Genomic DNA, 50,847 nt, shown 5'->3' on the forward strand with positions numbered 1-50,847 from the left:
GCCTTAGCTCAGCTGGGAGAGCGCCTGCCTTGCACGCAGGAGGTCAGCGGTTCGATCCCGCTAGGCTCCACCATACATATAAACGTACAACCTTTAAGCAATTTGCTTAAAGGTTTTTTTGTGCAGTTTCTACAAATTAGAATTGTATATATATTCAAAAAAGTGTCGAGTTGAGCCATCGCTCATTTAGCCGTTACAATAAGAGAGTAGCAACATTTGTGATGGGGGGACATATGATGAATAAGCTTTCAATTATTGGAGTACCAATGGATTTAGGTCAAACTCGCCGTGGGGTCGATATGGGGCCAAGTGCGATACGATATGCAGGTGTTATTGAACGCATCGAGAATATTGGCTATAGTGTAGAAGATAAAGGGAATATTGAAATTGCCTTAGCTGAACGAGTACATAGTGATGAAAATACAAACTTAAAGAATTTAAAAGCTGTAGCAGATGCTAGCGAGAGGCTTGCTCAGACCGTAAGTGATGTTATTACAAATAAAAGGTTTCCTTTAGTGCTAGGAGGAGATCACAGCATCGCTATCGGAACACTAGCAGGAGTAAGTCGTCATTATCAAAACTTGGGCGTGATTTGGTATGATGCACACGGAGATTTGAATACAGCAGATACGTCTCCTTCAGGAAATATTCACGGTATGCCATTGGCGGCAAGTATAGGTATAGGAGACGACGCATTGACTCGAATTGGCGGTTATACACCTAAAGTCAAGCCAGAAAATATTGTGATTATCGGAGCACGTTCTTTAGATGAAGGAGAAAAAGAGCTAATAAAGGAAAAAGGAATTAAAGTGTATACGATGCATGAGATAGATCGAATGGGTATGACAAAAGTAATGGAAGAAACAATTTTATATTTGCGTGATAAAACAGATGGGGTTCATCTATCACTCGATTTAGATGGACTGGATCCACATGATGCACCTGGAGTAGGAACGCCAGTTATCGGTGGAATAAGCTACAGAGAAAGTCATTTAGCTATGGAGATGTTGGCAGAATCTCAGCTAATCACTTCTGCGGAGTTTGTGGAAGTGAATCCTATTTTAGATGAACGGAATAAAACAGCTACCGTAGCTGTTGCATTAATGGGCTCACTTTTAGGAGAAAAATTAGTATAAAACATTAGTACCTACCAAAAGGTACATCAAACATATATGAAGGTAAAAAAAAGAAGCTCTTAGTTCGGATTCGAGAGCTTCTTTATATAGAGAAAAACTTTTCATATTCATTTAATAAACCATCTAACTCTGAACTTACTCTTACTACTGTTAGTGATGATAAAGGGTTTTCTGCTGCAAGGGTGACCATGTTATTTCTGCATTCTTCAATTTGATTCAAAAGGTTCTCTTTTGTATGAGTCAAGCTTTCCACTCCTCTTCTTTTCATCTATACTAATTACATAACCTACGTACGATCTTTTTAAACATATTTGACAAATTTTTGTTAAAATAATTAAGCATAAGTGAAACTTTATGATAAAGTACACGTATATATACTATCCCGCAATGGGCGGAGGTAACCGTTACATGGATTTATTATTAAAAAGGAAAATAAAAAAAGTAAAAAAAGGTGACCAGGATGCGTTTGCTGACATAGTAGAATATCACAAGGATAAACTTTTTCATCTATGTTATCGAATGTTAGGAAACCGGGAAGAAGCGCAAGACGCTGCACAAGAGGCGTTTATTCGAGCCTATGTAAATATTCATAGCTATGACACGAGTAAAAAATTTTCCACCTGGTTATATCGAATTGCTACAAATCTTTGTATTGATCGAATTCGTAAAAAAAAGCCAGACTATTATTTAGATGCAGAAGTAGCCGGGACCGACGGGTTAAATATGTACTCTCAAATAGCTGCCGATCAGGCTTTACCAGAGGAAGAACTAGAGCAAGTAGAATTGCAAGAATTCATTCAGTCGGAAATATTAAAGCTACCTGAGAAATATCGAACTGTCATTGTCCTAAAATATATAGATGAGCTGTCGTTAAAAGAAATCAGCGATATTTTAGACCTGCCGCTTGGTACGGTAAAGACTAGAATTCACAGAGGACGTGAAGCTTTAAGAAATCGACTTCGCCACTTGTAAGGAGTGAACTAAGAATGAAATGTCCAAAAATGTATGTAAATCTCATTCATGAACATTTGGATGGAGATATTACAAAAGAAAATGAACTATTATTAAAAGAGCATTTGCATCAATGCAAAGGTTGTCAGCAGCATATGCATCAGTTAAAAAGAACCATTGCATTTGTGCAAAGCACTTCTCATATAGAATTACCTATGAACTTTACAGCAGGTGTTATGGCTGGGTTACCGCGTGAGAAGAATCGAATTCGAATGAATAGATGGTTTACAAACCACCCGATTCTTAGTGCAGCTGCTGTATTTGTGCTGTTAATGTCCGGCACCGTGTTTTCAGCTTGGGAAACGGATGAAGACTTTTCTGTTTCAAAGCAGCCGAACTTGGTCATTCACGATAAAACAGTCGTTGTACCAAAAGGTGAGACCGTCAAAGGTGATATTACTGTGAGAAATGGCGATATTAAAATTGAAGGAAAAGTAGATGGAAATGTTACTGTTATACATGGTGATAAGTACCTAGCTTCTGCAGGAGAAGTGACAGGCAATATTGAAGAGTTAGACAAGATTTTTGACTGGGTGTGGTATAACGTCAAAACTCATGCCAAACAAGCTGTTGACTTTTAATAGTTGAAACATACAACCGTCCGCTTATCTTGTTAGAGAGGAATAGTGGACGGTTTTATTTATATAAAAAGAAGGCTACATTATATAGGAACAAGGATTTAAAAATAAGATGTAATTTACAGTGTAATTTTGTTTTATGGTATAATAAAACGGTTATGTTATCTTTATTACATATATAGAGGAAGTGAGAAGATGCCTATTGGAGACCTGCCAATCCTCTCATATTTAGGAAAAATTGTTGATGTTCTCCTGGTATGGTTCGTCATATATAAATTAATTATGGTCATAAGAGGTACAAAAGCAGTACAGCTTTTAAAAGGAATCACGGTGATTTTAGTTGTCCGCTTTATAAGTAACTTCCTTGGACTAAATACGCTGCAATGGTTAATGGACCAAGCGTTAACGTATGGGTTTTTAGCTATCATTATTATCTTCCAGCCGGAGCTGCGCCGAGCGCTTGAACAGCTTGGGAGAGGACGTTTGTTTTCACGCAGTAATTTGCCTGAAGAGGATGAACGTACCGTTACGATTGAGGCGATTATAAAAGCAACGCATTATATGGCTAAAAGACGCATAGGTGCATTGATCTCAATCGAAAGAGAGACGGGTATGGGTGACTATATCGAAACAGGTATACCGCTCAACTCTAATATTTCTTCTGAATTATTAATCAACTTATTTATACCGAATACACCACTTCATGATGGAGCGGTTATTTTACAGCGGGATCAAGTAGCCGCTGCAGCATGTTACTTACCTTTATCTGAAAGTCCTTTTATTTCAAAAGAATTAGGTACTCGCCATCGTGCTGCTGTAGGAATAAGTGAAGTAACAGATAGTGTGACTGTTATTGTATCTGAAGAAACTGGAGGCATTTCCGTTACCAAAAATGGTGAATTGTATCGTGAATTGACAATTGATACATTGAGAGAAATGCTCGAAAAAGAATTAGTCACAACTTCTAAAGCAACTTCTTCCACTCGTTGGCAATGGAGGTTGAAGAAGAATGGATAAATTGATGAATCGATCGTGGGTTATGAAAATTATCGCGTTGCTGTTAGCCTTCATGTTATATTTATCTGTTAATTTAGATGATGGTGCCAGTTCATCAAATAAGTTTCTGAACCGAAGCAGTTCTGCCAACACCGGAGTAGAAACATTAACAGATGTTCCGGTTCAAGTATCCTACAATGAGAAGAACAGAATTGTAAGAGGTGTTCCGGATACGGTTATTATGACACTGGAAGGTCCTAAAAATATTTTGGCTCAAACAAAGCTACAAAAAGATTATCAAGCTTATATTGACCTTGATAATTTAAGCTTAGGACAGCATAGAGTCAAGGTTCAGTATCGAAATATCTCTGATAATTTAAACGTAGTGGTTAAGCCTGATATTGTAAACGTAACAATTGAAGAACGCGATTCAAAGCAGTTTTCAGTAGAGGCAAGCTACGATAAAAACAAGGTGAAGAATGGATATGAAGCAGGGGAAGCAACCGTTAGTCCAAGAGCCGTCACGGTAACGGGCGCATCAAGTCAATTAGACCAAGTTGCTTATGTGAAAGCTATTATTGATTTAGATAATGCTTCAAAAACAGTCACGAAACAAGCAACTGTTGTCGCACTAGACAAGAATTTAAATAAATTGAATGTAACAGTTCAACCAGAAACGGTCAATGTAACAATCCCAGTGAGAAATATTAGTAAAAAAGTGCCGATCGATGTGATTCAAGAAGGCACGCCAGGCGACGGTGTCAATATTACGAAGCTAGAGCCTAAAACAGATACAGTAAAAATTATAGGTCCATCTGATTCTTTAGAAAAAATCGATAAAATTGATAATATTCCAGTCGATGTTACCGGTATTACGAAATCTAAAGATATTAAGGTGAACGTCCCTGTTCCAGACGGAATAGATAGTGTAAGTCCTAAACAAATTACCGTTCATGTGGAAGTAGACAAACAAGGTGATGAGCAAGACGCAGAAGAAACGGATGCAAGTGCAGCTGAGACTAAGTCATTTAAGAATTTACCGGTTTCTTTAACTGGTCAATCCTCAAAGTACACTTATGAACTGCTTTCTCCTACTTCAGTAGATGCGGATGTAAAAGGACCAAAATCTGATTTAGATAAGTTAACGAAAAGCGGCATTACCTTGTCAGCGAATGTAGGGAATTTATCTGCCGGGGAGCACACGGTTCCTATTATAATAAATAGTCCCGACTCTGTTACATCGACTCTATCGACTAAACAGGCAAAAGTTCGTGTAACAGCGAAAAAACAATCAGGGACAAATGATGAGCAAACAGATAAAGAAACAAGTGGAAGCACGAGCGATAGCGATAAAGAAACAAAGCCAGACACGGGAACTGGATCAGGATCGGGAACAAATCCTGGGACGGGAAATTCAGGTGATTCAACTGATAAACCAAGCGAAGAGACTGATACACCTGAAGATAATACAGATACACCAACAGATAGTACAGAAACTGGTGACGACAGTAGTAATCAAAGTGATGAAAATTCTACACCCGTAGATGGACAGACAGATAATACATCAGGAAACTAAATGTTTTGACATGAAGGAGAGAAAATTAATGGGTAAGTATTTTGGAACAGACGGAGTACGAGGAGTTGCCAATAGTGAATTAACTCCTGAGCTTGCTTTTAAAATTGGACGCTTAGGTGGTTACGTTCTAACAAAAGATTCAGAGCGACCAAAAGTATTAATCGGACGCGATACACGCGTTTCTGGTCATATGTTAGAAGGAGCGCTTGTTGCAGGATTGCTTTCAATTGGAGCAGAAGTTATGCGACTAGGCGTTATTTCAACTCCAGGGGTAGCGTATTTAACAAAAGCACTTGGCGCACAAGCAGGAGTCATGATCTCTGCTTCGCATAACCCAGTTCAAGATAACGGAATTAAATTCTTTGGTCCAGATGGATTTAAACTTTCAGATTCCCAAGAGAATGAAATTGAAGCGTTAATGGATAGTGAAACAGATCAATTACCAAGACCTGTTGGGGGAGACTTAGGTCAGGTAAATGACTACTTCGAAGGTGGACAAAAATATCTTCAATACTTAAAACAAACGGTTGATGAAGACTTCTCAGGTATTCATGTGGCATTAGACTGTGCGCACGGGGCAACGTCATCGTTAGCAGCACATTTATTTGCGGATTTAGATGCAGATATCTCTACAATGGGGGCATCTCCAAACGGATTAAACATCAATGACGGTGTAGGATCTACACATCCAGAAGCATTAAGTACCTTCTTAAAAGAAAAAGGAGCGGATGTTGGATTAGCATTTGATGGAGACGGAGATCGTTTAATTGCAATCGATGAAAAAGGCGAGATTGTAGACGGTGATCAAATTATGTTCATTTGTGCAAAATACTTATATGAACAAGGACGTTTAAAGAAAAACACGCTTGTTTCTACCGTTATGAGTAACTTAGGCTTCTATAAAGCACTAGAAGCTAGCGGGATTGAAAGTGCACAAACTGGTGTAGGAGACCGTTATGTAGTAGAAGAAATGAAAGCTAATCAATATAACCTAGGTGGAGAACAGTCAGGTCATATTATTTTCTTAGATTACAACACAACAGGTGACGGTATGCTTTCAGCTATTCAGCTTGTAAACATTATGCAAGCAACGAAAAAGCCTTTATCAGAATTAGCAGCTGAAATGAAAAAATATCCTCAGCTTCTTGTAAATGTAAAAGTAACAGATAAGCATCATGTTACAGATAACGAGAAGGTAAAAGTGGTTATTGAAGAAGTGGAAAAAGAAATGAACGGTAATGGCCGAGTACTTGTACGCCCTTCAGGAACAGAGCCGTTAGTACGTGTTATGGTTGAAGCACAAACACAAGAAGAATGTGAAACTTATGTAACGCGTATCGTAGAAGTAGTAAAAGAAGAAATGGGCTTAGAGTAATTCATTAATTATATGCATAAGCGGTGACGTTTCAAGCTGCTTATGCATATTTTTATATTGTTGAGAAAAATTCTTGGAAATTATCTAATGCTAAAGGCTGTTTTTACAGATAGTAAAGAAGATAATTGACGTTTTCTCACTTCTTATTGTAATATTAAATCTGTTCGTCTCTTAATTTATGTAAAGGAGTGAACAATCTATTTTAAAAGTGAATACAAAGCGCCTGAACTAAGTAAAGGGACGGAAACGACTTAGTTGACGAGGAGGAGGTTTATCGAAGTATCGGCGGATGCCTCCCGGTTGTTGATTATCACGGCCGAAAACTTGATGTGAAAAACAATGAGGTGACTTATTGGACAAAAGCATTGAGATGATAATCATTGATGATGAAAAGAGACTCTCTTTTCATACATGAAGGAGGATTTTATCTATGTGCGGAATTGTAGGATATATTGGAACAGAAGATTCGAAAGAAATTTTATTACGTGGTCTTGAAAAGTTAGAATATCGTGGCTATGACTCAGCGGGTATTGCAGTTGTTAACAATGAAGGCGTACACGTATTCAAAGAAAAAGGCCGTATTGCAGAATTGCGTCAGGCAGTAGATCACAGTGTTGTAGCACCAGCAGGTATCGGTCATACGCGTTGGGCAACTCATGGTGTACCAAGCCAAGAAAATGCTCACCCGCATCAAAGTACATCTGGACGCTTCACACTTGTGCATAACGGTGTAATTGAAAACTATGCTATTTTGAAACGTGAATATTTACAAGATGTAACGTTCAAAAGCGAAACGGATACAGAAGTAATCGTTCAGTTAATTGAAAAAATCGCAGCAGAAGGCTTAGATGTAGAAGAAGCGTTCCGTAAGACAGTAAGCTTGCTTCACGGTTCTTATGCACTAGCTCTTGTTGATAACGAAGATAAAAATACAATCTACGTAGCTAAAAACAAAAGCCCGCTTCTTGTAGGTGTTGGCGAAGGATTTAACGTTGTAGCGAGTGATGCTATGGCAATGCTTCAAGTAACAGATCAGTACGTAGAATTAATGGATAAAGAAACAGTAATTGTGACAAAAGAAGGCGTAACAATTAAAACGCTTGATGGTGAAGTGGTAGAAAGAGCACCTTATACAGCAGAGCTTGATGCAAGTGATATTGAAAAAGGTACGTACCCTCACTATATGTTAAAAGAAATTGATGAGCAGCCTTTAGTTGTTCGTAAAATCATTCAAGAGTACCAAAATGAGAACAATGAACTGCACATTGATGCAGACATTTTAGGAGCGATGGATGAAGCAGACCGCATCTATATCGTAGCATGTGGAACAAGCTATCATGCAGGCCTAGTAGGTAAACAATTCATTGAAACGTGGGCGAAGGTTCCAGTAGAAGTGCACGTAGCAAGTGAATTCTCTTATAACATGCCGCTTTTATCTGAAAAGCCATTGTTTATCTTTATCTCTCAAAGTGGAGAAACAGCTGACAGCCGTGCAGTATTAGTTCAAATTAAAGAACTAGGTTACAAAGCGTTAACAATCACAAACGTTCCGGGATCAACATTATCTCGTGAATCTGATTATACGTTATTACTTCATGCAGGTCCGGAAATTGCTGTAGCATCAACAAAAGCTTATACAGCTCAATTAGCAGTGCTGTCAATTCTAGCGGCTGTAACAGCAAAAACACGCGGCATTGAATTAGAATTTGATTTAGTTCAAGAGTTAGCAATCGTAGCAAACACAATGGAAGTACTTTGCGACGACAAAGAAGAAATGGAAAGCATTGCTCTTCAATTCTTAGCAACAACTCGCAACGCATTCTTTATTGGACGTTCTGTTGATTATTATGTAGGTTTAGAAGGTGCGTTAAAACTAAAAGAAATCTCTTACATCCAAGCAGAAGGATTTGCTGGAGGAGAGCTTAAGCACGGAACAATCGCTTTAATTGAAAACAATACGCCAATTATTGCATTAGCAACACAAGAACATGTAAACTTAAGCATCCGTGGTAACGTAAAAGAAGTAGTAGCACGTGGAGCTAATCCTTGTATCATTTCAATGAAAGGATTAGAAACAGAAGAAGATCGCTACGTGATTCCGAAAGTTCATGAAACACTTTCACCACTAGCAGCGGTTATTCCTTTACAATTAATCTCTTACTACGCTGCATTGCACCGCGATTGCGATGTAGATAAACCACGTAACTTAGCAAAATCAGTTACTGTAGAATAATAAGGTTCTAGACACCCTTCTATTTATAGAAGGGTGTTTTTGTATATAATTCCCATTGAGCTAAAAAATATATTTGCTTGCTCAATTTATTTTATATAATAGAGTAGGTAAATGAACGAAACTCACTTATAAAAAAGGAAGTGAAAAGTATTAGTGGAGTAGCTCAAAGTATCAAGTACGTGTTGCGAGGCATCTTTTTTGTCTTGTATTTTCCCTTTTATTTTGTATTTCAAATTTTGTGTAAGCTATGGATATATTTTATCGCTAAGCCCCTCATATGGATAGGAACAAGAATTATTCAACCTGTCATTGATTTCATTTGGAGATACATTATACGTTTCTTGTTCGTTTATCCTATTTCTTGGCTATGGAGTGTCCTCATCTATCCTTTTATTCTCTTCGTTTGGAAACGATGTTTTTTGCCTATAACTAGATTTATATGGAAGTACGTTTTATACCCTGTGTTGTATCTAGTTTGTTACCCTTGTTATCTTTTCTGGAAATATGTTGTGATGCCATTTTACAATGAAATTGTTATTCCTGTGGTTTCATTTTGTCAGCGTATATTCCTCTGTTTCTGGAAAGGAGTTAAGTGGATCGTAATTCATATGATCTACTATCCTTTACGGTGGATTTGGATGAGATGTATATACAAACCGCTTAAAAATGTATATACAAAAATCATTCAGCCGGTTATCAAATGGTTTTCTCATTTATTTAGTTAATGAAATATACCAAAAGATTGCTTTTCTTTTTTAAGTATTAAACTCGAAAGGTAAGAGGGAATTGATGTATAATAAAGACGGATATATCATTGCCTATTTATTTTATTAGATTCAATTTTGAAAGAGAGTGAAACAATATGGGCCGTAAGTGGAACAATATTAAAGAAAAGAAAGCGTCAAAAGATGCTAATACAAGTCGTATATATGCCAAGTTTGGCCGTGAGATTTATGTGGCTGCGAAACAAGGCGAGCCAGATCCAGAATCAAACCAAGCGTTAAAAGTTGTATTGGAACGCGCGAAAACATACAATGTGCCAAAAGCAATTATTGACCGTGCGATTGAAAAAGCAAAAGGCGGATCAGAAGAAAATTACGATAATCTTCGTTACGAAGGTTTTGGACCAAATGGCTCAATGGTTATCGTAGATGCTCTTACGAATAACGTAAACAGAACAGCTTCAGACGTGCGTGCTGCTTTTGGTAAAAACGGCGGTAATATGGGAGTAAGCGGATCAGTAGCGTACATGTTTGATCCAACAGCTGTTATTGGTGTAGAAGGTAAGGATGAAGAAGAGACGCTAGAACTGTTAATGGAAGCAGATGTAGACGTGCGTGACATTTTAGAGGAAGAAGATTCTGTAATTGTTTATGCTGATCCGGATCAATTCCATGCGGTACAAAAAGCGTTCAACGATGCTGGTATTACGGAATTTACAGTAGCTGAGCAAACGATGCTTGCTCAAAATGATGTCACTCTTCCTGAAGATGCACAAGCTCAGTTTGAAAAAATGATTGATGCATTAGAAGACTTAGAAGATGTGCAGCAAGTATATCACAACGTTGATTTAGGATAATAGTGAAAGAGGCAGACCTATCAAGGAGGTCTGTCTTTTTTTATAGGCCGTGTGAAAAGCATCTATTGACCCTTTCCCTTCGTTTGGAATATGGTAAGATAATGAATTAAGAATAGAAAATAGTAGAATTTTATAAGAGATAAATGGAGGGAAAGCAGTTGAAAAAATTAATGGTGGGGATGGCGTTAACAGCTACACTTGCAACGGCTGTAACGCCTGGCTTTGGCTCAATCGGGGGAAATCAAGAAAAGGCATATGCAGCAGCGACGGTTACATATAAAGTAACGGCAAGCATGCTAAATGTGAGAAGCGGAGCGGGAACGACTTACGGGATTATCGGCAGCGTAGTGAAAGGTCAAACGCTATCTGTGATGAGCAAAAGCGGAAGCTGGTACAAAATTAACTATAACGGCCGCACGGGCTATGTAAGCAGCGATTATGTACAAGCATCAGGAACAGCAACTCCACCAGCAGAAAGCACAACGTATACAGTAACGGCAAGCATGCTGAATGTAAGAAGCGGAGCAGGTACCAATTATGCATCCATAGGAAGTGTGACAAAAGGTCAGAAGCTGTCTGTGGTGAGCAAAAGCGGAAGCTGGTACAAAATTAACTATAACGGCCGCACNGTACCAATTATGCATCCATAGGAAGTGTGACAAAAGGTCAGAAGCTGTCTGTGGTGAGCAAAAGCGGAAGCTGGTACAAAATTAACTATAACGGCCGCACGGGCTACGTAAGCAGCGATTATGTACAAGCATCAGGAACAGCAACGCCACCAGCAGAAAGCACAACGTACACAGTAACGGCAAGCACCCTGAATGTAAGAAGCGGAGCAGGTACCAATTATGCATCCATAGGAAGTGTGACAAAAGGTCAGAAGCTGTCTGTGGTGAGCAAAAGCGGAAGCTGGTACAAAATTAACTATAACGGCCGCACAGGCTATGTAAGCAGTGACTATGTACAGGCTTCAGCTACAACATCGCCAAAGCTCGTAGTGGATTCTTTTAAAACGTTAGGTAACGCTCAGCAAGTCATCTTGGTTACAGCAGATAACTACGATACGAAGTCTGCTAAAATTCAAACGTTTGAAAAAGTTGATGGAAAATGGAAGCAAGTTTTAACCGCGAACGGTGTACTTGGACAAAAAGGATTCGCTTTATCGAAAAAGGAAGGAGATATGGAATCTCCGACAGGGAAATATACAATTGGCACAGCATTCGGACGCTATGCAAATCCTGGAACTAAGCTTCCATATCGAAAGATTACAGCAAATGATGTGTGGGTAGACGATTCAAAAAGCTCTCTATATAATACGTGGCAGCAAAAGCCGGCGAATGGCCGCTGGACGAGCGCTGAGAACATGGACATCCCCGCTTACGATTATGGGTTTGTCATTAATTATAATGAATCTAGAACGCCAGGAAAGGGAAGTGCAATCTTCTTCCATGTAGGAACAAATTATACCGCAGGATGTACGGCTACTTCTAAAGAACAAGTTGTCTCTATTTTAAAATGGTTAAATCCAGAGAAAAATCCGGTTATTATTCAATCTCCTGTAAGTGAATTAGATAAATATTAAGTTAGAAAGCAGCTGAACTTTTACAGTTCAGCTGCTTTTTTATGTAATTAAAAGCTTTGTCTGTCTGTGGTACGACAAAGTTAGTTTTCCTATTCATTGAATGAAAGCGTTTAATCTCTTACGATTAAAGTATCATCACGTAGAGAAAGGAAGAGAGCAAATGGCTCAATCTAATATAAAAGTAGCTGTACAAAAGTTTGGGAACTTTCTAAGTTCAATGGTTATGCCAAATATCGGAGCATTTATTGCATGGGGACTTATTACTGCTTTATTTATTCCAACAGGCTTTTTTCCAAATGAAAGCCTTGCCAAACTAGTGGATCCAATGGTCAAGTATTTGCTTCCGCTGCTAATCGGCTACACAGGAGGAAAGCTTGTACACGATCAGCGTGGAGGCGTTGTAGGTGCTATCGCGACCATGGGCGTCATCGTTGGATCTGATATTCCGATGTTTCTAGGCGCTATGATTATGGGACCGCTTGGCGGTTACATCATCAAGAAGTTTGATCAGTTTATTGAAGGTAAAGTCAAAACAGGATTCGAGATGTTAATTAATAACTTCTCAGCAGGTATTCTTGGAGGAATTCTAGCAATTCTAGCCTTTTTAGGCGTTAGTCCAGCCGTGGACGGATTTACAGGCGCGCTTGTAGTGGGTGTAGATTGGATGGTTGCACATGGCCTTCTTCCACTTACAAGTATTCTAATTGAACCAGCTAAAATTTTATTCTTAAACAATGCTATTAATCACGGTATCTTATCTCCAATCGGAGCAGAACAAATTCGAACAAACGGACAGTCAATTCTATTGTTATTAGAAACAAATCCTGGTCCGGGATTAGGAATTTTGTTAGCGTATTGCTTCTTTGGAAAAGGAACAGCAAAACAGTCAGCGCCGGGAGCGGCCATCATTCATTTTATTGGCGGAATTCACGAAATTTACTTCCCTTACGTTTTAATGCGTCCGCTTCTAATCATTGCGGCTATTTTAGGCGGAATGAGCGGCGTATTTACATTTGTTCTTTTAGGCGGAGGCTTACAAGCGGTTGCTTCACCGGGAAGTATTTTGGCTATTTTAGCTGCTACACCAGGTAATGCAGGCAGCTATGTTGCAAATATCTCCGGTGTTCTCGTTGCAGCCGTCGTATCGTTTATTGTAGGTTCGTTAATTTTAAAAACGGGCAAGCAAACGGAAGATTTGGATGAAGCAGCTCGCAAAATGCAAGAGATGAAAGGCAAGAAGAGCTCTGTAGCAGGAAGCTTTACAAAACAGCAAGGCGAAGTACAAGTACCAGCAAGCGTTCAGAAAATTGTTTTTGCCTGTGACGCAGGTATGGGATCGAGTGCGATGGGCGCCTCTCTTCTTCGCAAGAAAGTTAAACAAGCAGATTTAAATATTTCGGTAACGAATACAGCGATCAGTAATATTCCAAGTGATGCTCAAATCGTTATTACACAGGAAGAGCTAACGCCAAGAGCTCAAAACAAAGTTCCAGATGCGTATCATATCTCGGTTGATAATTTTCTATCTAGTCCGGAATATGACAAACTAATTGATCAACTAAAAAATGATCATACTACTTCTAAAGCGGAAAAAGAAAAAAGAGTATCTGCAGAAAATAATACAGATAGTAATGATGGTTTATTAAAAGAAGAAAACGTTTTCTTAAATCAGCACTTTTCTTCTAAGGAAGAAGCAATTCGATTTGCAGGGAGCGTGTTAGTAAAAGGCGGATATGTAGAAGAAAACTACGTTGAAGCGATGATTGAGCGCGACAATATGACTTCTACTTATATGGGAAATGACGTAGCGATTCCGCACGGTACGGAAGAAGCGAAAAAGAACGTTTTAAGATCTGGTTTTACAGTGATTCAAGTGCCAGAAGGCGTTGATTTTGATGGTGAGAAAGTTCGTTTGATTTTTGGAATTGCCGGAAAAGACGGCACCCATTTAGAAATTTTATCTGGTATCGCGATTACATGTTCTGATATGGACAATATTGAAAAGATGGTTCATACCAAATCAGCTAAAGAATTAATGGCTATTATTCAAAGTAACTAACGGGATAGAAAGGCATGGAGATGCCTTTTTATCCTTTGTTTATAAATAAGAAAAGAGTTGATGTTCTTGTTTATTACTTCAAGAGAAAAATCAATCATTGAGTTAATTATTAAAACGGCAGGAAAACATACAGCCCTTACACTTGCTACTTTTTTGAATGTAAGTGTAAGAACCGTTCACAGAGATTTGAAGGCAATTGAATCAATACTTGAAAAATTTGATTTGAAGCTGATTCGTACACAAGATGAAGGACTAATGATTGAAGGTAAAAATGAACAAATTTTTCGTCTTATTCAAGAGCTGATGAAGATTAAAACGACGGATCAGTCTCCACAGGAAAGAAAATTAATTCTTTTAATTCTTCTTCTAGAAGAAGGGGATTCATTTAAATTACAAACGCTGGCTAAAGACTTAGAAGTAAGTATCACTACACTAACTGCTTATTTAGATGAATTAACAGAGTGGTTAACCACATTTGACGTTCTCCTTCATCGAAAAAGAGGGGTGGGAGTAGAGGTTCAAGCTACTGAAGCCAATAAACGGAAAGCATTAGCTAATTATTTTCTTGTTCACTTTAGTGAGGAGTTAATTGAGTGCTTGTTTTTAGCAGAAAATCAGCAGCATACGGATGAAACAATTTTGCATTATTTTTATCCAGATTATTTGGCAGAAGTAGACGGAATTGTACATCGAGCGATTAATCAGCATCATTCTAAGCTGGCTGACAGCGATTATATAGGGCTCATTGTTCATATTTGCATTATGATACAGCGAACGAAAAAGCAAATGTATCTAGAAGACGACGGCGGCCAAACGGAAGAGCTGGCAAGTGAAGTGTTCTTAATGAAGGATATTTGCCGGGAAATTGAACGGGTATTTTCTCTTTCTTTTACAGAAAAAGATATTCATTTCTTAGCAGTGCGGCTACGTGCAGCAAAATTCCAAACTACTAGAGACGTATATTACGACAGCGTAGTGGTTGGGCAGATTATTAAGAATATGATTGCTCACGTTTCTGTTCAGCTTAACACCGACTTAACCGGTGATTTTTCCCTTTACCAGGGGCTGCTTGCTCATATGGAACCGGCAATTTTTCGTCTTAAGCAAAAAATGGAGCTTTTTAATCCATTAACAGAAGAGATTAAGAAAAAATACCCGGTTTTATTTATGGCTGTGAGAAACAGTATCGATCAAGAGCTGCCGGATTTAGTTTTTCCAGATGATGAAGTAGCATATCTTGTTTTGCATTTTGGTTCAACGCTAGTGCTAAAAGAAGAAGTCATGGAAATTCAGGCACTGATCGTCTGTCCAACTGGAATTGGCACTTCGAAAATGTTAGCTAGCCGTATTCGTAAAGAGATTCCGGAGATTAATTCAGTTGTCATTAAATCGGTAAAAGAAATCAAAGAAGCCGCGCTTGAAGGGTATGACGTAGTGATTTCAACAGTAAGACTGCCTTTTTTAAATGTCGATTACATTTTAGTCAATCCACTCTTAACCGAAGAGGATATTCAATCCGTCCAGAATTTTTTACAGAAAAACATTCAAAAGTTAACCAAAGATAAGGACTATAGCTCGTTCCAATATAAAAATAAGACCGTTTGTAAAGAAAAACCGTCTTTTGAGGAAACGATGAAACAAATTAAAGACGTGCATGGAAGTATCGAATCAATTCTTCAAAACCTTAGAATGTATCGATTTTCGGATGCAGTGAGTCACGATCAAGTGATTTCGCACGTAGTAAAAGCTGCTGAAAAAGAACGTTTAATAACCAATGCTAACTGCGTTATTCATCAGCTTAAGGAACGAGAAAACAAAGGCGGTTTAGGCATTCCGCAAACGAGCATGGCACTGTTCCATTGCCGTGAACATCACGTGAACGAGCTGATATTTCAGGTTTCACATTTAGAACAACCTTGCACAGTTAAAGGCATGGACGGAACAAATATGCAGGCGCGTAACCTTCTATTAATGCTCGCACCTGAAGAGTTAAGTGAAGCACAACAAGAAATTTTAAGTTTAATTAGTACCAGTTTAATTGAAGACCATGAAGCAATGATGATTTTTTCGTCCTCGAATGAAGAGATAATTCGCAAAAAGCTAGAGGATACGTTTCATGAGTACCTTCGAAATAATTTGATAAAGGAATGATTTTTGTGAAACAAGCAGTTCATTTTGGAGCAGGCAATATCGGTCGAGGATTCATTGGGGCATTGTTTTCTCAAAGCAACTATCACGTCACATTCGTAGATATTGCTGAAAAGATTATTAATCAGTTAAACACAGATGGAGGGTATAACGTAATAACAGCCGCAGAGCACCCCGAGACATTAGCTGTTCAAAACGTATCTGGTTTAAATAATCTGACACAAGAACAAGCAGTCATTAAAGCGATTAAAGAAGCAACGTACATTACGACGGCCATCGGACCGAACGTTCTGCCTCGCATTGCTCCTTTAATTGCTAAAGGTTTGGCTGAACGTGTAAAAGCAAGCGACGAAAATGTATATATTATTGCATGTGAAAATCAAATCTCTGCGACAGATTTATTAAAAGGCTATATTTTTGACGCGCTGGATGAAGAGACAAAAGCTCATATGATAAATAAGGTCTTTTTCTTCAATTCAGCTGTAGATCGTATCGTGCCTATTCAACATGACCAAGGTTCGCTTGATGTTTTAGTAGAATCCTATTATGAATGGGTAGTAGAGGCACCTGAAGATATTCCTTTTGTAGAAGGAATGACGATTGTGCCTGACCTTGCTCCTTTTATTGAAAGAAAGTTATTTACAGTGAATACGGGACACGCGGTGATTGCATATTTTGGTTATTTAAAAGGAAAAGAAACAATTGATCAAACGTTAAGAGATTCAGATATTTATGAACAAGTACAGCAAACACTACAAGAAACAGGAAACTATCTAATTGAAAGATATGACTTAGATAAAGAGGAGCACAAAGCCTATATTACTAAAATCATTGAACGCTTTAAAAATCCTCATTTAAATGATTCAGTTAAAAGGGTAGGAAGAGCGCCAATTCGCAAGCTTGGACCTCAGGATCGTTTGATTCGTCCAGCGCTAGAAGCAAAAAAAGCGGGCCTTTCTTATACCTATTTGGCAAAGGCTATTGCCGCTGCGCTTTTATTTGACCCGCAAGAAGATAAAGAGGCTATGAAGCTTCAAGCGAATATTCAGGAGTATGGTATTGAGTATGTATTAAAAGAGATTAGTTGGTTAGAGGCAAGTAATGATTTAACAAAAGAAATCATTGCTCAATATAATGCTTTAAAATCGTGAATGAATTTAGTACGTGTAAACAGTCCATTTTAAATGGGCTGTTTTTCTTTTAGCAGAAAGGGAATGTTTGTGTATAGGAGGGTGATAAAATGGTAGCTATTACGCACGTTGGATTAGCTGTGCCTGATGTAGAAAAAGCCGTGCAGTGGTATGAAAAAGTTTTAGGTTTTAAGCTGATTGCCGGTCCTTATACGTTTAATGCGGAGGAAGAACAAGCTGAAAATATGACTCAAGATTTACTGGGGTCTCATATCAAAAAGATGAAAAATGCTCACATGACAGCTGACAACCAGATAGGCATTGAACTGTTTGAATTTAATAAGCCGCAAATGCCTCTTGTATTAAAAGACAGCGATGAGCAGTATCAAAGTTATTTTCATATGTGTTTAATAGCCGATGACGTGGAAAAGTTGGCGGATAAAATCGAACAATCAGGCGGTAAAAAGCGAAGCCAAGTATGGAATACAAGACCTGGAAAACCTTATTACTTGGTTTATTGTGAAGATCCGTTTGGGAATATTATTGAGCTATATTCACACAGTACGGAGCTCATGTATGGGAATAGAGAAGAATAAAAGCTTATCCAGATTTTTTGGATAAGCTTTTATCTTTTCATAGCTGTCCGTAGCCGTATACTTTTGCCAGCTCTTCAAAGGTTTTTGATGAATACGTAATAGTTACCGATGTTCCTACTGCCACTTTATTGAATAATTCTTCGACATCCGCATTATGCATTCGTACGCAGCCGTGGCTTACATATTTGCCGATGCTATCTTCTGAGTTATTCCCATGAATAGCGTATGTGTCGCCGGTTGTTCCGTTTGCATTAAGCCCTAGCCAACGAGAGCCAAGAGGGTTATTAGGAGCGCCTCCTGCAATATGCCCTGTATAGTAAGGACGATTTTTAATTTTGTTGACAATCTTGAAAAAACCTACCGGCGTATCGCTCCATGTTTTTCCAGTAGCTACTGAATACGTCTTTTCTAACTTCCCATTATGAAAATAAGCAAGCTGATTTGTTTTTTTATTAATAATAATTAAATCTTTACTTGCTGTGTTTTCACTTGCATTCGCCGCACTTGCTGTATAAGAAATACTGATAATAGCTGCGAGACACAACGCCGCTGCTCGCAGTAGAATTTTTCTCACGTTCTAGCCATCTCCTCTATTGTTCGTTTACATATTTGATGAATTACATGCTATTAGTGTATAAAAGGAAAATGTACTGAATATGAACCTTTCCTGAATGAAAACTGAAAGTGCATCTTATTTATAAACGAATATAAAGTAAAAATCTGGGCAGAAATACAACTAAAGGTCTGGTACATATCTCATGAAAAAGAGAAAAACGAAAATGCACCTTGTCTGTTTAATTTAGGATGTATTATCATGAAGGTTTGAAATGAAGGGCAGGAGGTGGAACAAACAGATGCTTAAAGAATTTAAAGAGTTTGCTTTGCGTGGAAACGTATTGGATTTAGCTGTCGGTGTTATTATTGGAGCGGCATTTGGAAAAATTGTAACGTCTCTTGTAAATGATATTATTATGCCGCTGATTGGTTTGTTGTTAGCAGGGATAGACTTTAAAGATTTATCCTTCACGGTTGGAGATGCTACGGTATTATATGGATCTTTTATTCAAACAATTGTTGATTTCTTAATTGTCGCATTCTCGATTTTCTTATTTATTCGTTTCTTTAATCGTTTTAAGAGAAAAGAAGAAGAGAAAGTAGAGGAAGAAGTGGCTGTTCTCTCAAAAGAAGAAGAGATTTTAACAGAAATTCGTGATTTGCTAAAAGCACAAGCAGTGAAAGAGCGTTCATAACAGCAATTTTTACATACGTATAAAACGGCTAAGAGGCCCGTCTTTTCATAAGAAAAGCGGGCTTTTTTCGTGTGAAATTTCTCGGGAAATGTTAGTGGTATGATTATGGGAAAATTAGGCGTGAAAGCGAGAGAGATAGGAATGTTAAAATCATATTAAAAGTGTTAAGATATTGTAAATAGGAGGCTTAAGGTTATGTTTAAACATTTGTATCGTTCTTTGCCAATGCTGGCAGCGTATGGCCTGCTTAGCGTTTTTTTATACAGTGTTGTTATGTTTAATGTGTCAAATGACACAAAAATGTTGTTTGATTGGGCCCAAATCCATACAGCTGGGTTCGTAGTATTAATAGGAGGATGCTCACTTGTTTTATGGGCGCTCACTTTCTATTTGCTGCTTCGATTTAATCACATAGAGAGAATACAAGATTCGCAGTGGTATGCCATTTTTACGGCAATTGTGTTTTCAATTGCCGTAGCAGCCGTTTCTGCTATGGTTTTTGTTATCTATCATATTGATATACATAATCCAGGCAAAACAATAGAGTGGATGCAAGCATATCCCGAACGCTATCTTTTTACGGTATTTTTACTTTCGCTGTTAACACTAGCGATCATTATGCTAGTAGGGGAAGCTTATTTAGGAGCTGGAATTACCTTTGTTCTGTATTTTATTTTAGCTCTTGTAAACTATTACAAAAAAATCTTTCGAAATGAACCGTTGTTCCCGAACGATTTTATTCAGGCGAGCCAGTTAAAAGAAGTTATTCCGATGATTAAAGATTCGATTTCAATTCCTATTGTAATAGGAGTTATTGGATCTATTGTCGTACTGCTCGCTCTTTGGTTTTTCTTGCCGAAAATTAAAATTCGATGGTTTCTTCGAATTATTATGATTCTGCCGCTCATCTTTTTAATGAAATCATTTTTATTCTTTGAACACTCGTTTGCTCAAAAATATTATGATCAATATGCTGCGCTGATGCCTTGGAATCAGCAAAATAATTATTACTATAATGGACCTGTTATTGGCATGATTTCAAATGTTAAAACAGATGTGCTGCAAGAGCCGGATGACTACTCAGAAGAAGCTATGGCAAAAGTGGCAAAGCGCATTCAGTCAAAGGAAGAGAAAACACAAGAAAGCAAGACTGAAGTCAAACCAAACGTTGTGTTTGTGATGAACGAAACATTTTGGGACCCAACAAAGCTTAACGTGACGTTCTCTGAAGATCCAATGAAAAATACAAGAGAACTTCAAAAGAAATATCCTTCCGGATGGTCTTTAAGTCCTTCGTTTGGCGGGGAAACAGCTAATGTGGAGTTCGAAGCGCTGACGAGCTACTCTTTGTCTTTCTTTAACCCTGGAGGCCTTCCTTATCAGCATGTATTGAGTAAAAAAGAATATCCGTCTTTTGTTTCTTATTTAGAAAAGCAAGGCTATGCTACAACGGCTATGCATCCAAACAGCGGCATGCTTTATATGAGACAAAATGTATATCCAAACTTGGGATTTGATCAAGTGAAGTTTATTGATGAAATGAAGCATACACAAAAAGATAACAAAGAGTTTGTTTCTGATGAAGCAGTAGTTGATGAAGTACTCGATACGCTTCGCCAGTCGAAAAAGCCTGCATTTGTGCATGCTGTAACGATTGCAAATCATCTTCCTTATTCGGCGGATAAGTATAATGGTCAGGAAACCATTAAGGTAACCGGTAAAGGGTTATCACCGGAAATGCAAAAGGAAATTGAAATTTATGCTGAAGGAATTAAACGTTCAGATGCTGCTTTAAAACGATTGAACGATGAAATTCAAAAGCTGGACGAGCCGACCATTGTAGTATTTTGGGGAGATCATTTGCCGGCGCTTGGCCAAAACCTTCAAGCTTACAAAGAAACGGGTTTTGGAAACGAGAAAACGCAGCAAACATCTCAAAAATTTTATGAAACGCCGCTCTTATTTTTATCTAATTACGATACGAAAATAGATAAAAATCTCGGTACGATGAGTCCTATTTATATTGCTCCGACGCTTGCTCAATCTCTTGGTTACAAAAGTAATCTGTTCTACGATCAGTTGAATCAAATGAAAACAGAAGTGCCGGCTTTTCGTTCAAATATGTATATAGATTCGAAAGGAAAGCTAGTCGATGATCCGGCGGCGCTCTCTAAAAAAGCTGCAAAAGACCTTCAAGATTACCATGAAGTTGAGTTTGATACATTATCCGGGAAACAGTACGAAACGCATAAGTTGTATAAATAAAAATAAAAACTCCTTTTAATATAAAAGGAGTTTTTATTTTTTAAGTGTTTAAGGTTGTACTAAAAAATAATTCATGTATAATATTTTAAGGTTAAAAGTAAACTTTAAGTTAAGTAAAACAAAACTTGAGTTTGGAACAGCATGAACAATCATTCATGCTGTTTGCTAATTTTAAATACAGTTGAGGATCGAGAGTATGGAAATAGGAAAGAAAATTAAAAATTTACGATTAAAAAAAGGTTTAACACAAGAAGAGCTAGGAGAACGTACTGATTTAAGTAAAGGCTATATTTCGCAGCTAGAGCGCGATTTAAGTTCACCGTCTTTAGAAACATTTTTTAGTATTTTGGAAGTGCTAGGGTGCGAACCGAAAGAATTCTTCGAAATTGATACGCATGTTCAAAAGGTTGTATACAGAGAGGAAGACTACACGAGTTATTGCGAAGATGAAAAAGGTTACCATATTCAGTGGCTTGTGCATGAATCAAATGAAAAAGAAATGGAGCCCATTCGTCTTATTCTTCATGAAAAAGGCGCATTTAAGAGATTTGAGCCTTCCCTTTCAGAAACGTTTGGCTACATTTTGCGCGGGTGTGTGAAGGTAAAGCTTGGAGGCAGAATATATGAAGCCAAACAAGGAGAAACCATCTATTTTCAAGCTTCTGAAGAACATCAGATTTTAAATGCTCATGACGGAATAACAGAGTTAATTATCGTGGCGACAGAGTCTTATTTATAGAACAAAAGAGGTGAAGTGAAATGACATCTACGAATACAATTATTCAATTTGAAAATGTGACCAAGCAATATGATAATGATTCAGTTGTATTGGATCATGTAAGCTTTGAAATTGAAAAAGGGAAATTTTATACCCTCTTAGGTCCATCGGGATGTGGAAAGACAACGATTTTACGATTAATTGCAGGCTTTACGGAAGCCTCAAGCGGAACGATTTATTTTAATGGGAAAAGAATTAATGATGTCCCGGCTAACAAACGACAGGTTAATACGGTTTTTCAAGACTACGCGCTTTTCCCCCATCTGAATGTATTTGAAAATGTAGCATTCGGTCTTCGAATCAAGAAGATGAAAAATGCTGATATTGCAATAAAAGTTAAAGAAGCCCTTCGTTTTGTTAACTTAGAAGGATATGAAAACAGAGAAATAAAGGAAATGTCGGGCGGCCAAAGACAGCGTGTAGCAATTGCACGAGCAATTGTAAACCAGCCCGAAGTCATTTTGCTGGACGAGCCGCTTTCAGCTCTTGATCTAAAATTGCGTACAGAAATGCAATACGAGTTAAGAGAATTACAGCGTCGTCTAGGTATTACGTTCATTTTTGTTACGCACGATCAAGAAGAAGCGCTTGCGATGTCCGATGAAATCTTTGTTTTGAATAAAGGAAGAATTCAGCAGAGCGGGGAACCTACAGATATTTATGATGAGCCAATTAATCGTTTTGTTGCCGATTTTATTGGTGAATCAAATATTGTACCAGGTAAAATGATTGCTGACTTTTTAGTGGAGTTTGGCGGCCAGCAATTTGAATGTGTCGATCAAGGATTAAACCAAAATGAGCAGGTTGAAATTGTGATTCGCCCTGAAGATTTAGCCATTACAAGCTCCGATCAAGGAAAGCTGCAGGTTCGTGTAGATTCACAGCTGTTCAGAGGAGTCCATTATGAAATTTTAGGCTATGACCATGCAGGGAATGAGTGGCTCGTTCACTCTACGAAAAAGGCAACGGTTGGGGAAGAAATTGGTTTATATTTTGAACCTGAGGCTATTCATGTTATGCGATTTAACGAAACGGAAGAAGAATTCGATAAGCGACTCGAAGGTTATGAAGAGGATTACGATGCAAACTAAATCAAGAAATATTTACTTAGTCCCGTATGTGTTATGGATTTTGCTTTTTGTAGTTGCTCCCATTGTATTAGTTGTCTATTATTCTTTTTTCAACATCGATAATGAGCTGACGCTTGAAAACTATAAGAAATTTTTTACTCCGGTTTATTTACAGATGACGCTGAGTTCATTTTGGTATGCCTTTTTAATTACGTTATTTTCCTTGGTTTTTTCTTATCCTACAGCTTATTTACTAACGAAGCTTAAGCACAAGCAGCTTTGGCTTCTACTGATTATTTTACCGACGTGGATTAACTTATTATTAAAAGCTTATGCTTTTTTAGGTATATTTGGCACGTATGGTACGGTTAATAAGTTTACTGAATTTCTAGGACTTGGTACTCATCAAATTTTATTTACTGACTTTAGTTTTGTATTTGTATCGGTGTATATTTTTATCCCCTTTATGATTTTGCCCATCTTTAACTCTTTGGAAGAACTTAATCCCTCGCTTATCTACGCTTCGCGAGACTTGGGGGCATCTTCATGGGTGACATTTAAACGCGTGGTATTTCCGCTAACGCTAGAAGGGGTTAAATCAGGTTGTCAGGCTGTTTTTATCCCAGCACTATCCCTCTTTATGATTACGCGTTTAATTGCTGGAAACCGCGTCATTACACTGGGAACAGCGATTGAACAACATTTTTTAGTGACGCAGGATTGGGGCATGGGCGCCACCATAGCCGTCTTTTTAATTATTGCGATGGCCGTTATGATGCTCATAACAGGCACTGGAAAGAGAGGTGTGTAAAATGAAGAGAAAGTGGAAGTTCAGCCACCTTTATTTATTTCTTGTATTTTTCATTTTATACGCGCCCATTTTTTATTTAATGTATTACTCTTTTAACAGCGGAGGAAACATGCGTGAATTTGAAGGGTTTACGTTAGATTGGTACAAAGAAGTGTTTCAAGACACGCGTTTGCTTATTATTGTTTTGAATACTCTTATTATTGCTCTACTGTCTTCGGGTATTTCAACTATTATTGGCGTGATAGGGGCACTTGCTATCGTATACGTGAAGCGCAGACGTGTTCAAAATACGCTGTTAACATTTAATAATGTGTTAATTGTGAGTCCAGATGTTATTATTGGCGCATCTTTTTTAATTCTATTTACCATTATCGGTGTAAAGCTCGGATTTATATCGGTATTATTAGCGCATATTGCATTCAGTGTACCGATCGTGGTCATCATGGTTCTGCCTAAGCTGCAGGAAATGAGTCCGACACTGCTTGATGCAGCCCGTGATTTGGGCGCAAGCCGCTTTGAAGTACTTTCAAAAGTGGTATTGCCATTTATTCGTCCGGGTATCTTTGCAGGCTTTTTTATGGCTTTAACTTACTCTTTGGATGATTTTGCGGTTACGTTCTTTGTGACCGGGAACGGTTTTTCTACGCTTTCAGTAGAAATTTATTCGTTAGCAAGAAGAGGGGTCTCGTTGAAAATCAATGCTCTTTCTACTCTTATTTTCATGTTTACCGTGCTGATTGTAATTGGTTATTACTTTATCAGTCAGCGATATAGCAATAAAGTGAAAGGGGTGGCGACTGGAAAATGAAGCAATTAGCAAAGCCGTTTATCTTCATCGTCATCCTTTCTTTCGTTCTTATGTATGTGGTTCATCATTTGAACAATGCCGAAGGATACTCTGGAGGAGATACGCTGACCGTCTATAATTGGGGAGATTATATTGATCCTGATTTAGTGAATCAGTTTGAAAAAGAAACCGGAATTAAAGTCATTTATCAGACCTTTGATTCGAATGAAGCAATGATGACAAAAATTGAACAAGGCGGTACGACATTTGATATTGCTGTGCCTTCTGAGTACGCGATTAGCAAGATGCGTGAAGAAAATTTGCTATTGCCAATTGATCATTCGAAGCTGCCTAATTTAAAATACATTAATCCGCGTTTTTTAGACTTATCCTTTGATCCTGGCAATCAGTACTCTATTCCTTATTTTTGGGGAACTGTGGGTATTGTGTATAACTCTGATATGATTCATGGCAAGAAGATAAAAAGCTGGAATGATTTATGGGATCCTAAGCTGAAAAATCAAATTTTACTTGCAGATGGCGCTAGAGAAGTGATGGGAATGGGGCTAAACAGCTTAAATTATTCATTAAATGATACGAATAAAGCCCATCTTCAAGAAGCAAAAAGAAAGCTTGATACATTAACACCAAATGTAAAAGCTATTGTAGGAGATGAGATTAAGATGCTCCTAGCAAATGAAGAAGCGGCAATTGGCGTTGTTTGGTCAGGCGATGCTTCTGAGATTATGAGTGAAAACGATAAGCTGAATTACGTTGTTCCAGAAGAAGGTTCGAATTTATGGTTTGATAACATGGTTATTCCAAAAACGGCTAAAAACGTAGAAGGCGCACATAAATTCATGAATTTTATGCTGGATCCTAAACACGCTGCTCAAAATGCGGAATATGTAGGATATTCTACGCCTAATAAAAAAGCGTTAGAATATTTGCCGAAAGAAGTAGCGGAAGATGAACGTTTTTACCCAGAGGAAGAACTAACAAAAAAGCTTGAGGTATATAATAACTTAGGCAAACGAATGCTTGCTTATTACAATGAATTATTTTTGGAATTTAAAATGCACCGTAAATAAAAGGAACTTAATTAGGTCTTTGTACTCAAGTTCTTTATTGTTTTTGTAAATTCAGTTGCGTCATAGCAAGAGGAAAGATAAAATACAAACGAGTAAAGCTAATAACATTTATTTTATGTTATTAGCTTTTTTATTTGTAAAACGGGAAAGATAAGAAAAAATTGAATGTTCTATTATTCATCCAGAATTTATATTTCACATTATATAGGAGAGAAAAAGTGAAGCAAAAACAAAAGCAGCATATTCAATCCATTTATTTTCTACGGTTATTCGCTATGATGATGGTTGTGCTCGTACATGTAACAGCAGCATATGCAACGGTACTGCCATTTGCAAGCGAAGCTTATCAGAAATATCATTTTCTTAACCGAATTGTTCGAATTGAAGCAGGGATCTTTATTGTGATTACAGGTTTGGTTTTCTTTTATAGTTATATTAACAAGCCTTTAACAAAGACTTTATGGAAAACGTATTATGCTCGAAGAGTGACATATATTTTGGTTCCCTATATTGTTTGGGCACTTATTTATGAATTTTATTCGTACTATGTAGGAGCAACAGAATTAAATGCAGCTGATATTGTGAAACGTATTTTACGCGGAGAGTCCTACTATCAGCTTCATTTTATCTTTTTAATTGTACAAGTTTATCTCGTGCTGCCGGTTTTTGTATGGCTAGCACAAAAAGTAACCATTTTTAAAAAATACATGTGGCTGTTTGGCATTATCATTCAGCTTGGTTATTTAATGCTTAACAATACGTATCATATCACTTCATTTAATTTGTTTTTAAATACAATGGCTACGTTTTTACTTGGCGGTTGGATTGGCATTTATTATCGCGAACAAGTGGATAAAAAGTACAGTCGTTCGAATAGTGTATTATTTCTGGTGACGCTCGGAGCGGGAATAGCTATTTCACTGTTAAATTATCACTTGTACACAATGAAGACAATCCAAATTTCAGGCTTTACGTATGAGGCTGTTAATACGCTTTATTTGGTCGCTGGAAGTTATTTCTTCTTCCGAATTGCAGAGATATTAGCTGAAAAGCTTTCTGTGAAGTCCGTGACGATTGTTAAAAATATTGCCATGTACTCGTTTGGATTTTACTTGATTCACCCGATGGTTTTAAACTTTGTGGCAAAAGCAGTACCAATACAAGGAAACTACATGTTTCACATTGAAATTTTGGCACGCTATATTCTAACATTAGCAGGCTGTTACCTCATCATTTGGGGATGTCATCGTCTTTTACCGTTTGCTAGCTTTTTGTTTGGTAAACTGCCAAAAGAAGCGGTGTTCATTTACCGACGTCCTGATCATAAATAGCGTTTAGTTAAAAGTTATGTCTGCTTGCAGGCATAACTTTTTTTATAAAGTATAAGAGATGATAACACGCTAGTTTTAAAATATTTTTAAAAGTGACATGCTAAGATAATGCTTACTTAGGTACTCACAAAAGGGGGAATTTGATATGCGTGTACTTGTGGTAGAAGACGATGCTTCATTATTACACGGTATCGTAGAAGGCTTAAAAGAAGAAGGATATGAAGTTGATTGTGCGTCTGAAGGAGATGAAGGTTTGTTTTTAGCAGAGCAGAATATTTATGATGCTTTGATTCTAGATATTATGCTGCCGGGTATGACAGGACTTGACATACTAAAAAAGCTAAGAAAACAAAAGGTGCTGACGAAAGTTATTTTTCTCACTGCAAAGGATAGTGTAGAAGATCGAGTGAAAGGACTCGATTATGGAGCTGATGATTATTTGGTTAAGCCTTTTGCCATGGCTGAACTTTTTGCGAGGTTAAGGGTGATGCTCAGAGACTTGCAGGCAGAAGAAGGCATGATTTCATATGGTCCCATTTCTATACGAGAAGACAATCATGAAGTTATGATAAATGGGAGTGCCCTAACGTTAACGATTAAAGAATTTCAGCTTTTGGAATACTTTATTCGAAATAAAGAACAAATCCTTATTCGAGATCAAATTTTTAATCGCGTATGGGGATTTACATCTGACGTAGGAGTGGGTGTAGTAGACGTCTATGTTCACCATTTAAGAAAGAAGCTTCAGCCTTTTAATTGTGACGGTTATGTACGTACAGTGAGAGGCGTAGGCTTTATGTTAAAAGGGGAAGAGCATGTTTAAAAAGACGAGAATCAGGCTTGTGTTATTTAACACAATCGTGCTGATGGTTATTTTGAGCATTTTTAGTTTAGTTTTATATTTTTATATGCAGCATGTTATTTTTTCAAATCCAGACAATCGGTTAAGTGAGATGAGTGAGCAAGTAAAAAAAAGAAATTTACATGAGATTCAGGAAAATAATGAGAGAGAAACAGAAAGACGGGTTGCGTTTTTACTTTGGAGCGGTGATAAAAAACTAATCAAAATCACACCTAAAAAAGGGTTATATACAAACGATATTGACGACTTTAAGCCTGCGCTCTCAGAAGGAAAAGCCCAAACGTCGCAAGAGGTAAACGGTCATGCTTATCGAGTGATGAATGTGAAAAACGAAGGGTATATAAAAGATCAAGACGTTTCAACGATTCAACTTGTCTTAAACGTAGATCCAGAAACTCAAACCTTAGAGCACCTTGCTTTTCTTCTTATCATTTCAGCGTTTATCGGACTGCTTCTTTCGCTTGTGGCTGGCTTGTTTTTAGCTAATCGAGCGCTTGTACCTATACAAAAGTCGTGGAACAAACAGGTCGAATTTATTGCAGATGCTTCCCATGAGTTAAGAACGCCTCTTTCCGTGATGCAAACGCATCTCGAGCTATTGTTTAGACGACCAAATCATACGATCGAGCAAGAAAGCGAAAATATTTATCAAAGCTTAAACGAAGTGAAGCGGATGACGAAGCTGGTGGGTAACTTACTAACACTGGCTAGATCTGATTCAAGTGCGCAGCTGCTAAACAAAACGGTCTTTAATATGGGCGAGCTGGTTGATAAAGTAGCTAATCAATTTGAGCCCATATTTGAACTAAAGGAGCTGCACTTCACAAGGGAAATTGAATCGTTAATGTGCGGAGGAGATCAAGAACGACTTCATCAGCTATGTATGATTTTATTAGATAACGCTTTTAAATACACGCCCTCTGGAGAAAGCATTCACATCAGTCTAAAGAAATATCATCACTCTATGACGTTAATCGTTAGAGACACAGGCGTTGGCATTGAAGCGAAAGACCTTCGATATGTGTTTGATCGCTTTTATCGAAGTGATAAGAGCCGAGCACGTGCCGAAGGAGGGTCAGGTTTAGGTCTCGCGATTGCTAAATGGATTGTACAAGCTCATGACGGAGAAATTAAGGTTTTTAGCCAAAAAAACGTGGGTACGGAATTTCATGTGAAAATTCCGCTATGAAAAAAAGCTGCCTATCATCAGGCAGCTTTTTTCATCACTTTTTTGGTGGCGGTCTTCCACGCTTTCCATGCATTAGCAAGTAACAGGCCAATTAATAAATAGGCAAGGCCGCCAAAAACTAAGTAATCTATAGCGCTAATCGCCCCCGCAAGCAGCCCAAATTTTATTTGGTCTTTATACTTGGCAGGAGAAGTTGGCGGATCCGTCACCATGAAGAAGGCTAAAAATAAAGCGGAATTAACAAAAGGAGCTCGTAAAGCATCTGCTACATCGCCTACTCCTATTAATGACATAATCGTGAAAATAGCAAAATACACGCCCAAAAACGCAAATACTTGAGGGAATTTATTTACCTTGCTCGTCACAAGGTACCCCGTCACAAACACGAATACAATGAGCCATACGGGTAGTAAAGATAAGCTTCCCCACCAGCTTTGGCCGCTTGAAAAGACAATAAGTGAAAAGAGAAGACCAAAAGCAGCAGGGTTAAAAATAGGCTTCTTTTTTACTTTTACGAAGTGCTTCGATAAAATCGCAACAGCTACAGTGCAAAATGTGACCCAAGCAGGTGTAGAGGTGCTGAGTACTAAGGCAATAATTAATCCAGTAATAATTCCGCCGTCAGGAAGCTGAATTTTCTTTTTATAAGCAAAAGAAAATCCTAAATCTAAGGCGGCCGCCGAGCATACGGCAAGCAGTAGGTGTCCTAATCCTTGAAAGGCAGAAGAGTTGAATTCACCTAATAAAGTTAAAAGCAGAAGCATAGCGATTACATATCTTTTAGGGGTTTTAACTAGCTGCGCCCAAAGACTTATTTCTTTTGGTTTGTTTTCATCTACAATAATATAACCTTTTGGTGTACTGATATATTTAACACCGCTTCTTCGTTCAGAACGTGTGGTCATAATTTATTAATTCCTCCATATCTGATGTAAAAAAAGGAGTGAAACTAGAGTCGAAGAGCACGCCACGTATGTCGGCATCATTCAATAAATTTACTCCTTTTTCCGCTCCTAAAATAAAAGCTGACGTAGATAATGCATCGGCCAGCATGGCAGAAGGAGCAATAGCTGTGCAACTCAACAGACTGCTTCGAGTGGATGGAGATAAGGGATTAACCAAATGATGCGTTGATGGATGTGTCTTATTTTTTCTAGCATAATTTCCTGATGTGCAGACAGCCGTATCTGTTACACGTAAAGTCAGTAGTGATTGCGTTTGAATCACAGGGTGCTGAATCCCGACTTTCCACAACTCTCCGTGTTGATTGCGTCCTTTAACTAGGATGTCTCCTCCTGCATTAATCATAAAATGCTGATAAGGAAGGGAGCGGGCAGCCAAATCAATCGCCAACCCTTTGGCGACCGCTCCAAGATCTATAATCATCGGTTTTTGTAAACAAACCGTTTTTTTATGTGTATCCAATACGATGTCTTTATAACTTCCAGAGTCGACTGCTTCGTTCACTTGTACGGGTTTTCCATATAAGTAATGTTCATTAAAACCGCGGTTTTCTAATTGCTTTCCTACCGTTGGGTCAAAGATTCCATGCGTTTCATTTGCTACTAAGATAGCAAAATGAAGGGCTTCAAATAATAGAGGACTAACAGAAACAGGCTCTTTGACATGTCTAATTAGTTTCATCACTTCGCTTGTGGCATCAAATCGACTGCATGTCGTTTCAACGGTTTTAAAAATAGTAAATGCCTTTGAGATATGGTGAAGGACATTTGCTTCTTCTGATTGGGGAGCAATTACTTGAATGGAGACGGTTGTTCCCATACATAAGACAGAGCGGCTATACGTTTTTATGGACATCATTCGTTTCTCCTTTATGCATTCACTGCTTGCTGAAGTGCGTCGTCCACGGCATTTTGAAAATCTTCTGTACTAAGCGTTGCTCCGCTCACGACGTCGACATCTGAGCTTTGTCTTTGTACGACTTGAGCCGGAAGGCCCTCAATGTAACTTTGAGAATAGTGAGTATCCGCTTGTGTAATTTCAACTGTATCAATTCGGTCGTTTTTAATGGTCACGGATACGTAGACAGTTCCGATACGGTTGCTTCCTTGGCCAGAATACGTTCCATCTTTGTATTTTGTTTTAGGAGCAGAACTTTCGGCACTCGCTGATGACTGTTTCTTATTAGAGGAAGCAACATCTTCTCCCCAGCTGTCATTGACAATCGTTTGATTGTCTGTTTGATCCGTCCTTTTCTTCTGATGATGAGCCGGGGTGACTTGAACAGCTTGTGCATCAGATAGAGTGTTTATATAACCAGTTGCATAAATACTTCCAATGGCTACGCTGCATGCAGCAATCATCGTTTTTCCCATTTTACTCATGTTTGTTGAACCTCCTGATTTATACCAGAACTATAGTTTCGATTATTGATGGTGATCTTTAGCCTAAATAAACTTTACAAATAAACTTTACAAATAAACTTTTAAAAAAGATTTAAAATCAAAAAAGTTTTTTTAAAAATAAATAATCCAAGTGAAAAGGTCATTTTAAATAATGAAAGGAGAAGCTGGAATTTCTTTCACAAGCCTAGCTATTTTGACATACGTAATAATAGTTAATATTTCTGTTTACTATCTAAACGTGCATGATAAAATAGAAAAGATGAATATGTGTTAGGAGGAACATCAGTGAAAATTAAGCTTGGCCTTTTATACGGAGGAAAATCCGCTGAACATAAAGTATCTTTACAAACAGCTCTAGCAGTTTCAAAAGCAATTAATCACGATAAATATGAAGTGCATCCAATTTACATTACAGAAACAGGAAAGTGGATTCGCGGCACACAGCTGACTGGTCCGCTTGAAACAGTTGCTCAATTAGAAATTCAAGATAACGGAACAGCTATTTCACCAGTTTCATTGAATACAGAAATGTTTGCATTAACAGATTCAAAAACAGATGATCAGCTAGATGTTATTTTCCCACTTCTTCATGGTCCAAATGGAGAAGATGGTACGGTACAAGGATTATTAGAATTATTAAATATTCCTTATGTTGGAAACGGTGTATTAGCTTCAGCAGCTGGTATGGATAAAGTTGTAATGAAGCAGCTGTTTGCACAGGCAGGTCTGCCTCAAGTAGAGTACGTATCATTTATCCGCCGCGAGTGGGAAGCAGATCGAACGGCTGCTTATGAAAAAGTAGAAGCACTTGGATACCCTTGCTTTGTTAAACCGGCAAACTTAGGTTCAAGCGTTGGGATTAGCAAATGTGATAACCGCGAAGAGCTAGAAGCGGCATTTGTTGAAGCTTTCTTATTCGATCGGAAAATCATTGTAGAAGCAGCAGCAGTTGGCCGTGAAGTTGAAATTGGTGTGTTAGGGAATGATGAAGCAGCTTGTTCAGTAGTTGGAGAAATTTTACCTAAAAAAGCGTTTTACGATTACAAAGCCAAATATGAAGACGGCGATACAGGTCTTATTATTCCAGCTGAAATTACAGAAGAACAGCATCAAGAAATGTCAGCACTAGCAATCAAAGCATTTAAAGCAATTGATGGATCTGGTCTTGTACGTGCAGATTTCTTCTTAACATCAGAAGGTAAATTCATTATTAATGAAGTGAATACGATGCCTGGTTTTACACCTTTCAGTATGTTCCCGTTATTGTGGAAACACGCAGGTGTTGAATATCCAGATTTAATTGAAAAACTTGTATCACTAGCAATTGAACGTCATACCGAAAAGCAGCAAATTAAACACACAATGTAACTCACACAACACTATTCATCATGAATAGTGTTTCTGTGTTTAGTTTCAATTAATGTTATCCATAGTTTACTTTATATCGAGAGGAGCAAACCAACAATGATTAAACGTACGCTTACACAGCTAGCTGCAATGATTCCAGGAATTGTATTCCATAGGGGGAACGAAGCAGCTGTAATTGAGGGAGTCTCAATTGATACGAGAACCATTCAGCAAGGTAATTTATATATCCCAATTAAAGGGGAACGTTTTAACGGGCATACATTTGTTCATAAAGCAATTGAAAACGGAGCGGTCGCTACACTGTGGAACAAAGATGAAGAAAATCCACCGACAGACATTAGTGTTATTTTAGTCGATGATACGCTAGAAGCTCTTCAGCAATTAGCGAAATCCTATCGTCATGAGTTGGATATTAAAGTAGTGGGCATTACAGGAAGTAACGGAAAAACAACGGCAAAAGACATGGTGAAAGCTGTGCTTGATACAACTTACCGTGTTCTGAAAACAGATGGAAACTTTAATAATCATATTGGCATGCCGCTTACTATTTTGCGTTTAGATGAAACTCATGATATTGCAGTTTTAGAAATGGGCATGAGCAGCCGAGGGGAAATTGAGTTTCTTTCTAATTTAGCGGAGCCTGATGTGGCCATTATTACAAATATCGGAGAATCGCACCTTCAAGACTTAGGAAGCCGCGATGGAATTGCGGAGGCGAAATTAGAAATTACAAGCGGTTTAGCGCCAACAGGTCAGCTTGTCTATAATGGTGATGAGCCACTTTTAACATCACGCGTAGTTAATCCAGTATTTGAAACGGTGACATTTGGCAGCTCAGAACAAAACGATTTATATCCAAGTGCTATTTCAGCTGAAGAGTTAGGCACCACATTCACTGTTTCACGTGAAACAACATATTCGTTCTTTATCCCGGTATTAGGTAAACATAATGTTCACAATGCGCTTTCTGCTATTGCGGTAGGTCATTATTTTGGACTAGACAATGAAACAATCGCTAAGGGATTAAAAGAATTAAAGCTAACCAATATGCGTATGGAGCTCGTGAAACGAACAGATGGCCTGACCTTCATTAATGATGCATATAATGCAAGCCCAACGTCCGTTAAAGCTGCTATCACGCTGATGCATGATTTAGAAGGCTATAAGCAAAAAATTCTTGTTCTCGGGGATATGCTTGAATTAGGCGATCAGGAAAAAGAGTTCCACAAAGAAGTGGGAGAGTTTATTCAAGCAGAAAAAATTGATTATGTTCTAACATACGGCCCCTTATCTGTTGAAATTGAGCAAGGAGCAAAAAATAATTTTGCAGAAGATAAGGTAATGCACTTTGAGGAGAAAGATGAGCTTGTTAAAAAATTAACAGCGATTACAACAAGAGAAGATGTGGTTTTAGTGAAAGCATCTCGAGGGATGAAGCTTGAGGAAGTTATCTCAAAAATGATGCATAAATTACCGTGATATTAAAAAGAGTATAAGTAAGCTCTATTGCAAACGGAAAGCCATAGTGTTATGATGTAGTCTGAGTGTCTTGAGGCGCTTATACTCTAAACGTTGAATTTATTGAAGTAGTCGTTTAGAGCATTTTCCGTTTCCTCGGAGAATGCTTTTTTTTGTAAAATATAGATAGTCTAAATATAAAAGGAGTTTGAAAAACTTGGCATTATTTCAAGATTTAGGATTAAGTCAACAGCTTAATAAAGCTGTGAGTAAAATGGGTTTTGAAGAAGCAACACCAATTCAATCAGAAACTATCCCATTAGCACTAGAAGGTCACGATTTGATCGGACAAGCACAAACAGGAACAGGGAAAACAGCGGCATTTGGTATTCCTCTTATTGAAAAAGTTGATGTAAACGTAGATGCAATTCAAGGGTTAATTATTGCTCCTACTCGTGAACTTGCTGTACAGGTATCTGAAGAACTTTACAAAATTGGTCAAACAAAGCGCGTACGCGTGCTATCAATTTACGGTGGTCAAGATATCAGTCGTCAAATTCGTGCATTGAAAAAGCACCCTCATATCATCGTAGGGACACCAGGGCGTATGCTAGATCATATTAATCGTCGTACACTTCGTCTACAAGATGTTCATACAGTTATTTTAGATGAAGCAGATGAAATGTTAAACATGGGATTCATCGAAGACATTGAAAAAATCTTATCAAACGTACCTGAGAACCACCAAACACTTTTATTCTCAGCAACAATGCCTACTCCAATCCGTCGCATTGCTGAAAAATTCATGAACGAACCAAAAGTGGTAAAAGTACAAGCAAAAGAAGTAACGATGCCAAACATTACGCAGTATTATTTAGAAGTACAAGAAAAGCGTAAATTTGATATCCTTACTCGTCTTTTAGATATGCAATCACCTGAATTAGCTATCATCTTTGGTCGTACAAAGCGCCGTGTTGATGAGTTATCAGAAGCATTAAATATGCGTGGTTATTCTGCACAAGGTATCCATGGTGACTTGACGCAGTCGAAACGTCTATCTGTACTACGTCAATTTAAAGAAGGTTCTATTGATGTATTAGTTGCAACGGACGTAGCTGCACGCGGACTTGATATTTCTGGTGTTACTCATGTATACAACTTTGATATCCCTCAAGATCCAGAGAGCTATGTACACCGTATCGGACGTACAGGACGTGCTGGTAAAATGGGTGCTGCTATGACATTTGTAACGCCAAGAGAAACTGGACAGTTACACAATATTGAGCGTACAACAAAACGTAAAATGGAGCGTCTTACTCCTCCAACGCTTGATGAAGCAATGGAAGGTCAACAGCGTATTGCAGCTGACAAATTAACAGAATCTGTGACACAAGGCAACTTATCTTACTACAAACAGTTGGCAGAAGAGTTACTTGAAGAGCACGATTCAGTTTCATTAGTGGCAGCAGCAATCAAATTATTTACAAAAGAACCAAACGAATCACCAATTCAATTAACTGCTGAACCACCGGTAATTGCAAAAGGTGATAAAAACAAACGTGGAAATGGCGGAGGGCGTTCACGTTCTAACTCTAAAAACTACTCACAGCAAAATCGTCGTGGAAACTCAAAGCGTTTTGGTGACAAGCGTCGCGGTGGAAGCAACGGCAGTGATAATAGAAATCGCAATAGCAGCAGTAATCGTAAAGATTCTCGCAGCAAAGCGTAAAATAAAAACGAGCCTTAACAGGCTCGTTTTTTTTATGTGTTAATTGCTATTTTATTGGTGCACACTATGAGTAAAATAAAATGGGGTGTTCACTGATGTCGACCATTGTTCGGTTAGGTTATGTGGCGATGAGCGTTCATTTGGAAAATAGTTCTCCTTCTCAAACAATGACTTTTGCACAATTTCAGCGTGTGAAAGACCATGAAGCGGCCATTCGCAAGCTCGAACGTATTGCAATATCCAACTTAGAAAACTGCTTACGGTTATTAAAACACAATGCGTGGAGTGAAATTGAGTTTTTTCGATTCAGTTCTAAGTTAATTCCATTAGCTAACCATGAGGCGCTAAAAGAGTGGAACTACATAGCTCCTTTAAAAGATGCTCTTCAGCGTATTTCTGTATTTTTGAAGGAACATCCAATGCGAGTAGATTTTCACCCGGATCATTTTGTTGTTTTAAACTCAACGGATAAAGAGGTTTTTAAGCATTCTATCCAAACTCTTCGCATGCATCAAAAATTGCTGAAAGGAATGGATATTCCGCTTCAAAATCGCTGTGTTTTACATGTTGGAGGAGCTTATAATGATAAAGAAAAAGCACTGGAGCAGTTTATTCATAATTGGGGGCTTGTACCTCAATCCCTTCAGCAAATGATTATGTTAGAAAACGACGATACAACCTTTCATATAAAGGACGTCTTGTATTTATGTGAAAAACTAAATGTCCCAATCATTTTTGATCTTCATCATCATCAGGCAAACAACGATGAAACTTCATGGCAAGAGCATTGGGACCGTATCATTAGAACGTGGGAACAGGAAACGCTTCCTCTAAAAATGCATATATCTAGTCCTAAAAGTGATAAAGAATTTAGAGCCCATGCAGATTATATCGATGTTAATGGGTTTTACAGCTTTTTAAAAGAAGTAAATGGAACGATACCGCAAATTGATTGCATGATTGAAGCTAAGAAAAAAGATGAAGCGCTCTTTCAGTTAGTAAGAGACTTGAAGTCTTATGAAGATGTGGAATTTATTAACTCATCCACTTTTTATATTAAATCTTAAAGCAGGCCTCATATCTGTGGCTTGTTTTTCTGTTTGAACGCGAGAAAAGCGAGAAGAAATCCAGCAATACCTCCAACGAAATGAGCTGTGTTGTTGGTTCCTGGCGTTAGCAGACCTGAAAGTAATCCAATAATTAAAAAGACGACAATGATTTGCTGGTTACTTTTAGAAAGCATGTGCTTTTGTTTTATTACAAGGTAGAGGTAAAACCCAAGCAGCCCGAAAATGGCACCGGATGCACCCACATGGCTGTAGAAAGAAGATTGGATTAGAAATGTAACGATATTTCCAAGCAATCCACACGTAAGGTAGAATAGAAGAAACTTATAAGAAGAAAGAATACGCTCAGCACCTGGCCCTAACAAGAACAATGAAAATGAGTTAAATAGAAAGTGTGAAAAGCTTAGATGCAAAAAGATAGGTGTGAAAAGTCGCCAGTAGTCTCCTTGAGAAATTAAGCTATTCACACCAATAAGCTGATGTATAAAAGATTCTGCAAGGTGTGAGGGAAGAGCGGCAAGTAACCATAGCGCAATGTGGATGCAGATAAGCGTGAAGGTAACAGGATAAAAACGTTTAAATTCAGCTGCATTTTCTGTGCGTACGAACATATTTGTCACTCCTTTTTATAAAGGCATTTTTATATACTATTCTGTAAGAGAGGATTAAATGAAAATGATTATAGGAACTGGAATTGATATTACAGAGTTAGAGCGGATTGAAAAAATGGTGCAGCGTCAAAGTGCTTTTGTTACTCGGATTTTAACAAAAAATGAAAAAGAGCGCTATGAAAAGCTATCAAGCCGACGTAAGGTCGAATTTTTAGCAGGAAGATTTGCTGTGAAGGAAGCATATTCGAAAGCTCTTGGAACAGGAATAGGAAAAGATTTCAGCTTCCAAGATATCGAAATTGTGAATGATGAAAGAGGAAAACCCCACATTGTTACAAAACAACCGCTGGACGCGTCTGTACACGTATCTATTTCCCACAGTGCGCACTATGCGATTGCTCAAGTAATTATTGAACGCTTGTCAAGCTAGTCTGCATATTCACTATTTCTTGTTCATATATTCATAGTGTGGATAGGGGAGACAAGATACGTTCTTGCTTCTCCGTTTAGCTGTGAATATACGAAATAAAGGAGTTGGGGAAATGCATAAAAAATGGATTGGCTTATTTGTTTGCGCCTTTTTTCTCTTAGCCTTATCAGCATGCGGTGAAAAAAGTCAGCAGGATGTAACAGATGCATTGGATGCCAAGGTACAAGAAATGGCGGGTTATAAATCAGATGCTAAGATGACATTAAATACAGGGAAAGATGCTCAAGTATACGATGTAGAGATTTGGCATAGTAAGCCTATGTATTATCGAGTGAATTTGAAAAATACAAAGAAAGATCAAAGCCAAATGATTTTGCGTAATGATGAAGGGGTTTTTGTTTTAACGCCCGCCTTAAATAAAAGCTTTCGTTTTCAAAGTGACTGGCCGCAAAATAGCAGTCAAGCTTATTTGTATGAATCCCTTGTCCAAGATATTGTGAAGGATGAAAAAGCAAGTTTTAAATCAACGGATAAGCATTATATTTTTGAAACAAAAACCAACTATCAAAATAGCACGATGCTTCCTAAACAAGAAATTACGCTGAACAAAAGTGACTTAGCGCCTGTTTCGGTTAAAATTATGGATACGGATAATAAAGTGTTAATAAAAGTTGATTTCTCTAAGGTGAAATTCGATTCTAAGTTTGATAAAGGGGCTTTTGATACAAAAAGAAACATGACAAGTGCAAAGATTGACGTTCCAACATTAGCTCAGCAGAAATCATTTAGCGTCCTTTATCCTAAGGATGTTCCAAAAGGTACAAAGCTGTCCAAGGAAAAGAAAATTGAGACAGAAAATGGCGAGAGAGTCGTTTTAATGTACAAAGGAGAAAAGCCGTTTACGCTTGTACAAGAAAAAGCGCAAGTAGCTAAAACAGCAACATCTACAGTTACTGCCGGAGAGCCCTTTGATTTAGGTTTTACTGTGGGAGCTTTAACGGATAAAAGTCTATCTTGGACATATAATGGAGTAGACTTTATGCTGGCTTCTGATCAGCTAACACCAGATGAATTGAGTACAGTTGCTAGATCTGTGCAAAGTCAGATGGGAAAATAAGAGAAGCTTACAAGCCTGCATATATGTAGGCTTGTTCTTGCTTAATTTGAATAAAGATCGAGATGAAGTTTGGCTATAGATGTATTATACTAACAGAGGAAAGTACGTTTAGAATGGTTCTGAAAAAAGGAAGTGTCGTAGTAATGGATGCATTTTATAGAGAAACATGGGCAGAAATTGATGTAGAAGCCATTTTTCAAAATGTGAATCATGTAAGAGAACTGATACCGAGGCATAAAACGTTAATGGCCGTAGTGAAGGCGAATGCGTACGGGCATGGAGATAAAGAAGTAGCAGAGATTGCGCTTCAAGCTGGGGCTGATATGCTAGCTGTAGCTTTTTTGGATGAAGCTATTGCTCTTCGGAAAAAAGGAATAAAGGAATCCATTTTAGTATTAGGCGCCGTGCCTACCCTACACATTCAAACTGCATTGGAGTGGGATATAACAGTCACTGCTTATAGCAAAGCTTGGATTGAAGAAGCGGCGTCCATTCTAGGTGAAAACAGTCAGCTGCATATGCATTTAAAAATAGATACAGGCATGGGTCGCTTGGGAGTTAGAACAAAAGAAGAATTACACGAAACGATGAAAATCATCGCTTCTCATTCGGGATTCGTGCTGGATGGAGTGTTTACACACTTTGCAACAGCAGACGAGCTAAACTCATCTTATTTTGAAGAACAATACACATTCTTTGAAGAAATGGTTCGAATTGTGAAAGAATATAATTTTACACCTCCGATGATTCACTGTGCAAATAGCGCAGCCTTGCTTCGTCGTCCGAAAGATATCTTTAATGGCGTACGCTTAGGTATCTCTATGTATGGCTTGAGTCCTTCTGAGGAATTAAAAGAAGTCTTGCCAATTCCGTTAAAACAGGCTTTTTCACTGCACAGCCGTATCGTGCATGTTAAAAAAGTCAAAAAAGGGAGTCATATCAGTTACGGAGCTACTTATGAAGCGAAAGAAGATGAATGGATTGCTACTATCCCAGTAGGATACGCAGACGGCTGGATTCGTAAATTAAGTAATTTTGAAGTATTAGTAGATGGATTTAAAGTGCCAATTGTTGGTAGAATCTGCATGGACCAATTGATGATTAAATTACCTAAAATGTATAAAATGGGTACAAGAGTAACATTTATTGGAAAACAAAAAGATGCTGAAATTACAATTGATGAAGTAGCGAAGCATCTTGAAACAATTAATTATGAAATCCCTTGCATGATTGCAGCAAGGGTTCCGAGGGTTTATACAAGAGATTTGCAGCATATTGATGTTAATAATTATATCTTGCGCTGAATATACATCTTCCTGAGTCAACATAAAAAGTCTGCGAACAAAAGACAATAAAATAATAACTTCCATGCATAAAAGAGGGTATCAATTGACGATAATAGTGTAGAAATTGACAGAATTAACTTTCCATTAAAGCTAATCAATGTTATGATAAGGAAAGATGAGACTATTGGTGTGTGTATTGATGTTGGAGGTGTATGTTTGTGTCTGAAGCGAGCGCAACTACAGAAATCCTAGTAAGATTACCGAAAAATTTAGTATCGGAGCTCGATCTTATGGTTAAACAAGAAAATGGCAACCGAAGTGATTTTATTCACCAAGCAACAAAATTGTACCTTCGTGAGCGAAAAAAACGCCATATTCGCGAATCAATGAGACGTGGATATATGGAGATGGCAAAGATAAACTTAAATATTGCTTCCGAGGCTTTTCTAGCAGAGTATGAAGCTGATCATACTGTGGATCGTTTAGTAAGCGGGGGGTAATGACTTGGTAGTCAAACGTGGCGACGTTTATTTTGCTGACCTATCTCCTGTTGTTGGCTCAGAACAAGGAGGCGTTCGCCCTGTACTTGTCATTCAAAATGATATAGGCAATCGTTTTAGCCCAACTGTTATTGTAGCTGCGATCACTGCTCAAATTCAAAAGGCAAAGTTACCTACGCATGTTGAAATTGATGCAAAGCGCTATGGATTTGAGCGAGATTCAGTTATTTTACTAGAACAAATTCGTACTATTGATAAACAGAGGCTAACAGACAAGATTACCCATTTAGATGATGAAATGATGGACAGAGTGGATGAAGCCTTGCAAATCAGTGTAGGACTTATCGACTTTTAGAATTATACTTCCATTTATGCTAAGTTGCTCCTTTATGAGCAACTTTTTTAATTTGACTAGGAATAATCAGTAAACGTATATTGTAATAAGAAACCTTTTAAAAATGATAATATATATATAGATATAAATGAGTGTATTGACTCACAAGGAGGACCTCATGAATCAAGATTTATTCAATTATATACAAAATCATAAATCAGAAATTTTTGATCGATGGCTAGTGTTAATGAATGATGTGGAAACAGAGCGCATTAAAAACATTGTATCCGAGCAAGTGTACGTAAATGTAAGCTCTGATTTTGTAAATTTACTTTTGGCAAAAGCATTCCGTGATCAGGAAAATTTTGCAGAGGAACTAGAGGAAGTAGTAGGACGAGTTGTGAGTTTAGGATGGCCTCTTGCTTATTTAACACAGGGTGTACGTAACTTGGGTCACGTAGTGGTCGAAGGGTATGTAAACAGTGAACATGTAAAGGCTGACCAAACTCATTCTGAATTATTCTATCGGTTTGACAAATGGTTAAGCCCTATTTATAACAAAATAGTAGAACAATACTCCAACTCGTGGGAAAATACAGTTATGTTGCAAAAAGTTGCACTTCAAGAATTGTCTGCTCCATTAATACCGGTATTTGATAAAATTACAGTAATGCCGCTTGTAGGAACAATTGACACTGATCGCGCAAAGAAAATTATGGAAAATTTATTGCAAGGTGTCGTAAAGCACCGATCAGAGGTCGTATTAATAGATATTACCGGAGTACCAGTAGTGGATACGATGGTTGCCCATCATATTATTCAAGCTGCTGAAGCCGTACGTTTGGTTGGAGCCAAGTGTTTGTTAGTAGGAATTCGTCCGGAAATTGCTCAGACTATTGTGAACTTAGGTATTAACTTAAACGAAATTATTACGAAAAATTCATTAAAAAAAGGCGTAGAGTTTGCGTTAGAAATGACTGAGCGGAAAATAGTTGATATAGAATCGGAGGAATAAACGTGAGAATACCCATTTTGAAATTGTACGACTATTTATTGGTATCCATTCAATGGGAGCTGGATGATCAAACGGCTATTCAATTCCAAGAAGATTTGCTAAGTAAAATTCATCAAACTGGAGCAAAAGGAGTGGTAATCGATTTAACTTCAATTGATATGATCGATTCATTCATCGCAAAAGTTTTAGGTGACGTGGTTAGCATGTCTAATTTGATGGGGGCTAGAGTAGTATTAACAGGTATCCAGCCTGCAGTAGCTATTACACTTGTTGAGTTAGGGATTGGCCTAAATGATGTTCTTACTGCACTCGATTTAGAAAAAGGTCTTGAGAAACTCCAATCGGAATTGGGGGATTAGTATATGGAATTCCAATCCAGCGTAAAAATCGTAACAGAATGGGACATCGTAGCGGCACGCCAATTAGGTAGAAATGTGTCGAAAGAGCTAGGGTTTGGAACAGTTGACCAAGCTCGTATTACAACCGCCATTTCTGAATTAGCTCGTAATATTTACCTATATGCGGGTAAGGGTCAAATCTATATTGAGAAATTAAATCGTGGAGGAAAAAACGGTCTTCTTGTCGTAGCAACAGATGAAGGGCCAGGTATCCCCGACGTTCGCAAAGTAATGGAAGATGGATACTCAACATCGGGTGGACTAGGAGCTGGGCTTCCTGGGGTAAAACGATTGATGGATGAGTTTGACATCGAAACAAATGTCGGAGAAGGTACTGAGATTAAAGCAGTTAAGTGGCTCCGGTAGGAGGAAATAGATAATGTCTTTTGATAAAGAGATGAGAGATTTATACAAAGATATTTTGGGGAACTATATCCAAACACAAAATGAACAAATTTTGTATCAAGGACAAAAACTAAGTAGAAAATCTTTAGAGAATGAAATATCGCCAGAAGATATTGTGAGCATTCATAAAGAAGTGATTGAAGAAATTTATTCTGATATTCCAGAAAAAGTGCTGCATTCTCTGGACTTTTTACTTGAGGTAATGATTAGCTACGGTCTTGCTCTTCGTGAGCATCAAACATTAAAAAATAAGCAGCGGGAACTTCGTTCTGAAATTGAAGTTGCCGCTAACGTCCAGCAGACGCTGTTGGGGACAAAGGTTCCGGCTAGTTCAACTTTAGAAATTGGCGCGATTAGCGTACCGGCTAAACAGATGAACGGAGATTATTTTCACTTTGTAGAAGAAGAGCACGGCGGGTTAAGTATTGCCATTGCCGATGTGATCGGAAAAGGAATTCCAGCTGCAATGTGTATGTCTATGATCAAGTATGCAATGGACAGCTTACCGGACTCAAGAAAAAATCCAAGTTATGTATTAGAGAACTTGAACAATATTGTAGAGCGAAACGTAGATCCAAGTATGTTTATTACGATGTTCTACGGAAGCTATAATCCCGAGACAAACTTATTTGATTATGCATCTGCAGGGCATGAACCAGGTTTTTATTATGATGCCAAAGCTGATTCATTTGAAGATTTGGAAGCAAAAGGACTCGTGCTAGGAGTCGATCGCCATGTGAAATATCTTCAGTACGAGCAGCAGCTTTCAAAAGGCGATATGATTGTTCTGTTAACAGATGGCGTAACAGAATGCAGAACCGAAGAAGGATTTATTGAAAGATTGGACATCATAAAATTAATTCGAAAATACATGCATTTGTCTCCTCAAGAAATTGTAGAATCTGTATATAAAGAGCTGGAAAAATTACAGCATTTTCAATTGAGGGATGACTTTACATTGATTATTTTGAAGAGTTTAGTTTAAGTATTCTAAATAAGGGTACAGAAAAGATAGCACAAAATTAGAGGGGGTCTACTAATACGATGAATTTAAAAATAGATATACAAAAGGACGGTCAAGCATATCGTATTAAGCTGGCTGGAGAGATTGACGCATATACAGCACCTAAGCTAAAAGAAAAGTTCATGGAAATTACTGAACATACCGAACCAGAAATTATAGTCGATTTAACCGATGTATCATACATGGATAGTACAGGACTAGGTGTATTTATTGCATTGTTAAAAGCCAATAAGAAAAATAACGGCTCTTTGAAATTTGTTGGTGTATCAGAGCGCATCAAGCGCTTATTTGATATTACGGGCCTCACAGACATTTTAAACGTGAATTCACAAGTAGAAGGTGGCGTAAAATGAAACAGCCTTATGACTTTGTTGAGATGAAGATTCCTGCTAAGCCAGACTACGTAGCGATTATTCGACTGACGCTGTCTGGTGTAGCGAACCGGATGGGTTTTTCTTATGATGAAATTGAAGATATGAAAATTGCTGTGAGTGAGGCATGTACAAATGCCGTGCAGCATGCTTACAAGAGTGAAGAAAATGGTGAAGTGAGAGTAGGTTTTGGTTTATTTGATGACCGTTTAGAAATCATGGTGGTCGATAAAGGTGAAAGCTTCAATTTTGAAGAGCTTAAGGAACATATAGGACCTTATGAAACATCAAAAGAAGTTGAATTTCTTCCTGAAGGTGGACTTGGTTTATATTTAATTGAAACACTAATGGATGAAGTGAAAATGGTCAATTCAAAAGGTGTAACGCTAATGATGACTAAGTATGTGCAAAGAGAGCAGGTGGAGAGTGATGAAAACACAGTCTCAACCTATGAAATTAACTAAAGAACAGGTTCAGGAACGAATTGAGCGCTTTCAAAAAACGCAGGATGAAGAAGCACAAAGTGATCTAGTAGTACATTACAAGAACCTTGTTGAATCTATTGCACGTCGTTATTCAAAAGGCAGAAGCTTACATGAAGATATTGTGCAGGTAGGGATGCTAGGACTGTTAGGAGCTATTAGAAGGTATGATGCTTCATTTGGAAGAAGCTTTGAATCGTTTGCTGTTCCTACAATCATTGGAGAGATTAAGCGATTTTTACGCGATAAAACGTGGAGTGTTCACGTGCCGCGCCGCATCAAAGAATTAGGTCCTAAAATTAAAGCAGCTGTCGAAGAGCTAACAACCCGTTTACAGCGATCTCCTCAAGTGAAAGAAATTGCTGATCATATCGGAGTGACAGAGGAAGAAATTTTAGAAACGATGGAGATGGGGCAAAGTTATCAAGCGTTGTCTGTTGATCATTCCATTGAAGCAGACTCTGATGGAAGCACTGTGACAATCCTTGATTTAGTAGGTGAACAAGAGTCGGGTTATGAGAAAACTGATCAGCGGTTAGTGTTAGAAAAAATTCTTCATGTATTAAGCGATAGAGAAAAAGAAGTGATTCGCTATACCTTTATTGAAAATCTGAGTCAAAAAGATGCCGGTGAGAAGTTAGGGATTTCTCAAATGCATGTATCTCGACTGCAAAGAAGAGCGCTTGATAAGCTAAGGACTGCAGCTCGCTCAGATTCTAACGATTCGGAGTATATGTCGTGATGACAGTAGACCCTAATACAAAGTCGATTCAAACTCATATATACCAAGAACCAAAGCAAGGGAACATATGTTGTGGAGATAGTTACTATGTCAAAGAAACGGATGACTATTTTCTATGTGCAGTGGCAGATGGATTAGGAAGCGGTGAACAAGCCAGAGCCGCTTCTGTAGCTGTTACGGATGTAGCGAAAGCTCATCATCATCTAGATGTGGATGAGATCATTTCTAAGTGCAACAAAGCTACTCGACATACAAGAGGCGCAGCAGTAGCTATTTTGAAAATTGATAAAAAACATAACGAATTTCATTATACAAATGTAGGTAATATCCGCTTTTATCTGTATTCTCCGGAGGGGAAATTAACGTACCCTCTGCCAATTCAAGGTTTTTTATCAGGGAAAATTCAAAAGTTCCGCACACAAACCTTCCCATATGACTCCGGTTCTAAATTTTTGATTCATACAGATGGCTTAGAATTAAAAGAGATTAAATCTGTTTTTGCTAACTCGATGAATGTAGATCAATTGTCGACACGGCTACAGGCAGCTATTCGATCTCATAATGACGATATTACGTATATCGCTGGTCATCTTCCAACCGCATAGCCTTTCTTTTTAGCTCACATGTGTTATTGCATGTGAGTTTTGTTACAATAGAGACAAAGTTTCATTTAGGTAGGAGGATAAGCTGTGTCTGTTGCAACGAAATTAGATAATCAAATTGTTCAGCGTGTAAGTAAAGAGGTGGAGATTTCACAAAAGCAAGTACAAAACGTAATTGCTTTAGTAGAAGACGGTAATACAGTTCCCTTTATTGCTCGATATAGAAAAGAACAAACTGGTGCTTTGGATGAAGTCCAAATTCGGAATATTTTAGATTCCTGGAACTATTTAATGAATTTAGAGGAGCGTAAAGAGGAAGTTCTTCGATTAATTAAAGAGCAAGGAAAATTAACTGAGGAACTGGCTGCTCAAATTCACCAAGCGAAGAAATTGCAGCAAGTAGAAGATTTATACCGCCCTTTTAAGCAAAAACGACGTACAAAAGCAACTGTAGCAAAAGAAAAAGGTCTTGAACCATTAGCGCAGTGGCTACTAAGTTTTCCACGTTCCGACGTGAAGAACGAAGCGAAAACATACATAAACGAAGAAGCGGGAGTTCAATCTTCTGAAGAAGCTATTCAGGGAGCCCTAGACATTGTAGCGGAACAAATTTCTGACGAAGCATCTTATCGTCAATGGATTCGTACGACCACTGTAAAGGATGGCATAATTGTTACTTCAGTCAAAGATCCTGAAAAAGATGAAAAAAATATCTATGAAATGTACTATGAATATACAGAAGCAGTAAAGCGAATCGTTCCTCATCGTATCTTAGCTATGAATAGAGGAGAAAAAGACGGCATTTTAAAAGTGAGTATTGATGCGCCTACAGATCGTATTCTTACATATTTACATAAACAAGTAATCAAAAAAAGGGATTCTTCAGCCGAAAGTTATATTATCTCAGCTATAGAAGATGCTTATAAACGCTTAATAGAACCATCTATTGAACGCGAAATCCGTAAAGAGCTATCAGAAAAAGCGGAAGAAAGAGCCATTCACATCTTTTCTGAAAACTTACGAAAACTGCTTCTCCAACCTCCATTGAAAGGGAAAGTGGTATTAGGAGTAGATCCAGCTTTTCGAACCGGCTGCAAATTAGCTGTAGTAGATGAAACAGGCAAGGTATTAAAAATTGATGTTATTTATCCACATCCTCCTGTGAGAAAAGCAGCTGAAGCGCAAAATAAATTAAAGAAAATGTTCGCTGAATACCCTATTGAAGTAGTAGCCATTGGAAACGGAACGGCATCTCGCGAAACGGAGCAATTTGTAGCGGATGTTCTTAAAGAAATTGAAAACCCAGTTTATTATTTGATTGTGAATGAAGCAGGAGCAAGCGTATATTCGGCTTCTGATGTTGCTAGAGAGGAATTTCCTGATTTTCAAGTAGAAGAGCGAAGCGCTGTATCGATTGCCAGAAGGCTGCAAGATCCGCTGGCTGAACTTGTGAAAATCGATCCTAAGTCGGTAGGAGTAGGGCAGTATCAGCATGATGTGTCTCAAAAGCAATTAAATGATTCACTGACTTTTGTTGTAGAGACAGTAGTAAATCAGGTAGGAGTAAATGCAAACACGGCTTCTGCTTCGCTTCTACAATACGTTGCTGGTCTAAATAAGACAGTTGCTCAAAACATTGTAAAATATCGGGATGAAAACGGAAAATTCTCTAACCGAAAACAGCTGAAGAAAATTCCGCGTCTAGGTGCTAAAACGTATGAGCAGTGTATTGGGTTTTTACGTATTATAGAAGGTGAAGAACCTTTAGACAGAACGGGTATCCATCCTGAAACATATGGAGACGTTAAAAAGCTTTTAAAGAAAGCTGAAGTGAAAGAGACTGAGCTTGGAACGGAGAAAGTAAAAGAAGCATTAAAACATATTTCTTTACCCGAAATATCAGAAGAACTAAGTATAGGGGAGCTTACTTTAAAAGACATTATAGAAGCGCTCGTAAGACCGGAAAGAGATCCTCGTGATGAACTGCCAAAACCTTTGCTCCGTCAGGATATTTTGAAGCTAGAGGATCTTGCCAAAGGTATTCAGCTTGAAGGTACGGTGCGAAACGTCGTAGACTTCGGAGCGTTCATCGATATAGGAGTTAAGCAAGACGGTCTAGTCCATATTTCTAAATTAACGAATCGGTACGTTAAGCACCCCCTCGATGTCGTTTCAGTAGGAGATTTGGTGAATGTGTGGGTAGAAGACGTAGATATGAAAAAAGGAAGAGTCGCATTGACGATGATTCCGCCCCATCAATAATAAAATTGCCTTTTCAGATTTTCTGAAAAGGCAATTTTATTTTTAAAAAGAAGTGATTAAGAAGCGGAGTTATTTTTTTGATAAAAAAACCAACATTGATTGAGCAATTTTATTTGTGCACGGTCTTTTTCAGAATAAGCGCGCCTCATTTGTTTTTGTAGCCACATTGGCATAAGGACAATCACTCCTTTTCATTTATGATAAGGTAAATAGTGAGTATGTAATGAAGTGTATGCCCAAAGAGCTAGTCAGGTGATTTCATACAGTAGAGGAGTATATAAGATGAATGATAAGGATTTACAAATACTTGTAGAAGAAATTTCATTGAAGTTGTTTCACAAACCATTTCGTCATGAAGCCACTTTTAATCCTCGTTTACGTACGACAGGTGGAAGGTATTTATTACGTACATCTAATATAGAAGTAAACTACAAATACTTTGAACAATATGGCACACAAGAAATAGTAGCAATCATTAAACATGAGCTCTGTCACTATCATTTACATATTGAGGGGAAAGGGTATAAGCATGGAGATCAAGACTTTAAAAGCCTAATGAAAGAAGTAGGGGCCCCCCGATTTTGTCAGGCATTGAAAAAAGAAAGTGATGGAAAGAAAAAAGAGCACATATATGTATGTATGCAGTGCGATCAAAAATATGTTCGAAAAAGAAAAGTGAACACGGTTAAATATGTTTGTGGAAAGTGTAAAGGTAAATTAAAAAAAATGTAGAAGATGCTTGACTAAAATAGATTGATTATGATAAATTAATAAAGCCGTCTCAAATAAACGGCAAATAAATTACAAAAACTTATTGACATTACATATAATGTCGATTACAATGTAAGAAGTCTGATAAATATTATTCCACAGTAGCTCAGTGGTAGAGCTATCGGCTGTTAACCGATCGGTCGTAGGTTCGAGTCCTACCTGTGGAGCCATATGGAGAAGTACTCAAGTGGCTGAAGAGGCGCCCCTGCTAAGGGTGTAGGTCGTGTAAGCGGCGCGAGGGTTCAAATCCCTCCTTCTCCGCCATTTTATAATGGCCCGTTGGTCAAGCGGTTAAGACACCGCCCTTTCACGGCGGTAACACGGGTTCGAATCCCGTACGGGTCACCATTGATTTTCATTTACATATTTGTGGAGGATTAGCTCAGCTGGGAGAGCACCTGCCTTACAAGCAGGGGGTCGGCGGTTCGATCCCGTCATCCTCCACCATTTGACTGTTTTATACATAATTTTGGATGGTCCCGTGGTGTAGCGGTTAACATGCCTGCCTGTCACGCAGGAGATCGCGGGTTCGATTCCCGTCGGGACCGCCATTTAAATTATTGGGCTATCGCCAAGCGGTAAGGCAACGGATTTTGATTCCGTCATGCGTTGGTTCGAATCCAGCTAGCCCAGCCATAAAGAGCCATTAGCTCAGTTGGTAGAGCATCTGACTTTTAATCAGAGGGTCGAAGGTTCGAGTCCTTCATGGCTCATTTTCATTTCTTGCGGGTGTGGCGGAATTGGCAGACGCGCTAGACTTAGGATCTAGTGTCTTTACGACGTGGGGGTTCAAGTCCCTTCACCCGCATCTTATTCATTTTATGTATTTAGCGGTCGTGGCGGAATGGCAGACGCGCTAGGTTGAGGGCCTAGTGGGGGCGACCCCGTGGAGGTTCAAGTCCTCTCGGCCGCACCAAAAAAACTTTTGAAAAAGTGTTGACATAAGAAAACAGAAATGATATTATAATAAAGTCGCCAAAACAACGGCGGTAAACATCATAAGAAGCGCCCGTAGCTCAATTGGATAGAGCGTTTGACTACGGATCAAAAGGTTAGGGGTTCGACTCCTCTCGGGC

Annotated in this window: 50 protein-coding genes and 9 tRNA genes; 52 read left to right on the forward strand and 7 right to left on the reverse strand. The window is 38.1% G+C overall.

Annotated elements, in window-relative coordinates; genetic code table 11:
- Positions 1–236: 236 nt before the first annotated feature.
- Positions 237–1,136: an arginase gene (gene rocF / locus ACFX4E_RS26105; protein ID WP_025753445.1), complete on the forward strand. Its 900-nt coding sequence runs from the start codon at positions 237–239 to the stop codon at positions 1,134–1,136.
- 82 nt (positions 1,137–1,218) lie between these two features.
- Here rocF and ACFX4E_RS26110 read toward each other — a convergent pair whose 3' ends face one another.
- A complete protein-coding gene (locus ACFX4E_RS26110) occupies positions 1,219–1,380 on the reverse strand; it encodes an aspartyl-phosphate phosphatase Spo0E family protein (protein WP_013054968.1) in 162 nt (53 codons plus the stop codon).
- Between the two features lie 164 nt (positions 1,381–1,544).
- Between ACFX4E_RS26110 and sigW the strand changes: the two genes are divergently transcribed.
- The 13 genes from sigW (at position 1,545) to ACFX4E_RS26175 (ending at position 17,999) form a co-directional block, all read left to right on the forward strand.
- Entirely contained in the window at positions 1,545–2,108 is a 564-nt protein-coding gene (gene sigW / locus ACFX4E_RS26115; protein ID WP_013054969.1) for an RNA polymerase sigma factor SigW, read from the forward strand.
- A gap of 14 nt (positions 2,109–2,122) precedes the next feature.
- Positions 2,123–2,728 (forward strand): anti-sigma factor family protein, encoded by a 606-nt coding sequence (locus tag ACFX4E_RS26120; RefSeq protein WP_013081391.1) that lies wholly within the window; start codon positions 2,123–2,125, stop codon positions 2,726–2,728.
- Between the two features lie 192 nt (positions 2,729–2,920).
- Complete coding sequence (gene cdaA / locus ACFX4E_RS26125; RefSeq protein WP_013054971.1) at positions 2,921–3,742, forward strand: diadenylate cyclase CdaA; 822 nt, start codon at positions 2,921–2,923, stop codon at positions 3,740–3,742.
- On the forward strand, positions 3,735–5,297 hold the full coding sequence (locus tag ACFX4E_RS26130) for a CdaR family protein (RefSeq protein ID WP_028410400.1): 1,563 nt from the start codon (positions 3,735–3,737) through the stop codon (positions 5,295–5,297). Before cdaA ends, ACFX4E_RS26130 begins: the two co-directional genes overlap by 8 nt.
- Positions 5,298–5,325: 28 nt before the next feature.
- On the forward strand, positions 5,326–6,672 hold the full coding sequence (gene glmM, locus ACFX4E_RS26135) for a phosphoglucosamine mutase (protein ID WP_102814028.1): 1,347 nt from the start codon (positions 5,326–5,328) through the stop codon (positions 6,670–6,672).
- 430 nt (positions 6,673–7,102) lie between these two features.
- A complete protein-coding gene (gene glmS / locus ACFX4E_RS26140) occupies positions 7,103–8,905 on the forward strand; it encodes a glutamine--fructose-6-phosphate transaminase (isomerizing) (protein WP_028410402.1) in 1,803 nt (600 codons plus the stop codon).
- A gap of 862 nt (positions 8,906–9,767) precedes the next feature.
- Positions 9,768–10,484: a YebC/PmpR family DNA-binding transcriptional regulator gene (locus ACFX4E_RS26145; RefSeq protein ID WP_013054976.1), complete on the forward strand. Its 717-nt coding sequence runs from the start codon at positions 9,768–9,770 to the stop codon at positions 10,482–10,484.
- Between the two features lie 293 nt (positions 10,485–10,777).
- Complete coding sequence (locus tag ACFX4E_RS26150) at positions 10,778–11,134, forward strand: SH3 domain-containing protein (RefSeq protein ID WP_483879951.1); 357 nt, start codon at positions 10,778–10,780, stop codon at positions 11,132–11,134.
- 5 nt (positions 11,135–11,139) lie between these two features.
- A complete protein-coding gene (locus tag ACFX4E_RS26155; RefSeq protein ID WP_377580023.1) occupies positions 11,140–12,066 on the forward strand; it encodes an SH3 domain-containing protein in 927 nt (308 codons plus the stop codon).
- 160 nt (positions 12,067–12,226) lie between these two features.
- Positions 12,227–14,125, forward strand: a complete 1,899-nt coding sequence (locus tag ACFX4E_RS26160) for a PTS mannitol transporter subunit IICBA (protein WP_377238979.1) — start codon at positions 12,227–12,229, stop codon at positions 14,123–14,125.
- Positions 14,126–14,185: 60 nt separating this feature from the next.
- Positions 14,186–16,276 (forward strand): BglG family transcription antiterminator, encoded by a 2,091-nt coding sequence (locus tag ACFX4E_RS26165; RefSeq protein WP_377238978.1) that lies wholly within the window; start codon positions 14,186–14,188, stop codon positions 16,274–16,276.
- Between the two features lie 5 nt (positions 16,277–16,281).
- Positions 16,282–17,424, forward strand: coding sequence for a mannitol-1-phosphate 5-dehydrogenase (locus ACFX4E_RS26170; RefSeq protein WP_377238977.1), 1,143 nt, complete (start codon positions 16,282–16,284; stop codon positions 17,422–17,424).
- An 89-nt stretch (positions 17,425–17,513) separates the two neighbouring features.
- Entirely contained in the window at positions 17,514–17,999 is a 486-nt protein-coding gene (locus ACFX4E_RS26175; RefSeq protein ID WP_377238976.1) for a VOC family protein, read from the forward strand.
- A gap of 37 nt (positions 18,000–18,036) precedes the next feature.
- On the opposite strand, the gene ACFX4E_RS26180 is transcribed toward ACFX4E_RS26175, so the two are convergent.
- Positions 18,037–18,573 carry a L,D-transpeptidase gene (locus tag ACFX4E_RS26180; protein ID WP_102814024.1) on the reverse strand — a complete coding sequence of 179 codons (537 nt, stop codon included), beginning with the start codon at positions 18,571–18,573 and terminating at the stop codon, positions 18,037–18,039.
- A gap of 280 nt (positions 18,574–18,853) precedes the next feature.
- Between ACFX4E_RS26180 and mscL the strand changes: the two genes are divergently transcribed.
- The 10 genes from mscL to ACFX4E_RS26230 all read left to right on the forward strand — a co-directional run bounded on the left by mscL (position 18,854) and on the right by ACFX4E_RS26230 (position 29,433).
- Positions 18,854–19,249, forward strand: a complete 396-nt coding sequence (gene mscL, locus ACFX4E_RS26185; RefSeq protein WP_025753425.1) for a large conductance mechanosensitive channel protein MscL — start codon at positions 18,854–18,856, stop codon at positions 19,247–19,249.
- Between the two features lie 195 nt (positions 19,250–19,444).
- The gene (locus ACFX4E_RS26190; RefSeq protein ID WP_098966892.1) at positions 19,445–21,514 is read left to right on the forward strand and encodes an LTA synthase family protein; all 2,070 of its coding nucleotides are present in this window, start codon (positions 19,445–19,447) and stop codon (positions 21,512–21,514) included.
- Between the two features lie 196 nt (positions 21,515–21,710).
- Entirely contained in the window at positions 21,711–22,253 is a 543-nt protein-coding gene (locus ACFX4E_RS26195; protein WP_013054985.1) for a helix-turn-helix domain-containing protein, read from the forward strand.
- Between the two features lie 20 nt (positions 22,254–22,273).
- Positions 22,274–23,383 (forward strand): ABC transporter ATP-binding protein, encoded by a 1,110-nt coding sequence (locus ACFX4E_RS26200; RefSeq protein ID WP_028410433.1) that lies wholly within the window; start codon positions 22,274–22,276, stop codon positions 23,381–23,383.
- The gene (locus tag ACFX4E_RS26205) at positions 23,373–24,173 is read left to right on the forward strand and encodes an ABC transporter permease (RefSeq protein ID WP_016762745.1); all 801 of its coding nucleotides are present in this window, start codon (positions 23,373–23,375) and stop codon (positions 24,171–24,173) included. Before ACFX4E_RS26200 ends, ACFX4E_RS26205 begins: the two co-directional genes overlap by 11 nt.
- A gap of 1 nt (position 24,174) precedes the next feature.
- Positions 24,175–24,981 carry an ABC transporter permease gene (locus tag ACFX4E_RS26210; RefSeq protein WP_028410434.1) on the forward strand — a complete coding sequence of 269 codons (807 nt, stop codon included), beginning with the start codon at positions 24,175–24,177 and terminating at the stop codon, positions 24,979–24,981.
- Positions 24,978–26,051: an ABC transporter substrate-binding protein gene (locus ACFX4E_RS26215; protein WP_028410435.1), complete on the forward strand. Its 1,074-nt coding sequence runs from the start codon at positions 24,978–24,980 to the stop codon at positions 26,049–26,051. The genes ACFX4E_RS26210 and ACFX4E_RS26215 overlap by 4 nt, the downstream gene beginning before the upstream one ends.
- A gap of 218 nt (positions 26,052–26,269) precedes the next feature.
- Complete coding sequence (locus tag ACFX4E_RS26220) at positions 26,270–27,382, forward strand: acyltransferase (protein WP_098966897.1); 1,113 nt, start codon at positions 26,270–26,272, stop codon at positions 27,380–27,382.
- Positions 27,383–27,527: 145 nt separating this feature from the next.
- Positions 27,528–28,205: a response regulator transcription factor gene (locus tag ACFX4E_RS26225; RefSeq protein WP_028410436.1), complete on the forward strand. Its 678-nt coding sequence runs from the start codon at positions 27,528–27,530 to the stop codon at positions 28,203–28,205.
- Positions 28,198–29,433: a sensor histidine kinase gene (locus tag ACFX4E_RS26230; protein ID WP_060745930.1), complete on the forward strand. Its 1,236-nt coding sequence runs from the start codon at positions 28,198–28,200 to the stop codon at positions 29,431–29,433. The genes ACFX4E_RS26225 and ACFX4E_RS26230 overlap by 8 nt, the downstream gene beginning before the upstream one ends.
- 17 nt (positions 29,434–29,450) lie before the next feature.
- Here the strand turns inward: ACFX4E_RS26230 and ACFX4E_RS26235 are convergent, their stop codons facing one another.
- The 3 genes from ACFX4E_RS26235 to ACFX4E_RS26245 are packed head-to-tail and all read right to left on the reverse strand — an operon-like array spanning position 29,451 to position 31,778.
- On the reverse strand, positions 29,451–30,338 hold the full coding sequence (locus tag ACFX4E_RS26235) for an RnfABCDGE type electron transport complex subunit D (RefSeq protein WP_060745931.1): 888 nt from the start codon (positions 30,336–30,338) through the stop codon (positions 29,451–29,453).
- Positions 30,322–31,254 (reverse strand): FAD:protein FMN transferase, encoded by a 933-nt coding sequence (locus tag ACFX4E_RS26240; RefSeq protein ID WP_102814021.1) that lies wholly within the window; start codon positions 31,252–31,254, stop codon positions 30,322–30,324. The genes ACFX4E_RS26235 and ACFX4E_RS26240 overlap by 17 nt, the downstream gene beginning before the upstream one ends.
- Positions 31,255–31,265: 11 nt before the next feature.
- A complete protein-coding gene (locus ACFX4E_RS26245) occupies positions 31,266–31,778 on the reverse strand; it encodes an FMN-binding protein (protein ID WP_330534327.1) in 513 nt (170 codons plus the stop codon).
- A gap of 306 nt (positions 31,779–32,084) precedes the next feature.
- On the opposite strand from ACFX4E_RS26245, the gene ACFX4E_RS26250 reads away from it, so the two are divergent.
- The 4 genes from ACFX4E_RS26250 (at position 32,085) to uvsE (ending at position 37,421) form a co-directional block, all read left to right on the forward strand.
- The gene (locus ACFX4E_RS26250; protein WP_028410441.1) at positions 32,085–33,167 is read left to right on the forward strand and encodes a D-alanine--D-alanine ligase; all 1,083 of its coding nucleotides are present in this window, start codon (positions 32,085–32,087) and stop codon (positions 33,165–33,167) included.
- A 96-nt stretch (positions 33,168–33,263) separates the two neighbouring features.
- The gene (locus tag ACFX4E_RS26255; protein ID WP_377238975.1) at positions 33,264–34,646 is read left to right on the forward strand and encodes a UDP-N-acetylmuramoyl-tripeptide--D-alanyl-D-alanine ligase; all 1,383 of its coding nucleotides are present in this window, start codon (positions 33,264–33,266) and stop codon (positions 34,644–34,646) included.
- Positions 34,647–34,842: 196 nt separating this feature from the next.
- Entirely contained in the window at positions 34,843–36,354 is a 1,512-nt protein-coding gene (gene cshA, locus ACFX4E_RS26260) for a degradosome RNA helicase CshA (RefSeq protein WP_016762753.1), read from the forward strand.
- A gap of 95 nt (positions 36,355–36,449) precedes the next feature.
- Positions 36,450–37,421, forward strand: coding sequence for a UV DNA damage repair endonuclease UvsE (gene uvsE / locus ACFX4E_RS26265; RefSeq protein ID WP_028410443.1), 972 nt, complete (start codon positions 36,450–36,452; stop codon positions 37,419–37,421).
- Positions 37,422–37,429: 8 nt separating this feature from the next.
- Here uvsE and ACFX4E_RS26270 read toward each other — a convergent pair whose 3' ends face one another.
- The gene (locus ACFX4E_RS26270; RefSeq protein WP_377238973.1) at positions 37,430–38,032 is read right to left on the reverse strand and encodes a rhomboid family intramembrane serine protease; all 603 of its coding nucleotides are present in this window, start codon (positions 38,030–38,032) and stop codon (positions 37,430–37,432) included.
- A 64-nt stretch (positions 38,033–38,096) separates the two neighbouring features.
- Here ACFX4E_RS26270 and acpS point away from each other — a divergent pair, with 64 nt between their 5' ends.
- From acpS to ACFX4E_RS26340, 14 genes are all read left to right on the forward strand, one after another.
- Positions 38,097–38,462, forward strand: coding sequence for a holo-ACP synthase (gene acpS / locus ACFX4E_RS26275; protein WP_025753519.1), 366 nt, complete (start codon positions 38,097–38,099; stop codon positions 38,460–38,462).
- A gap of 112 nt (positions 38,463–38,574) precedes the next feature.
- Entirely contained in the window at positions 38,575–39,579 is a 1,005-nt protein-coding gene (locus tag ACFX4E_RS26280) for a LolA family protein (RefSeq protein ID WP_025753518.1), read from the forward strand.
- A 143-nt stretch (positions 39,580–39,722) separates the two neighbouring features.
- Positions 39,723–40,883 carry an alanine racemase gene (gene alr, locus ACFX4E_RS26285; RefSeq protein ID WP_434063773.1) on the forward strand — a complete coding sequence of 387 codons (1,161 nt, stop codon included), beginning with the start codon at positions 39,723–39,725 and terminating at the stop codon, positions 40,881–40,883.
- Positions 40,884–41,083: 200 nt separating this feature from the next.
- Positions 41,084–41,365: a CopG family ribbon-helix-helix protein gene (locus tag ACFX4E_RS26290; protein ID WP_013055003.1), complete on the forward strand. Its 282-nt coding sequence runs from the start codon at positions 41,084–41,086 to the stop codon at positions 41,363–41,365.
- A gap of 4 nt (positions 41,366–41,369) precedes the next feature.
- Positions 41,370–41,720, forward strand: a complete 351-nt coding sequence (ndoA, locus tag ACFX4E_RS26295) for a type II toxin-antitoxin system endoribonuclease NdoA (RefSeq protein WP_013055004.1) — start codon at positions 41,370–41,372, stop codon at positions 41,718–41,720.
- Between the two features lie 157 nt (positions 41,721–41,877).
- Positions 41,878–42,714: an RsbT co-antagonist protein RsbRA gene (locus ACFX4E_RS26300; RefSeq protein ID WP_013055005.1), complete on the forward strand. Its 837-nt coding sequence runs from the start codon at positions 41,878–41,880 to the stop codon at positions 42,712–42,714.
- Between the two features lie 2 nt (positions 42,715–42,716).
- Complete coding sequence (locus ACFX4E_RS26305; protein ID WP_013055006.1) at positions 42,717–43,073, forward strand: STAS domain-containing protein; 357 nt, start codon at positions 42,717–42,719, stop codon at positions 43,071–43,073.
- Positions 43,074–43,076: 3 nt separating this feature from the next.
- On the forward strand, positions 43,077–43,478 hold the full coding sequence (locus ACFX4E_RS26310; RefSeq protein WP_013055007.1) for an anti-sigma regulatory factor: 402 nt from the start codon (positions 43,077–43,079) through the stop codon (positions 43,476–43,478).
- Positions 43,479–43,491: 13 nt separating this feature from the next.
- On the forward strand, positions 43,492–44,502 hold the full coding sequence (locus ACFX4E_RS26315) for a PP2C family protein-serine/threonine phosphatase (protein ID WP_013055008.1): 1,011 nt from the start codon (positions 43,492–43,494) through the stop codon (positions 44,500–44,502).
- 59 nt (positions 44,503–44,561) lie between these two features.
- Complete coding sequence (locus tag ACFX4E_RS26320) at positions 44,562–44,894, forward strand: anti-sigma factor antagonist (RefSeq protein WP_013055009.1); 333 nt, start codon at positions 44,562–44,564, stop codon at positions 44,892–44,894.
- Positions 44,891–45,376 carry an anti-sigma B factor RsbW gene (gene rsbW / locus ACFX4E_RS26325; RefSeq protein ID WP_025753516.1) on the forward strand — a complete coding sequence of 162 codons (486 nt, stop codon included), beginning with the start codon at positions 44,891–44,893 and terminating at the stop codon, positions 45,374–45,376. The genes ACFX4E_RS26320 and rsbW overlap by 4 nt, the downstream gene beginning before the upstream one ends.
- Positions 45,342–46,136 (forward strand): RNA polymerase sigma factor SigB, encoded by a 795-nt coding sequence (gene sigB, locus ACFX4E_RS26330; protein ID WP_013055011.1) that lies wholly within the window; start codon positions 45,342–45,344, stop codon positions 46,134–46,136. The genes rsbW and sigB overlap by 35 nt, the downstream gene beginning before the upstream one ends.
- On the forward strand, positions 46,136–46,741 hold the full coding sequence (locus ACFX4E_RS26335) for a PP2C family serine/threonine-protein phosphatase (protein ID WP_034276828.1): 606 nt from the start codon (positions 46,136–46,138) through the stop codon (positions 46,739–46,741). The genes sigB and ACFX4E_RS26335 overlap by 1 nt, the downstream gene beginning before the upstream one ends.
- A gap of 84 nt (positions 46,742–46,825) precedes the next feature.
- Positions 46,826–49,000, forward strand: coding sequence for a Tex family protein (locus ACFX4E_RS26340; RefSeq protein ID WP_330534325.1), 2,175 nt, complete (start codon positions 46,826–46,828; stop codon positions 48,998–49,000).
- A gap of 56 nt (positions 49,001–49,056) precedes the next feature.
- On the opposite strand, the gene cmpA is transcribed toward ACFX4E_RS26340, so the two are convergent.
- The gene (gene cmpA, locus ACFX4E_RS26345; protein WP_013055014.1) at positions 49,057–49,173 is read right to left on the reverse strand and encodes a cortex morphogenetic protein CmpA; all 117 of its coding nucleotides are present in this window, start codon (positions 49,171–49,173) and stop codon (positions 49,057–49,059) included.
- Between the two features lie 109 nt (positions 49,174–49,282).
- On the opposite strand from cmpA, the gene ACFX4E_RS26350 reads away from it, so the two are divergent.
- The 10 genes from ACFX4E_RS26350 to ACFX4E_RS26395 all read left to right on the forward strand — a co-directional run bounded on the left by ACFX4E_RS26350 (position 49,283) and on the right by ACFX4E_RS26395 (position 50,687).
- On the forward strand, positions 49,283–49,732 hold the full coding sequence (locus tag ACFX4E_RS26350; RefSeq protein ID WP_060745937.1) for a SprT family protein: 450 nt from the start codon (positions 49,283–49,285) through the stop codon (positions 49,730–49,732).
- Between the two features lie 134 nt (positions 49,733–49,866).
- Positions 49,867–49,941, forward strand: a tRNA-Asn gene (locus ACFX4E_RS26355).
- Between the two features lie 3 nt (positions 49,942–49,944).
- Positions 49,945–50,035 (forward strand) — tRNA-Ser (locus tag ACFX4E_RS26360).
- Positions 50,036–50,044: 9 nt separating this feature from the next.
- A tRNA-Glu gene (locus ACFX4E_RS26365) sits at positions 50,045–50,119 on the forward strand.
- A 23-nt stretch (positions 50,120–50,142) separates the two neighbouring features.
- Positions 50,143–50,218, forward strand: a tRNA-Val gene (locus tag ACFX4E_RS26370).
- A 28-nt stretch (positions 50,219–50,246) separates the two neighbouring features.
- Positions 50,247–50,322, forward strand: a tRNA-Asp gene (locus tag ACFX4E_RS26375).
- 10 nt (positions 50,323–50,332) lie between these two features.
- Positions 50,333–50,407 (forward strand) — tRNA-Gln (locus ACFX4E_RS26380).
- A gap of 4 nt (positions 50,408–50,411) precedes the next feature.
- Positions 50,412–50,484, forward strand: a tRNA-Lys gene (locus tag ACFX4E_RS26385).
- Positions 50,485–50,496: 12 nt separating this feature from the next.
- A tRNA-Leu gene (locus tag ACFX4E_RS26390) sits at positions 50,497–50,579 on the forward strand.
- Positions 50,580–50,601: 22 nt separating this feature from the next.
- Positions 50,602–50,687 (forward strand) — tRNA-Leu (locus tag ACFX4E_RS26395).
- Positions 50,688–50,847 lie beyond the last annotated feature (160 nt).

Origin of the sequence: Priestia sp. YIM B13491, from assembly GCF_042787605.1 — a bacterium.
Lineage (GTDB): Bacteria > Bacillota > Bacilli > Bacillales > Bacillaceae_H > Priestia > Priestia megaterium_E.

Coding starts and splice junctions, on each gene's coding strand:
- ACFX4E_RS26130 (WP_028410400.1), top strand. CDS start 3,735: ATGGATAAATTGATGAATCGATCGTGGGTTATGAAAATTATCGCGTTG.
- ACFX4E_RS26200 (WP_028410433.1), top strand. CDS start 22,274: ATGACATCTACGAATACAATTATTCAATTTGAAAATGTGACCAAGCAA.
- ACFX4E_RS26205 (WP_016762745.1), top strand. CDS start 23,373: ATGCAAACTAAATCAAGAAATATTTACTTAGTCCCGTATGTGTTATGG.
- ACFX4E_RS26230 (WP_060745930.1), top strand. CDS start 28,198: ATGTTTAAAAAGACGAGAATCAGGCTTGTGTTATTTAACACAATCGTG.
- ACFX4E_RS26350 (WP_060745937.1), top strand. CDS start 49,283: ATGAATGATAAGGATTTACAAATACTTGTAGAAGAAATTTCATTGAAG.
- alr (WP_434063773.1), top strand. CDS start 39,723: ATGGATGCATTTTATAGAGAAACATGGGCAGAAATTGATGTAGAAGCC.
- ACFX4E_RS26160 (WP_377238979.1), top strand. CDS start 12,227: ATGGCTCAATCTAATATAAAAGTAGCTGTACAAAAGTTTGGGAACTTT.
- ACFX4E_RS26190 (WP_098966892.1), top strand. CDS start 19,445: ATGTTTAAACATTTGTATCGTTCTTTGCCAATGCTGGCAGCGTATGGC.
- cmpA (WP_013055014.1), bottom strand. CDS start 49,173: ATGCCAATGTGGCTACAAAAACAAATGAGGCGCGCTTATTCTGAAAAA.
- ACFX4E_RS26195 (WP_013054985.1), top strand. CDS start 21,711: ATGGAAATAGGAAAGAAAATTAAAAATTTACGATTAAAAAAAGGTTTA.
- glmM (WP_102814028.1), top strand. CDS start 5,326: ATGGGTAAGTATTTTGGAACAGACGGAGTACGAGGAGTTGCCAATAGT.
- ACFX4E_RS26320 (WP_013055009.1), top strand. CDS start 44,562: ATGAATTTAAAAATAGATATACAAAAGGACGGTCAAGCATATCGTATT.
- acpS (WP_025753519.1), top strand. CDS start 38,097: ATGATTATAGGAACTGGAATTGATATTACAGAGTTAGAGCGGATTGAA.
- mscL (WP_025753425.1), top strand. CDS start 18,854: ATGCTTAAAGAATTTAAAGAGTTTGCTTTGCGTGGAAACGTATTGGAT.
- ACFX4E_RS26270 (WP_377238973.1), bottom strand. CDS start 38,032: ATGTTCGTACGCACAGAAAATGCAGCTGAATTTAAACGTTTTTATCCT.
- ACFX4E_RS26120 (WP_013081391.1), top strand. CDS start 2,123: ATGAAATGTCCAAAAATGTATGTAAATCTCATTCATGAACATTTGGAT.
- uvsE (WP_028410443.1), top strand. CDS start 36,450: ATGTCGACCATTGTTCGGTTAGGTTATGTGGCGATGAGCGTTCATTTG.
- rocF (WP_025753445.1), top strand. CDS start 237: ATGAATAAGCTTTCAATTATTGGAGTACCAATGGATTTAGGTCAAACT.
- ACFX4E_RS26145 (WP_013054976.1), top strand. CDS start 9,768: ATGGGCCGTAAGTGGAACAATATTAAAGAAAAGAAAGCGTCAAAAGAT.
- cdaA (WP_013054971.1), top strand. CDS start 2,921: ATGCCTATTGGAGACCTGCCAATCCTCTCATATTTAGGAAAAATTGTT.
- ACFX4E_RS26235 (WP_060745931.1), bottom strand. CDS start 30,338: ATGACCACACGTTCTGAACGAAGAAGCGGTGTTAAATATATCAGTACA.
- ACFX4E_RS26215 (WP_028410435.1), top strand. CDS start 24,978: ATGAAGCAATTAGCAAAGCCGTTTATCTTCATCGTCATCCTTTCTTTC.
- glmS (WP_028410402.1), top strand. CDS start 7,103: ATGTGCGGAATTGTAGGATATATTGGAACAGAAGATTCGAAAGAAATT.
- ACFX4E_RS26245 (WP_330534327.1), bottom strand. CDS start 31,778: ATGAGTAAAATGGGAAAAACGATGATTGCTGCATGCAGCGTAGCCATT.
- rsbW (WP_025753516.1), top strand. CDS start 44,891: ATGAAACAGCCTTATGACTTTGTTGAGATGAAGATTCCTGCTAAGCCA.
- ACFX4E_RS26315 (WP_013055008.1), top strand. CDS start 43,492: ATGTCTTTTGATAAAGAGATGAGAGATTTATACAAAGATATTTTGGGG.
- ACFX4E_RS26300 (WP_013055005.1), top strand. CDS start 41,878: ATGAATCAAGATTTATTCAATTATATACAAAATCATAAATCAGAAATT.
- ACFX4E_RS26165 (WP_377238978.1), top strand. CDS start 14,186: ATGTTCTTGTTTATTACTTCAAGAGAAAAATCAATCATTGAGTTAATT.
- ACFX4E_RS26255 (WP_377238975.1), top strand. CDS start 33,264: ATGATTAAACGTACGCTTACACAGCTAGCTGCAATGATTCCAGGAATT.
- ACFX4E_RS26240 (WP_102814021.1), bottom strand. CDS start 31,254: ATGATGTCCATAAAAACGTATAGCCGCTCTGTCTTATGTATGGGAACA.
- sigW (WP_013054969.1), top strand. CDS start 1,545: ATGGATTTATTATTAAAAAGGAAAATAAAAAAAGTAAAAAAAGGTGAC.
- sigB (WP_013055011.1), top strand. CDS start 45,342: ATGAAAACACAGTCTCAACCTATGAAATTAACTAAAGAACAGGTTCAG.
- ACFX4E_RS26175 (WP_377238976.1), top strand. CDS start 17,514: ATGGTAGCTATTACGCACGTTGGATTAGCTGTGCCTGATGTAGAAAAA.
- ACFX4E_RS26335 (WP_034276828.1), top strand. CDS start 46,136: ATGACAGTAGACCCTAATACAAAGTCGATTCAAACTCATATATACCAA.
- ACFX4E_RS26310 (WP_013055007.1), top strand. CDS start 43,077: ATGGAATTCCAATCCAGCGTAAAAATCGTAACAGAATGGGACATCGTA.
- ACFX4E_RS26210 (WP_028410434.1), top strand. CDS start 24,175: ATGAAGAGAAAGTGGAAGTTCAGCCACCTTTATTTATTTCTTGTATTT.
- ACFX4E_RS26225 (WP_028410436.1), top strand. CDS start 27,528: ATGCGTGTACTTGTGGTAGAAGACGATGCTTCATTATTACACGGTATC.
- ACFX4E_RS26280 (WP_025753518.1), top strand. CDS start 38,575: ATGCATAAAAAATGGATTGGCTTATTTGTTTGCGCCTTTTTTCTCTTA.